This is a genomic window from Candidatus Polarisedimenticolia bacterium, assembly GCA_036004685.1.
Classification (GTDB): Bacteria; Acidobacteriota; Polarisedimenticolia; order Gp22-AA2; family AA152; genus DASYRE01.
The window spans coordinates 1-57110 of record DASYRE010000062.1 but is presented as its reverse complement, the minus strand read 5'-3'; the positions used below and the strand labels follow the sequence as shown (position 1 = coordinate 57110).

General features: G+C 65.5%; 50 protein-coding genes and 1 pseudogene (1 of these 51 running past the window's edge). 34 read left to right on the top strand and 17 right to left on the bottom strand.

Annotated elements, in window-relative coordinates:
* Window positions 1-702, bottom strand: the 5' portion of a protein-coding gene (locus tag VGR67_16460) for an MBL fold metallo-hydrolase (protein ID HEV8338004.1). It extends 531 nt beyond the left edge of the window; only the first 702 of its 1233 coding nucleotides appear in the window; it begins with the start codon at window positions 700-702; its stop codon lies beyond the left edge, outside the window.
* 295 nt (window positions 703-997) lie between these two features.
* Here VGR67_16460 and VGR67_16455 point away from each other — a divergent pair, with 295 nt between their 5' ends.
* The 3 genes from VGR67_16455 to VGR67_16445 all read left to right on the top strand — a co-directional run bounded on the left by VGR67_16455 (window position 998) and on the right by VGR67_16445 (window position 3637).
* Window positions 998-1330 (top strand): arsenosugar biosynthesis-associated peroxidase-like protein, encoded by a 333-nt coding sequence (locus tag VGR67_16455; protein HEV8338003.1) that lies wholly within the window; start codon window positions 998-1000, stop codon window positions 1328-1330.
* 31 nt (window positions 1331-1361) lie between these two features.
* Window positions 1362-2405: an arsenosugar biosynthesis radical SAM (seleno)protein ArsS gene (arsS, locus tag VGR67_16450; protein ID HEV8338002.1), complete on the top strand. Its 1044-nt coding sequence runs from the start codon at window positions 1362-1364 to the stop codon at window positions 2403-2405.
* A 143-nt stretch (window positions 2406-2548) separates the two neighbouring features.
* Window positions 2549-3637: an MBL fold metallo-hydrolase gene (locus VGR67_16445; protein ID HEV8338001.1), complete on the top strand. Its 1089-nt coding sequence runs from the start codon at window positions 2549-2551 to the stop codon at window positions 3635-3637.
* Window positions 3638-4388: 751 nt separating this feature from the next.
* On the opposite strand, the pseudogene VGR67_16440 reads toward VGR67_16445, so the two are convergent.
* Window positions 4389-5561 (bottom strand): annotated as a pseudogene (locus tag VGR67_16440) (VWA domain-containing protein).
* Between the two features lie 317 nt (window positions 5562-5878).
* Here VGR67_16440 and VGR67_16435 point away from each other — a divergent pair.
* The 5 genes from VGR67_16435 to VGR67_16415 all read left to right on the top strand — a co-directional run bounded on the left by VGR67_16435 (window position 5879) and on the right by VGR67_16415 (window position 9604).
* Window positions 5879-6934: an ATP-binding protein gene (locus VGR67_16435; GenBank protein ID HEV8338000.1), complete on the top strand. Its 1056-nt coding sequence runs from the start codon at window positions 5879-5881 to the stop codon at window positions 6932-6934.
* A 30-nt stretch (window positions 6935-6964) separates the two neighbouring features.
* Window positions 6965-7864: a response regulator gene (locus tag VGR67_16430; GenBank protein ID HEV8337999.1), complete on the top strand. Its 900-nt coding sequence runs from the start codon at window positions 6965-6967 to the stop codon at window positions 7862-7864.
* Window positions 7861-8247 carry a response regulator gene (locus VGR67_16425; protein HEV8337998.1) on the top strand — a complete coding sequence of 129 codons (387 nt, stop codon included), beginning with the start codon at window positions 7861-7863 and terminating at the stop codon, window positions 8245-8247. The genes VGR67_16430 and VGR67_16425 overlap by 4 nt, the downstream gene beginning before the upstream one ends.
* A gap of 449 nt (window positions 8248-8696) precedes the next feature.
* Entirely contained in the window at window positions 8697-8921 is a 225-nt protein-coding gene (locus VGR67_16420) for a hypothetical protein (GenBank protein HEV8337997.1), read from the top strand.
* 89 nt (window positions 8922-9010) lie between these two features.
* Complete coding sequence (locus VGR67_16415) at window positions 9011-9604, top strand: glutathione S-transferase family protein (protein HEV8337996.1); 594 nt, start codon at window positions 9011-9013, stop codon at window positions 9602-9604.
* A 135-nt stretch (window positions 9605-9739) separates the two neighbouring features.
* On the opposite strand, the gene VGR67_16410 is transcribed toward VGR67_16415, so the two are convergent.
* Entirely contained in the window at window positions 9740-11470 is a 1731-nt protein-coding gene (locus tag VGR67_16410; GenBank protein ID HEV8337995.1) for a CRTAC1 family protein, read from the bottom strand.
* A 66-nt stretch (window positions 11471-11536) separates the two neighbouring features.
* Entirely contained in the window at window positions 11537-12100 is a 564-nt protein-coding gene (locus VGR67_16405) for a hypothetical protein (GenBank protein HEV8337994.1), read from the bottom strand.
* A 198-nt stretch (window positions 12101-12298) separates the two neighbouring features.
* On the opposite strand from VGR67_16405, the gene VGR67_16400 reads away from it, so the two are divergent.
* Window positions 12299-14518, top strand: coding sequence for a redoxin domain-containing protein (locus VGR67_16400; protein ID HEV8337993.1), 2220 nt, complete (start codon window positions 12299-12301; stop codon window positions 14516-14518).
* Between the two features lie 253 nt (window positions 14519-14771).
* Window positions 14772-15185: a heme-binding protein gene (locus tag VGR67_16395; protein ID HEV8337992.1), complete on the top strand. Its 414-nt coding sequence runs from the start codon at window positions 14772-14774 to the stop codon at window positions 15183-15185.
* Between the two features lie 2 nt (window positions 15186-15187).
* On the opposite strand, the gene VGR67_16390 is transcribed toward VGR67_16395, so the two are convergent.
* On the bottom strand, window positions 15188-15709 hold the full coding sequence (locus VGR67_16390) for a hypothetical protein (protein HEV8337991.1): 522 nt from the start codon (window positions 15707-15709) through the stop codon (window positions 15188-15190).
* Window positions 15710-15770: 61 nt separating this feature from the next.
* On the opposite strand from VGR67_16390, the gene VGR67_16385 reads away from it, so the two are divergent.
* The 5 genes from VGR67_16385 (at window position 15771) to VGR67_16365 (ending at window position 21616) form a co-directional block, all read left to right on the top strand.
* Window positions 15771-16244 carry an OsmC family protein gene (locus VGR67_16385; GenBank protein ID HEV8337990.1) on the top strand — a complete coding sequence of 158 codons (474 nt, stop codon included), beginning with the start codon at window positions 15771-15773 and terminating at the stop codon, window positions 16242-16244.
* A 171-nt stretch (window positions 16245-16415) separates the two neighbouring features.
* Complete coding sequence (locus VGR67_16380) at window positions 16416-16880, top strand: DUF1579 family protein (GenBank protein ID HEV8337989.1); 465 nt, start codon at window positions 16416-16418, stop codon at window positions 16878-16880.
* Between the two features lie 187 nt (window positions 16881-17067).
* Complete coding sequence (locus VGR67_16375; protein HEV8337988.1) at window positions 17068-18858, top strand: hypothetical protein; 1791 nt, start codon at window positions 17068-17070, stop codon at window positions 18856-18858.
* 107 nt (window positions 18859-18965) lie between these two features.
* Window positions 18966-20744 carry a L,D-transpeptidase family protein gene (locus VGR67_16370; protein HEV8337987.1) on the top strand — a complete coding sequence of 593 codons (1779 nt, stop codon included), beginning with the start codon at window positions 18966-18968 and terminating at the stop codon, window positions 20742-20744.
* Between the two features lie 251 nt (window positions 20745-20995).
* On the top strand, window positions 20996-21616 hold the full coding sequence (locus VGR67_16365) for a murein L,D-transpeptidase catalytic domain family protein (GenBank protein ID HEV8337986.1): 621 nt from the start codon (window positions 20996-20998) through the stop codon (window positions 21614-21616).
* Window positions 21617-21683: 67 nt separating this feature from the next.
* On the opposite strand, the gene VGR67_16360 is transcribed toward VGR67_16365, so the two are convergent.
* Window positions 21684-21845: a hypothetical protein gene (locus VGR67_16360; protein HEV8337985.1), complete on the bottom strand. Its 162-nt coding sequence runs from the start codon at window positions 21843-21845 to the stop codon at window positions 21684-21686.
* Between the two features lie 278 nt (window positions 21846-22123).
* On the opposite strand from VGR67_16360, the gene VGR67_16355 reads away from it, so the two are divergent.
* The 5 genes from VGR67_16355 to VGR67_16335 all read left to right on the top strand — a co-directional run bounded on the left by VGR67_16355 (window position 22124) and on the right by VGR67_16335 (window position 28342).
* On the top strand, window positions 22124-22339 hold the full coding sequence (locus tag VGR67_16355) for a mersacidin/lichenicidin family type 2 lantibiotic (protein HEV8337984.1): 216 nt from the start codon (window positions 22124-22126) through the stop codon (window positions 22337-22339).
* A gap of 69 nt (window positions 22340-22408) precedes the next feature.
* Window positions 22409-22621, top strand: coding sequence for a mersacidin/lichenicidin family type 2 lantibiotic (locus VGR67_16350; GenBank protein ID HEV8337983.1), 213 nt, complete (start codon window positions 22409-22411; stop codon window positions 22619-22621).
* Window positions 22622-22664: 43 nt separating this feature from the next.
* Complete coding sequence (locus VGR67_16345; protein ID HEV8337982.1) at window positions 22665-22874, top strand: mersacidin/lichenicidin family type 2 lantibiotic; 210 nt, start codon at window positions 22665-22667, stop codon at window positions 22872-22874.
* 72 nt (window positions 22875-22946) lie between these two features.
* A complete protein-coding gene (locus VGR67_16340; GenBank protein HEV8337981.1) occupies window positions 22947-26210 on the top strand; it encodes a type 2 lanthipeptide synthetase LanM family protein in 3264 nt (1087 codons plus the stop codon).
* Entirely contained in the window at window positions 26207-28342 is a 2136-nt protein-coding gene (locus VGR67_16335) for a peptidase domain-containing ABC transporter (GenBank protein HEV8337980.1), read from the top strand. Before VGR67_16340 ends, VGR67_16335 begins: the two co-directional genes overlap by 4 nt.
* Window positions 28343-28473: 131 nt before the next feature.
* On the opposite strand, the gene VGR67_16330 is transcribed toward VGR67_16335, so the two are convergent.
* From VGR67_16330 to VGR67_16320, 3 genes are all read right to left on the bottom strand, one after another.
* On the bottom strand, window positions 28474-28695 hold the full coding sequence (locus VGR67_16330; GenBank protein HEV8337979.1) for a hypothetical protein: 222 nt from the start codon (window positions 28693-28695) through the stop codon (window positions 28474-28476).
* 61 nt (window positions 28696-28756) lie between these two features.
* Window positions 28757-29077: a hypothetical protein gene (locus VGR67_16325; GenBank protein ID HEV8337978.1), complete on the bottom strand. Its 321-nt coding sequence runs from the start codon at window positions 29075-29077 to the stop codon at window positions 28757-28759.
* 241 nt (window positions 29078-29318) lie between these two features.
* The gene (locus VGR67_16320) at window positions 29319-30800 is read right to left on the bottom strand and encodes a DUF3943 domain-containing protein (protein ID HEV8337977.1); all 1482 of its coding nucleotides are present in this window, start codon (window positions 30798-30800) and stop codon (window positions 29319-29321) included.
* 142 nt (window positions 30801-30942) lie between these two features.
* On the opposite strand from VGR67_16320, the gene VGR67_16315 reads away from it, so the two are divergent.
* Together VGR67_16315 and VGR67_16310 are read left to right on the top strand one after the other, a co-directional pair.
* On the top strand, window positions 30943-31518 hold the full coding sequence (locus VGR67_16315) for a sigma-70 family RNA polymerase sigma factor (GenBank protein ID HEV8337976.1): 576 nt from the start codon (window positions 30943-30945) through the stop codon (window positions 31516-31518).
* 138 nt (window positions 31519-31656) lie between these two features.
* A complete protein-coding gene (locus tag VGR67_16310; GenBank protein ID HEV8337975.1) occupies window positions 31657-34797 on the top strand; it encodes a protein kinase in 3141 nt (1046 codons plus the stop codon).
* Here VGR67_16310 and VGR67_16305 read toward each other — a convergent pair.
* Window positions 34794-36173: a hypothetical protein gene (locus tag VGR67_16305; GenBank protein ID HEV8337974.1), complete on the bottom strand. Its 1380-nt coding sequence runs from the start codon at window positions 36171-36173 to the stop codon at window positions 34794-34796. The two genes, VGR67_16310 and VGR67_16305, sit on opposite strands and share 4 nt — an antisense overlap.
* A gap of 461 nt (window positions 36174-36634) precedes the next feature.
* On the opposite strand from VGR67_16305, the gene VGR67_16300 reads away from it, so the two are divergent.
* Window positions 36635-38278, top strand: coding sequence for a hypothetical protein (locus VGR67_16300; protein HEV8337973.1), 1644 nt, complete (start codon window positions 36635-36637; stop codon window positions 38276-38278).
* Between the two features lie 17 nt (window positions 38279-38295).
* Here VGR67_16300 and VGR67_16295 read toward each other — a convergent pair whose 3' ends face one another.
* On the bottom strand, window positions 38296-38763 hold the full coding sequence (locus tag VGR67_16295) for an Hsp20/alpha crystallin family protein (GenBank protein HEV8337972.1): 468 nt from the start codon (window positions 38761-38763) through the stop codon (window positions 38296-38298).
* 213 nt (window positions 38764-38976) lie between these two features.
* On the opposite strand from VGR67_16295, the gene VGR67_16290 reads away from it, so the two are divergent.
* Window positions 38977-39711, top strand: coding sequence for an MBL fold metallo-hydrolase (locus VGR67_16290; GenBank protein ID HEV8337971.1), 735 nt, complete (start codon window positions 38977-38979; stop codon window positions 39709-39711).
* A 112-nt stretch (window positions 39712-39823) separates the two neighbouring features.
* Window positions 39824-40876, top strand: coding sequence for a hypothetical protein (locus VGR67_16285; GenBank protein ID HEV8337970.1), 1053 nt, complete (start codon window positions 39824-39826; stop codon window positions 40874-40876).
* 105 nt (window positions 40877-40981) lie between these two features.
* On the opposite strand, the gene VGR67_16280 is transcribed toward VGR67_16285, so the two are convergent.
* From VGR67_16280 to VGR67_16265, 4 genes are all read right to left on the bottom strand, one after another.
* The gene (locus VGR67_16280) at window positions 40982-41533 is read right to left on the bottom strand and encodes a porin family protein (GenBank protein HEV8337969.1); all 552 of its coding nucleotides are present in this window, start codon (window positions 41531-41533) and stop codon (window positions 40982-40984) included.
* Window positions 41534-41906: 373 nt separating this feature from the next.
* Window positions 41907-43064: a Gfo/Idh/MocA family oxidoreductase gene (locus tag VGR67_16275; GenBank protein ID HEV8337968.1), complete on the bottom strand. Its 1158-nt coding sequence runs from the start codon at window positions 43062-43064 to the stop codon at window positions 41907-41909.
* Entirely contained in the window at window positions 43061-44749 is a 1689-nt protein-coding gene (locus VGR67_16270; protein HEV8337967.1) for a DUF748 domain-containing protein, read from the bottom strand. Before VGR67_16270 ends, VGR67_16275 begins: the two co-directional genes overlap by 4 nt.
* On the bottom strand, window positions 44746-45708 hold the full coding sequence (locus VGR67_16265) for a YihY/virulence factor BrkB family protein (GenBank protein ID HEV8337966.1): 963 nt from the start codon (window positions 45706-45708) through the stop codon (window positions 44746-44748). Before VGR67_16265 ends, VGR67_16270 begins: the two co-directional genes overlap by 4 nt.
* A gap of 372 nt (window positions 45709-46080) precedes the next feature.
* On the opposite strand from VGR67_16265, the gene VGR67_16260 reads away from it, so the two are divergent.
* Window positions 46081-46731, top strand: coding sequence for a rhomboid family intramembrane serine protease (locus VGR67_16260; protein ID HEV8337965.1), 651 nt, complete (start codon window positions 46081-46083; stop codon window positions 46729-46731).
* A gap of 49 nt (window positions 46732-46780) precedes the next feature.
* On the opposite strand, the gene VGR67_16255 is transcribed toward VGR67_16260, so the two are convergent.
* Window positions 46781-47305 carry a hypothetical protein gene (locus VGR67_16255; protein HEV8337964.1) on the bottom strand — a complete coding sequence of 175 codons (525 nt, stop codon included), beginning with the start codon at window positions 47303-47305 and terminating at the stop codon, window positions 46781-46783.
* 159 nt (window positions 47306-47464) lie between these two features.
* Between VGR67_16255 and VGR67_16250 the strand changes: the two genes are divergently transcribed.
* The 4 genes from VGR67_16250 (at window position 47465) to VGR67_16235 (ending at window position 50711) form a co-directional block, all read left to right on the top strand.
* Window positions 47465-47902 carry a low affinity iron permease family protein gene (locus tag VGR67_16250; protein HEV8337963.1) on the top strand — a complete coding sequence of 146 codons (438 nt, stop codon included), beginning with the start codon at window positions 47465-47467 and terminating at the stop codon, window positions 47900-47902.
* A 115-nt stretch (window positions 47903-48017) separates the two neighbouring features.
* Window positions 48018-48899 (top strand): AraC family transcriptional regulator, encoded by an 882-nt coding sequence (locus VGR67_16245; GenBank protein ID HEV8337962.1) that lies wholly within the window; start codon window positions 48018-48020, stop codon window positions 48897-48899.
* Window positions 48900-49061: 162 nt separating this feature from the next.
* Window positions 49062-49973: a DUF4440 domain-containing protein gene (locus VGR67_16240; protein HEV8337961.1), complete on the top strand. Its 912-nt coding sequence runs from the start codon at window positions 49062-49064 to the stop codon at window positions 49971-49973.
* A gap of 297 nt (window positions 49974-50270) precedes the next feature.
* Window positions 50271-50711 (top strand): hypothetical protein, encoded by a 441-nt coding sequence (locus tag VGR67_16235; protein HEV8337960.1) that lies wholly within the window; start codon window positions 50271-50273, stop codon window positions 50709-50711.
* Window positions 50712-50825: 114 nt separating this feature from the next.
* Here VGR67_16235 and VGR67_16230 read toward each other — a convergent pair whose 3' ends face one another.
* The gene (locus tag VGR67_16230) at window positions 50826-51416 is read right to left on the bottom strand and encodes an outer membrane beta-barrel protein (protein HEV8337959.1); all 591 of its coding nucleotides are present in this window, start codon (window positions 51414-51416) and stop codon (window positions 50826-50828) included.
* A gap of 137 nt (window positions 51417-51553) precedes the next feature.
* On the opposite strand from VGR67_16230, the gene VGR67_16225 reads away from it, so the two are divergent.
* From VGR67_16225 to VGR67_16210, 4 genes are all read left to right on the top strand, one after another.
* Window positions 51554-52159 carry a hypothetical protein gene (locus VGR67_16225; protein HEV8337958.1) on the top strand — a complete coding sequence of 202 codons (606 nt, stop codon included), beginning with the start codon at window positions 51554-51556 and terminating at the stop codon, window positions 52157-52159.
* A 93-nt stretch (window positions 52160-52252) separates the two neighbouring features.
* Window positions 52253-53497 carry a glycosyltransferase family 39 protein gene (locus tag VGR67_16220; GenBank protein ID HEV8337957.1) on the top strand — a complete coding sequence of 415 codons (1245 nt, stop codon included), beginning with the start codon at window positions 52253-52255 and terminating at the stop codon, window positions 53495-53497.
* 179 nt (window positions 53498-53676) lie between these two features.
* A complete protein-coding gene (locus VGR67_16215; GenBank protein HEV8337956.1) occupies window positions 53677-55314 on the top strand; it encodes an amidase in 1638 nt (545 codons plus the stop codon).
* An 86-nt stretch (window positions 55315-55400) separates the two neighbouring features.
* A complete protein-coding gene (locus VGR67_16210) occupies window positions 55401-56876 on the top strand; it encodes an RNB domain-containing ribonuclease (GenBank protein HEV8337955.1) in 1476 nt (491 codons plus the stop codon).
* Window positions 56877-57110: the final 234 nt, after the last annotated feature.

Genomic DNA, 57110 nt, shown 5'->3' with positions numbered 1-57110 from the left:
GCGGAGCGGCTCGTAGGAAATCGTCACGGGCAGGAGGTCCATCGGGTGAATGGCATCGTACGGATGCAGGTGGTAAGGCGCGCCCGCGGCGGCGGCGAGCGCCGGGCCGCCGCTGATGTGGTCCGCATGACTGTGGGTGTCGAGGACGCCATCGATGATGAAGTCTTTGGCTTTCGCGAGATCGAGATAGGGATCGAGGCGGCGCAAAGGGTCGATGACCAGCGCCCGTCCCTCATTCGCGATCACGTAGCTCAGGCACCCCCGGGCCGGCCGGGCGACCTGATAGATGGCGAGATCCGCCGTCTCGACGACGGCGCGTATGGCGCAGTGATCGGCCCAGGATTTCATGCCGCCCTGGAGGCTGACGCATGCGTAGCCCAGACGCCGCAGCCCCCGGGCGACGTGCTCCGAGGTCTCGCCCTTGGCGCAGACGGCGAGGACCGCCCGATCCGTCGGAAGCTGGCTCCGGAGGTCCCGCTCGGCGTAGGCGATGAGGGAATCCTCCATCTCGTCCTTGCCGCCCAGCTCGAGCATCTCGAAGTAAGGAACGTTGATCGAAGGCAGGGGCTCGCGGCCCTCGATCTGAAACCGCTCGAACTCGTCCCGGTTGCGCACGTCGAGAACGAAAAACCTCTCGCGGCGCTCGAGCCGTCCCAAAAGGTCCCGTGACGTCCAGAAGTCCGCGGAAGGGGTAGTGGCCACCGGTTGCTCTCGATTTCCGCTAGTATAACCCTTCTCAAGCGGTTTTTGGACGACAGGGCTCGGGCGCGTCGACCCTTGGCGGCCATCCTACCCCAAACGCGCAACGATCAGGGAGTCGCGCGGCTTTCCGCCGCTTGCGGCGCATCGTCGGTTCGGTAGCCTCCGTGCTTGAATCGCCGGGCGGAATGGCAGAGAATCAATCGATCGTCCTTCCCGAATCCGAGACTCAGCGTCGCGTTCCGGGCAATCCCGCCTCCCAAGCGGATGGGACACGCCCTCATGAAGGAGACGAGTGATGGATACTTACTACCATCCCCCTGACTTGGGCCGGTTTGCCGAGATGGGTCAAGGGAATCCGGAGCTCTGGGAGAAATTCATGGGTTACTATGCGGCGGTCTTCGCCGAAGGAACCCTCACCGAGCGCGAGAAGGCGTTGATCGCCCTGGGGGTCGCCCACGCGGTCCAGTGCCCTTATTGCATCGACGCGTATACTCAGGCGTGTCTGGAGAAGGGATCGAACGTGGAGGAGATGACCGAAGCGGTCCACGTAGCGTGCGCCATCCGCGGCGGAGCGTCGCTGGTCCACGGTGTTCAGATGCGTAACGTCGCGAAGAAGCTCTCGATGTGACGTCGCTTCACCGTCACAGGGGAGAAGGTCGATGAGCGTCGCACTCAGCCTCAAGGCGCGGGCGAATCGCCTCGCCTCGCCCGAGGAACAGCTCAAGATCCTATCCGACCCGAACGGCTTCCAGCCGTTCGAACAGAGAGTGGCGGGTGCCGGGCTCGTCCCGTTGCGCTGCACGGGAATCACCGTCTTCCAGATCAACGTCGGGAAGCTCTGCAACCAGACCTGCGCGCACTGTCACGTCGACGCCGGCCCCGATCGCCGGGAGAGCATGACGCCGGAGACGGTGGAGCTCTGCCTGCGGGCGCTGGCGCGCACCGACATCCCGACGGTGGACATCACCGGCGGGGCGCCGGAGCTGAATCCCGTGTTCCGCTCCTTGGTGGAGCGGGCCGCCGGGCTGGGACGCCACGTGATGGACCGGTGCAATCTCACCGTGCTTCTCCTCCCCTCGCAGGCCGACCTCGGGGAGTTCCTGGCCCGGCACAAGGTCGAGATCGTCGCGTCGCTTCCTTACTATCGCTCCGCGCCCACCGACGCGCAGCGCGGCGAAGGGGTCTTCCAGAAGTCGGTCGAGGCGATGCGGCGGCTGAACTCGCTGGGCTACGGGTGTCCGGGAAGCGGACTGACGCTGAACCTGGTCTACAACCCGGTGGGTGCGTTCCTTCCTCCCAAGCAGGAGGGGATCGAAGCGCAGTTCAAGAGGGAGCTGGAGAAGCGCCACGGCGTGGTCTTCAACCGCCTCTTCACGATCACCAACATGCCGATCAGCCGGTTTTTGGAGTTTCTGCTCGAGACGGGGAATTACGACGGCTACATGGAGCGGCTGGCCAACGCCTTCAATCCCTCCGCGACGGAGGGCCTGATGTGCCGCTACACCCTTTCGGTGGGTTGGGACGGCGCGCTCTACGATTGCGACTTCAACCAGATGCTGGAGCTGAAGATCGGTTTCGGCGCGCCCGCCCACATCCGCGACTTCGACGCCGAGAAGCTCCACCGGCGCCGGATCGTCACCAACAACCACTGCTACGGCTGCACCGCCGGATCCGGCTCCTCCTGCGGCGGTTCCATCACCTGAGACCGCGCGCCGATTGCGTCCTCCGTCGAGAGCGGTCGCGCCAACCGACTTCCGGAAGCAACGGCCCTTGAGCCAGCGATCCCACCCGTCGCGCAGGGTCAGGGTGATAGAATGCGCCACCACTTCCGAGGGAGAAGAAAGGCATGGGCAGGGCGCCGAAAGGCAGCGTGGTTGTGGTTCTGTGCATGGCCGTCGTCCGGTCAGGGTCTCTGCACGCTCAACAGGACGACTTTTCGAAGGTCAAGATCAAGGCGACGAAGGTCGCCGGCAACATCTACATGCTGAAGGGAGCGGGCGGGAACATCGCCGCGTCGGTGGGGGAAGATGGAGTGGTGCTCGTCGACGATCAGTTCGCGCCCCTGGCGGACAAGATCCAGGCGGCGCTGAAGGAGCTGAAAATCACCGACAAGCCGGTGCGATTCGTGATCAATACGCACTATCACGGAGATCATGCGGGGGGCAACGAGCCCTTCGCCAACACCGGATCGACGGTGATTGCCCAGGACAACGTGCGGAAGCGTCTCGAAAGGGGGGGGCCGGGCGGAAACGGCGGATCGATCAAGTTCGACGAAAAGCCGGCGGCGAAGGCGGCGCTGCCGATCATCACTTTCGAGCGCGACGTCACCCTGCACCTGAACGGCGAAGACATCCGGGCGCTGCATTTTCCCTCCGGGCACACCGACGGCGATGCGATCATCTTCTTCCCGAAGAACAACGTCGTGCACATGGGGGACGATTTCGTGCGCTACGGGTTTCCGTTCATCGACGTGACGAGCGGCGGCAGCGTGCGGGGAATGATCGAGGCGGTGGAAAAGGCGACGGCTCAGCTGCCGTCCGACGTGAAGGTGATCCCCGGGCACGGCGCGATTTCGAATCTCGATGACGTGCGTGCGTTCACGAAGATGCTGAAAGAGACTTCCGCGGTCGTCCAGCAGGCCATCCAGCAGAAGAAGACCCCGGAGCAGATGAAGAAAAACAAGATCCTGGCGCCATGGGCCAAATGGTCCGGGGACTTCGTGAACGAAGACGCCTTCATCGACGCTCTACAACTCGCTCACGGGGCACGGCGAGTTCATGAAGCACAACTGAAACGCGGCGGCAAAAGCCGCCCTCCTCAGCGACCTGGAAATCGACGCCCTGAAGAACACCGCGTCGATCCACTTCGTCCCAGGCTTCCACCTCCAGCCGATAGACGCCCGGCTCCAGCCCGGAAAGATCGATCGGAAGGGTGAGGGTGAGCGCGGTGGCCGGGGCGCCTGGATCGAGCGTGTGTCGGGCGGGGATGAGCTGCCGGACGACCTGCGGCCCGCGCCGGATCTGGGCGAATGCCGTGACTCGAGCCTGTCCCGTGACGGCATCACGCCGAGGATGATAGACGACGGAAGAGGCGGCGACTTGTTCGTCGCCGGCGAAAATTCTCCTCACGGAGCGGGGAGCGGGCGGGATGTTCGGCACCTCATCCGAGGGATCCATCGCGATCGGCTTCGCAGACGCCGGGCTGCTCAGGATCAAGGAGCTCATGGCGAGATGATCGGGCGCGAGGGCCGGGATCTTCAACGCCGAGCGAAGCGCTCCCACTTCTCCTGATTGCAGGTCGCGGACCACGGCGGTTGCCTGGTAATCGCCGGCGGGAAGCGCGCGCCGCGCCAGAAGGGTCAGGTCTCCTTCGGAATCCTTGCTCGGCCCGCCGGAGAGGCGCACTTCGACGTCACGGCGGATGGGCTTCTCTTCCTTCCCCTTGGCCGACCGCAGGACGACCCCCGCCTCCAGCTTCGCCACACGGCTGGCTCCCCGGGGAAGGAAGAGGATCGAGGAGCGGGGCAGGGAGATGACCACCTCCACTCGCGGTGTATCGTCGGCGCCGAGATACGAACTGGCCTCCAGGGCCAGAGGAATCTTGCGAAAGAGCTCGGGGGCGAAGTAGGCGCTGACCATTTCCTTCTCCTGCTGCTGCCGGCTCGTCATCCAGACGAAGCCTTCCGGAGAGCGGACCCGCGCCCCTTTTCGGCTCACGGTGACGCGCGCGGAATGGAGCTTGCCGTCCGGCTCCCCGTCGGGGGCGAAGGTGATCAGGTAGCTCGACCGGGTCTGCTCTTCGATGACCCGCATGGGCCGCTCAAAGTTTCCGTTGATCCCATGGGTCGAGACGCCGCCGGTGGTGAGGGCGAGAATCGACAGGGCGTTGGTGGACTCACTTTCGAGAAGCTCCTCCACTCCACCCGCCGGGCCCGCCGCCAGCCCCCGCGTGTTGATCGTGTTCACGGCGATCTGGGCGGCCGCGGCATCCTGCGCCAGCCGAAGCAGATCGAGTTCCTGGGTGCGGGGATCGTCGATTCCATAGAGAATCCCCGGAGCCGAGGGTGTGCCGTCGCTGAACAGGAAGACCTCCTTCCGCCCCGGCCGCGATCGCAAGAATTCGGCGAGTGCCGCGAGAGTGGAGTTGAGGCGGGAGGCCCGGTGCAGATCCTCCGCGACGAACGACCTCGCCAGAGACTCTGCCGATTCGGGACTGAACTTGCGCAGCTCTTCGAGATCCTCTTTGTTCTTCCAGAAGTGAGCTTGACCGCCCATGCGGAGAGCCGAGTCCTTCTCGATCTCTTCCATGGCCGCGAGCGCCAGGGAGAGATCGGCCGTGAAATCCCGGTAGATTCGGCAGTCGCGTCCCAGACCGATCAACATTACCTCGTCGCCGGCCTGCAATCCCTTCTCGAGAAACTTTCGCGCCGCCGCGATCGGAGCCGGGCCGAGGCCGCGCTCGCTGTCCAATCCGTCGAAGAAAAGCACGATCCCGCGCGAGCGCGAAATCGACGCCGCCCGATCGGGCGCGGGAGGCGTGCCCGCGCTCCCGGGCGGCTGCACGGCTGCCGCCGGGGGGGCCGTGAGGGCCGGACCTGCGGGGATCTGCAGCTCGACGGATTGGATCGGCACCTTATAGCCGTCCACCGTCAGGGTGAATTCCTCCGGGCGGAGATCGCCCAGGAAGCGTCCCGAGGCCTCGGTCACGACGACGTCCAGAAGGATCAGGGAAACCCGCTCCGCCTGGATTCCCGGTGCGGCGATGGGCTGAGCACCGGCCGATTTGTCGGTGCCGGACTTCGGTGCGGCGCCGTGAAGAGCTCCTCCCAGAGCGAAAAGCAGGATTCCCGTACCGAGCATCCGGCGGGCGATTCGGATCGCGGACATAGTGGACTCCGGCGAGAGGGGAGGACGTGGTGACACCCTATCACGCCTCATTTTCGAATCGTATCCCGGCCGACGCAGGGCATGGCTGGATGACGCGCGGCGGGTCCTCCAGCTCGATGCCGCCCAGGCACCCGCGAGCCCCCTACATCTATATAGATGTGGATCCGGGCGAGGACAGTTGCATCACCGGTGGTCATGAGCCCCAGTTGGGAGGTGTCCAATTCCGGATTCAATTTCCGTTGTCCGACTCGCGAACGGAACCTATATTTGCCTGGAAAGGTGGTGTTTAGATGTTCTCCCTTCCAGGCTTGGACATCTCCTCCGGAAGCGCGAAAGCGTCCGGCTCACCGGTCCGCGTGCTGTTGATTGCGGAAGATCCGCAGCTGGCGCGCCTGCTTCGGGAAGGGTTGACCAAGGATCCGGAATTTCTCTGCGAGCTCAGGACCGCTGCCCGGCCGAATGAAAGCCTGGATCTGGTCGAAAAGGCTCAGGTCGATCTCATCCTGTTCGATCTTCCGCCGACCGGTCTCCACGGATTCGACGCGTTGGCCCGGACCCTGGCCCGGTCTCACGGCATCCCGGTGGTCGTCTTGGCCACTCCCGAGACTGAAGAGCTGGCAATCCGCGCCGTGGCACGAGGGGCCGACGATTACGTCGTGATCGGATCGACCGCCGGCGTTCATTTGGTTCGCGCGGCGCGCGCGGCGCTCCAGAGGAATCTGACCGTGGCCCGCTTGAGGACGGCGGACCGGCTGAGGTCCCAGTTCGTCTCCACGGCGTCTCACGAGATGCGCACGCCCCTGGCCATCATCCGGGAGTTCATCGCCCTCGCCCGAGACGGGACGTCGGGACCGGTGACGGCCACGCAGGCGGAATGCCTCGACGGGGCGATGCGAAACTGCGATCGGCTGACGGCGCTGGTGAACGACCTTCTGGATGTCGCCCGAATCGAATCGGGAGAGGTGAAAGTGTATCGCGGCAAGGTGGATCCAGCGTCCTTGCTGCGGCAGTGTCATGAGGATTTCGGGCCTCAGTTCCGGTCGGGCCGTCAAACGCTTCAGCTGCAGGCGCCGGAGGGACTCCCCGAAGTGATTGGGGATCGCCCGAAGATCCAACAGGTGCTGGTGAATTTGATCGGCAACGCCCGCAAATTCACGCCCGAGGGAGGCTGCGTGGAGGTGGGGGCCGTTCGCGACGGGGCCATGGTGCGCTTTTTCGTCCAGGACGACGGAATCGGGATCGCCGCCGAGCACCAGCCGATGATCTTCGAGGCATTCACCCAGATCGCCCGGGATGAACGCCCCGGCGTGAAGGGGACCGGGCTCGGTCTGGCCATTTCGCGTTAAATCGTCGCCCGTCACGGGGGGAACATCGAGGTGGAGAGTGAGCTCGGGCGGGGAAGCCGGTTCTCCTTCACCCTCCCCATTCACGAGCCCGGCGCGGAACTGCGCGTGGTGGTGGAGGATCGGATCCGCAGCGCCTTGCCGCGGGGACAGGCGCCCCTTCTGGCGCTCCTCCGGATGGCGCACGCGGAGATCGCGAGCGGCTCGCGCGCCGGGGACAAGGACCTCGACAAGCTCGGCGAGGTGCGCAAAATCCTGACCGGACTGTTCCGTCATCCCCGTGACGAGGTGTTCCTGATCGAATCGGAGCCGCTCCTGGCGCTCTTCCTGGAGACCGACCCTGCCGGCTGCCGGGCCGTGCTCCAGCGTCTGGCCCAAGCGGTGGAGGAGCGCGATCGCGGCCTGCGTCTGGAATATGCGCTCCCGGAGCCGACGCTCGGCCGGTCGAACGAGGAGTGGGTGCTTGGCGCGCGAGCCGGATTCTCCCACCTGGTGGGAAGTCTCGGCCACCGGCAACCGAGAGTTCTTCTCGTGGATGACGACGCGAGTCTGCGCGAGCTGATGGCCGAGACGATCCGCCTGGACTGGCCGGAGGCCGACGTGCAGGGCACCGATTCGGCGCTGGAGGCCTGCCTTCGTTTCAGCCGGTTCGATCCCGATCTGATGGTTCTCGACATCGGCCTTCCGGACGCGAGCGGGGCGGACGTCCTCGCCTCCCTGGTTCGAAACGGCCATACGAAGAAGGCGAGGATACTGGCAATTTCCGGATCCGAGGAGCGGCTGGCGGAGATGGTTCGCCTGGGCTGCGACGATTCGCTGGCCAAACCCTTCCCGATCGATCGATTCGAGCAGAAGGTCGCCGCGTTGTTCGGATTTCCGCCGCGGATTCAGCAACCAAGTCAAGCGGCCCACGCGCCCTCGGAGGAACCATGAGTCCAGCACGAGTCATGATCGTGGACGACGAGCCCGATCTCATTCGGGCGCTGGGATTGCGCTTGAAGGCCGCCGGCTATGAAGTCCTGGCGGCGGCGGACGGAATTCGCGCGATGCAGATGGCCATTCGGGATCAGCCCGCCGTGATCCTCCTGGACATCGGCATGCCGGGAGGAGACGGGCACACGATCGTTCGGCGATTGAAGGCGAGCATCCGGACCATGACCATTCCGATCATCTTCCTGACCGCGCGGAAATCGCCGGAAGACCTGAGCAAGGCGAAGGAGGCGGGAGTGGCCGCCTACCTGCTGAAACCCTTCAAGCCGGAAGAGCTGCTCGCCGCCATCGAGAAGGCATTGAGCGAGGCCCGTCCCGCGGTTTGATCGGCCTCCAGCCGGATCGGGGGCCGGCGGTCGCGCTGGTCGGCGGGCGAGCCGGACATGAAGGGACTCCCGGCGGTGGCCGCCGGCACGAGAGTGGGCGATCGGCTGGCCGCCTATCCAGAGCTCCTGCCGGTCGTGAATCAGGGCTTCCGCGCGCTGTCGAACCCGGTTCTCCGGCGCACCGTAGCCCGGCCAAGTGAGCTTCGGCGAGGCATGCAGGCTGCACGGGGTGGATCTCGACGGATTTCTGGAGAAGCTCGCCGAGGCAAAATCGCGGCTCGGCTCCCAACCCTGAGGCGCGCGCTTACGGCGGGCGGCAGGAATTCGGCGGCACCCTCGCGCGGCCTTCGTGGTAGACTCCAAAACCCAATGGCATCGCGGGCGGGCGGCTTCGCGCCGGACGCCCGCGCGCAATCCTTCTCTCAACCGTTTCTGACGGGAGGTGCCTCATGCTGAAAACCTGGGGAGCTGTGGGTCTTCTGATCGTCGCCGCGGCGGCCGCGGCCTGGATGGTGGTCCCGGCCTCGCACGCGCCGGCCAACTCCGCGCAGACCGAAGGCGTCACGTGCGGCACGCACCAGTGCTCCGCCAACAGGATCTGCTGTCCCAGCTGCGCCACCGGAGAGCCGCACTGCACGACTGGACCGCGATGTCCCGAGTGCGCCCCGCGGTAGGCGCCCGCGTCTCTCCCCCCGGCGCGAGGGCCGGCGCGCCGAAATGGAACCTGTCTCATGACCCCGGGACCGGGCGAAAAGGAGGCGTGATGCGCCTCTATGACTCACAGCCTTCCGGCAACTGTTACAAAGTGCGTCTCCTTTTCGCCCAGCTCGGGATCGCGTACGAGCGGGTCGAGATGAGCGTCACCGATCGATCCAACCGCCGGGAAGTGATCGGAGAGGCGAATCCCTCCCTCCGAGTCCCCACGCTCGTGCTCGACGACGGACGGCCGCTCGCCGAGTCCAACGCGATTCTCTGGTATTTCGCCGACGGCACGCAGTACGTCCCGACCGAGCCCTACGAGCGCGCGCAGGTCCTTCAGTGGCAGTTCTTCGAGCAGTACGATCACGAGCCCAACATTGCGGTGGCCCGGTTCTGGCTCACGAAGGGCGTCCGGTACGATCCCGCGCAGCTCGAGGCCAAGCAAGCCGCAGGGCATCGCGTGCTCGACGCGATGGAGCGGCACTTGGCCCGCCGCTCCTTCCTCGTCGGCGAGCGCTACACGATCGCCGACATCTCCCTCTACGCCTACACGCACGTCGCCGGGGAGGGAGGCTTCGACCTTGGCCGCTACCCCGCCCTGCGCGCGTGGCTGGCGCGCGTCGCCGCGCAGCCGCGCCACGTCGCGATCGACGCGTAGGCCGTCCGTCTCATCGCCCGGACTCCGGGGGCAAGTCGGCACGGCTCCAACGAATGTAATGCATCGGCGACGCCGACAGGGCCCGTTCAGAGAATCCTTGAAGCAGCATCGGATCGCGAGCCGCTGCGGTCAGCGCTATCTTCCCTTTCTTAGGGCAAGGAAACGGCGGGCTTCCACCTTGGCGAGGATTGTCCGCCCGCCATCCGGCCACCGCACCTCCAAGCGATCCACCTGGTTCGCGTTGCCCAAACCGATGTGAACTCGCGGGTCGTGCGCCGAAAGGAAGGACTCCCCGCTGGCGAGATCCCGAATCAAGGTTCGGCCTCCCGCCTTCGCCGAGATCTGCGCCCCGATGACGGTCTCTCCGCGGGGTGCCTCCAGCACAAGTGTGATCCACGAGCCTTTCGGAGAGTCGTTGCGCAGCAGCGTCGGCGGCGCGTCGAGATTGCTGATCAGAAGATCGAGATCGCCGTCGTTGTCGTAATCGCCCGCCGCGAGTCCGCGACTCGAAAGGGCCGCCCGGAAGCCGGCTCCGGCGCGCGCCGTGGCGTCCTCGAAGTGCCCTCCACCCTGGTTTTCGAGAAGCAGGTTGGTCTGGCCGTAACGGGCGCCGAATTCCGGATGCTTGTCCACCTGCGGATAGATGTGCCCATTCGCGACGACGAGATCCTCGTCGCCGTCGCAATCGAGATCCGCGAAGACGGTCCCCCAGGACAGGGGCTGGAACGTCGGCCGAGCGACCCCCGACGCTTCGCTGGCGTCCTCGAAGAACCCCTTGCCGTCTCCGCGATAGAGAGTGCTGTAGTCCTCGGCGAAGTTCGTCACGAAGAGGTCGAGGAAGCCGTCGCCGTTCGCGTCCCCGGCCGTCACGCCCATGCCGGCCTGGGCGGCCCCGTTGGCGCCGAGCGCGGCGCCGGACCAGGTTCCCACTTCCTGGAACCTCCCGTTTCCCTCGTTGCGGTAGAGATAGTTCGGATCCGAGTCGTTCGCGACGTAGAGATCGGCGTCGCCATCGCCGTCGAAATCGGCCGCCCGCACGCCGAAGCCGTAGCCCAGCGCGCGATCCTCCAACCCCGCTTCACGGGTCGCTTCGCGGAAGCTTCCTCTTCCGTCGGAGAGGAAGAAATGATCGGGCGCTCCGGGCAGGCCGAAGGGGCCGAGCGCCACCTTCTCGACCCCTTTCCAGTCCAGCGTCGGCCTTGCCGCGAGAACCTCCTCCAAGGTGCAATCGACGTAGGCCGCGACATAAAGGTCCAGATCTCCGTCGCCGTCTGCATCGAAGAAAGCGGCGCCCGTGTTCCACCCCGGCGCCTCGATTCCCGCCCGGCCGGCTACGTTCTCGAAGGTCCCGTCGCCCCGGTTCCGATACAAAAGGTTGGGGCCGAAGTTGGTGACCAGGATATCCGGCCAGCCGTCGTTGTCGTAATCGGCCACGGCCACGCCGCTTCCCCAGAGCCTCTCCCCGGTCACCCGCGCGCGATCGGTCACGTCCTCGAACGTGCCGTCGCCCCGGTTCCGGTAAAGCGCGTTGCGCCCCTTCTCCAGGACCTTGTCGCCTGCGAGCCTCCAGCCGTTGACCAGGTAGGCGTCCAACCAGCCGTCGCGATCGAAATCGAGCCACGCCGCCCCGCCGCCGGAGGAATCGAGAAGATGATCCTTCCCGGGCCGGCCCGCCAGCAGGACGCGGGTCATGCCCGCCTGCCGGGCCACGTCTTCGAAGTGAAAATGAGAGGCGGACCGCGGCGCGGGTGACTCCGGCGCCGCCGAGCCGGAAGCGGACGTCGCGGACGGATTCCCGCGACAGGCCAGGCCGAAGGCGAAAATCGCCGCGGCCGGCGCGGTGACGCCCAGGATGCCACGCTTCATGTCCGACAGGCCTCGGCCCGCGTGCCGGGCACGGGGGAGATCAGGAAGGCAGGGAGGCCAGGGATTTCAGGGATGGGTCTTCGCCGTGAGATCCGCGTACTGCTTTTCGACTTTCTGCCATTCCGCCTCCAGACCGGCCGGATTCGGCGCCTGGCCCATTTTCCCGATGTTCCCCGCGGCCTCCAGGAACGCCTTCTTAGTCACCCGGGTGACGATCACGAACCCTTCGTCGTAGATTCCCTGCTGTTCCGCGCTGGCGTGATGATGGTGCCCGCCTTCCAGCAGCTTCTTGCGCACCGCGGCCACCGACCCGTCTCCTTCGTTCCCCAGCTGGGAGACCAGGGCCGCGAGCTTCTCCACCGCGGCCTTGGCGGGCTGATGCGCTTTCATCTTCGCCCGCGCTTCCGCCATGGCCGCTTGCGCGTGTCCGTGGGTCGTCGCCAGGATCGACAGGACGAGGTTCGACTCGGTTTGCTTCGCGGCCAGGATCGCATCGGCCAAGGAGCGATAAGTGGCGACCAGCTCATTCGGCGTCGCGGCGGTCGTCGGATCCGCCGCGACGATCGGAGTGAGAAGACCTCCAAGGGAACAGAGAGCGAACAGGCACACGATCGACGCGCAGCGATTCACGTGAACCTCCCGGATTGAGGAAAGCGACAGGCTCCTTCGCGCACCCGCCCCATGATACAGGAGTCGAAAGGGGGCTGCTGAGACCGGGGGAGAGTGTGCGCGAGAGCTCCTGATGGTACGATCCGCCCCTGGAAGAACCGCGAGACGACCCCTCGATCGGCTGCCTGCCCTTGCCGGCCGAAAACGGAGAAGATAGTGATGTTTGGAAGAAGCCTGCGAATCGAAACGGCGTTGTGCGTGGCGCTTCTCGCCCTCGGCGCCCTCCCGGCGGCGGCGGAAGGATCGCGCCTTCCCCGCAAACCGGCGGAGAAGGCGACGGCCGAGGAGGCGGCGAGGAAGCTGAGGACGATGTACTTCGCCCAGGATTTCGAAGGGGGGCGGACGGAGGAAAAGAGGCTGGCGGCCAGGTTTCCGGGATCGACGGAGGTGCTGGCCTGGAGCTTGATGCACCAATCGCGACTTTGGCTGGGCGGCGATGCGGTGCCCCGGGCGGAGAAGCTGATTACCGAACATCCCGGCGACCCGTGGGGCTGGTTCGCCCTGACCGGCGCGCTTCAGCGCAACGCCGATCGCAGCCGCGAGGCTCTCCGGACGAGTCAGAAGGCGCTCTCTCTCGCGAAGACGCACCCCGACTTCCTATGGCTGCGAGCCTCGGTTCTTGCCTCGGAAGGCCCGTTGTCGACGGCCCTCGCATTCCTCGATAGTGTGCAAAGCAAGGTTCCCAATCCGGCCGAGCTTCTGGTCGTGCGGGCCGTCGCCTATCGACGCGCGGCCTCGCAAGGCGAAAAGACCGATCCGATCCTGGAAAGGCAGGCGCTGGAGGCCTTCAGCGAGGCGCGCCGGATCGATCCCACCAACGTGAACGCGCACGCGCGGGCGGGCGAGTCCCTGCTCTTCGCGAACCGCGCCGAAGAGGCCTATCCTCTTCTCAGGAAAGCGGTCCGCCTCAGCCCTCTGTCCGCCCCGCTTTACGCTCTCAAGTGGCGAGCCATCCGGGGAAGGTCCGACCGGAAGCCCGAACAGAAACGAGCCGAGATCGAATCGGACATTCGCTTCCTGCTCAAAGAGCGTGGAGACAATCCGGAGGTGGTGCAAGGTATCGCGAACGAATACGGGGAGCTTGGCCTGAAGGAGCAGCAACGTAAAATGGAAGATCGCGTTCTGCGACTCGAACCGGACGGCCTCCAGGCCGAATGGGTTCTCGTGAACCGCTGGCGCCGGCAAGAAGAGCGCACCGAAGCGGGAGGCAAGAAGAACCCGAAGGAGGTGGCTGTCTATCGCCGGATGCTCCGCGACTTCATCCGGCGTCCGAGCCATCGCGCCGACGCGCTGCTCGGAGAGGCCTATGGGAATCTCTTCCTTTCCCTGAGCGACGATGCGACGGCGAGCGCCGATGAAATCCTCGCGTTGATGAACGGGATGGTGAAGCACGAGAAGACGAACCAGCAAATTTTCCGGGTGCGGGGGCCCGTCGTCCTGGCGGACCGGAAGGCCCACCTGAACGAGGCGGAGCGCATCGTGCTCGATGGAATTCAGGAAAACCGCCGGGAGGCCCGCAACCGGGAGCATACCTGGCATTACGACAGCCGTAAGAGCCAGAAGCAGTGGGCGAAGATGATGGAGGGCCAGCTCCTGGACGCCCTGGGCTGGGTGCGCTTCAACCAAGGGCGGCGGGAAGAAGCGGAGCAGGACCTCCAGCGATCTTTGAAACTCTCTCCCGGACGGATGGAGACCCTCTTTCATCTGGGCCGGCTTTTCGAGTCGGCCGGAGATCTTCCGAAGGCCGAGGGCTTCTATGTCCGGGGAATGGCCGTCCAGACCCCCGGGCCGAATCCCTCCGAGAAGGCGATCAAGGACCTGTACGTCCGGCGGTACGGCAGCGCGGAAGGGTTCGAATCCTATCTGGAAAAGTTCAGGATCGAGGATCGCGCGAAACGGAAGGAGAGGATCCTCGCGGACCGCGTCGCCAAGCCGGAAATCATTCCCCCTTTCAGCTTGAGAGCCCTGGCCGGAACGAAGGTTGGTTCGATGGACCTGCGAGGCAAGATCGCCGTCATCAACTTCTGGGGCCTGTGGTGCGGCTGGTGCCTCGGGGAGATGCCGGAGATCCAGCTGCTTCATGAGAAATACCGGAACGATCCAGGCGTCGCCGTCCTCACGCTGGACAACGATCCCAATCCTGATTTGGTCCGGGAATGGATGAAGAAGAACAAGTTCGATTTCAAGGTGCTTCTCGACGACGGCTACGTCCGGCGCGTCGGAGTCCGCGGTTTTCCCACGACCTGGTTCGTGGACCAGTCGGGCCGGCTCGTCTTCGAGCACACGGGATGGAGCCAAAAGCTCGTGGAGGAATTCGGATGGCGGATCGAGGCCCTGAGATCCCCCGAGTCCCCCCCACACGGCAAGCCATCCGGGTAACGGGCGGGAGCCACGGCAGCTCGGCCCTCGACGGCCTGGCCGCTTCGGCGATGCGATTCCTCAGCGGCTCCGGGACCGGACCGGGAGCGGGCGGCGCCCCTCCGTCTCCCGGAAGCTTGGGAGGCCCCGGCCTGCGGGCCAAGAAGGACAGCTAGACGGCTGGTCCTCCGCCCGAAGAAACGGAGCTATGATCCGCGACGATCGATTAGGATCGCGATAGAACCGATGATTTCCCCCTATCAAGGAGCACGGCATGAGCGAGATTACGTTGAAGCAGGCGCGGGCGGCGGTGGACGCGGCGTTGAGAAAGTCCCAGGAGCTGGGCGTGAAGATGGACATCGCGGTGGTCGACGCGGGCGCGAACCTGAAGGCGTTCGCCCGGATGGACGGGGCCTGGCTGGGATCGATCGACATCGCCATCAAGAAGGCCAGGACGGCCCGGTTCTTCGACATGAACACGGGAGAGATCGGGAAGTACTCGCAGCCCGGAGGCTCCCTGTATGGCATCGAGCATTCGAATGCGGGATTGATTTCATTTCCCGGCGGGGTTCCGGTCAAGACCTCCTCGGGGGAGATCCTCGGCGCGATCGGGGTCTCCGGCAGCACCGTGGAGAACGACCAGGTTGTCGCGGAGGCCGGAGCCGCGGGGGCGATCGCGGCTTCTTGAGGCTACGCTTCTTCGGAATACTTCCGCCGCACGGTGGAGTCGTTCTCCGAGGGCCGCTCCTCGATCAGATCCTCCTCCGAAGCGGTGTGGAATGAAACCACGACCCAGTTCTCCGGCGGCACGACCGCCTGGTGCCAGACGAGGGGAGGAATGGAGATCCACCGCTTTTCGAGAGGAAGCGCAGCGTCGCTCTTGAGAAAGTGCGATCTCCATTCCGGCCCCGTTCGGGTCTGAAAATCCCCCGAGCCGCGATACGACATCATCCGCTGGCGACTGTTCGGATGCCTTTCGGCTCCGGTGACGGCGCCCGCCCGAAGGATGAAGACCCAGCTCGATCGAATGCTTTTCGGAAGCGGACCAGGATACAGATTGAGCGGCACCGGCTCCCAGGCCAGCACCTCCCCGGCGCGCTCCCGCAGCTTCGTCTCGACGCGGACGGCCATCGCGTCGAGCTTCGACTCGACGGCTTTCGACCTCACCGCGGCGTCGAGCGCTTCCAGGATGCGAGCCTCTCCCGGATCCATGTCGCCCCTCTCAAGAGTCGCCGATGATAACCTATCCCTTCGCCAAGGATCGGAGGCAGCCATGGGGAAGCAGGCCGAGCACCGGTATTCCGTGACCGTGGACTGGGAGGGAAACCTCGGGACCGGGACGAGCGGCTATCGGGCTTATTCCCGATCCCACGGCATTTCCGCGCCCGGCAAGCCCGTGCTGCCCGGATCCTCCGATCCCGCCTTTCGCGGCGACGCGTCCCGCTACAACCCGGAAGAGCTGCTCGTGGCGGCTCTCTCCGCCTGTCACATGCTCTGGTTTCTTCACCTCTGCGCCGACGCAGGAATCGTCGTGACGTCGTATCAGGATCGACCCGAGGGAAGGATGATCGAAACGGAGGACGGAGGCGGCCATTTCAAGGAGGTCGTGCTGCACCCGAGCGCGGTCCTGAAGGAGCCCGTCGCTCCCGAGGTCCTCGAGAGCCTGCACGAACGGGCGCATCATCTGTGCTTCATCGCCAATTCGGTGAATTTCCCCGTGCGCTGCGCTTCCGAGGCTTCTTCCTGAATGAATCCTCGGAAGTTCTTGCAGAAAGACCGGTCTCCCGTGTCGCCGAATTCCATCGGGTCAGCGGAAACTGTGAGCGCGTTCGTTCGGACACTATAATCGGTACTTCCGTACGAACGATACGAGCTCCGTCAGAACGGACGGGGCCGGACCCTGGAAGGAGGGCAATCGATGGAAATGCCGAAGCCGGGCCCGGAGCATCGCAAGTTGGAGCAGATGGCGGGGGGTTGGACAAGCAAGGAGAAAATGCATCCCTCCCAATGGGATCCGAAAGGAGGAACGGCGGAGGGCCGCATCAAGAACCGCATCGCGCTCGGCGGCTTCATCGTGACCGGCGATTACGGCCAGGAACGCGAAGGGAAGACGACGTTCGAAGGCCACTCCGTTTTCACCTACGACAAGAGCGAGAGATGCTACCTCCTCTACTGGTGGGACAGCACGGGCATGCCCGCCGACGTCTTCCGGGGCAGCTTCGAGGGGTCGAAGCTGGTCATGACCAGCCGCAACGCGATGGGCCATTTCCGTTTGACCTACGAGTTCCCGGGGCCCGGAACGATGCGAAGCACGATGGAGATGTCGGAGGACGGAGAGAGCTGGAGAACGATGTTCGAAGCGGACTCGACGCGCCAGGATTGACGACGATTCCCAGCAAAGCCGGGGAGGGACCCTTCGGGGCATCGGCACGGCGGACCGGTCCGAGAGGACATCGCCAGACCGGCTCGATGGACCCGAGGTGCAGCTCGAGGTTCCGGAAACGAGCCGATTTGGCTGGTCCGGAGCGCGGCGGTGCATTATGATGCGTGCGGGTCGCATGTTGTGAGAAATGCCCAAACCTCGAGCCAAACTGTCCATCCTGGCTCTCGTCGCGGTCGCTCTCATCGGGAGCGGACCCCATCCTGCCAGAGCCCAGACCTCTCCGAAAACGGTCTACGTGGACGCCTCCACCGGAAACGACTCGAACGATTGCCTGGCGCTGAATCGCGCCTGCCGCACGATTCAGAAAGGCGCCTCCGTGACCCGCGGAGGAGACGCCATGATCGTCGGCCCCGGCGTCTACTATGAGAAGCCGGTTTTTCAGAGCCTGGGCAGCTCGTCAACCTCCCCCGTGTGGATTCGCGCCGAGCCTCGGGGCGGGGTGACGATCAGCGGAATGTGGAAGGAGGTGGCGTCGGGCCAGGTGACCTGGGACGATGCCGCGGACGGCGTGACCGGAGACGGCATCTTCTCCGCCATCCACGATCCGTGTCTGTTCGGCGCCTATCAGGGAAAGTACCTCTTTCGCTTGAATAATGTCGCCGATCTTCGCGCCGGAAAGGCGGGGACGGTCAACATGGTCGCCTACGGAATGGCCAGCGGCAACGGGAGGGTCTACATCAAGCTTCCGGGCGGCGTCAATCCCAACGGCGCCTCGGTCCTGCTCTCCTCTCCAACGTACGGGGATGCGGGCAGCGGCAGCGTCGTGAAGGTCTCGGGCTCCCCCTACGTAATCTTCGACGGGTTCCGCATCAAGGGGGCCGGCGTCTACTGCATCTCCTTCAGCCAGGACAGCGTGTCGCCGACTCTCCGGAACATGGTCTTCTCGTACTGCCGGTACGGCGCCCAGCTGCCGGACAATTCCATTGTGGAATGGAGCGAATACGTCTGGCCGGGCTTCCGCGATTTCTCGGAGGCGGTGCGCCAGCTCAATGGAGGCAGCCTAAAAACGTACACTCTGGTCAAGGAGTACAACGCCGTTCTCTGGCTGGAGGGCGGGATCGCGGAAGCCTACCAGAGCTATTCGTCGCGCAATGAAGAGTTCCGGTACAACTACCTGCACGAAGCCTTCGACGGCGAGATTCTGGGAGAGTTCGAGTATTCCCAGTCTCACCACAACGTCTATCTCTACAACTACGACGATCACATCCAGATGGAGAGCACGGCCGGCTTTCAATCCCGCGACCTGCGGCTGCACGACAATCTGTTCCTGGCCGCCGGGAACTCGTCGGTTTCCCATCAGGAGGGAAGCCTGATCGGTCCTCATTACCGGAATGTCATGTACGGCTACGACGAACTTGGCTGGAACGCCTGGACCATCATCAAATCGGATGCTCCCAACGCGACCCAGAAGATCTACTACTACCACAACCTGATGTGGGGGCGCGGGAACGAGCTCTTCTGGAACGAGAAGCGGCGCGACATGTTCCAGTTCCGGAACAACATCTTCGTCTTCGAAAGCAACCGGAACAGCCAGGACACGTCCACCAGCTTCGACAGCGATTACAACCTGCTCGTCAACGGCGTCGACAAGGGCTGGCTGAGAGGCAGTCACGGAGCCTACCTCGGCACCGGAACCTCCTCGCTGAAATTCGTCGACGTGGGGGCCCTGAACTTCGCGATTCTGGCGGGCAGCGCCGCGGAGAATCGCGGGGTGCCGCTGCCGGGATTCAATGATGGAGCTCCCGGCGGGCCGGACGTGGGACCCTTCGAAGTGGGGTTTTCGCCCGGAGCCGCATGGCCCCGACCCCGGGTTACGGTTTTCACGACGACTGTCCCCGAGCGATGGAACGGCTCGGGAGGGGTCGACATCCAACCTCCCGCGCCCGTTCAAAACCTCCGTCGCGGCGACACCCACTAAGCGTCGTCTTGGCACCCCTCGGGGGCCGCTCCCTGGGAACCTGCTTTCCCGTCGAGTAGGATCGATCGTCTGAGCGTTCCTGCTTTGGCGAGGAGGATTCGGTGGTAATGGCTCGCGGGCGCGTCTGGATCGCGCTTTCCGTCGTCTTGCTTTGGGGGTGCGGGACGGATCGGCCGGTTCAGAGGCTCCTCGAGGCGCGTCTGAAATCTCTAGCGGACCTCGGCAAGCCTGATCTGTCTTCCGATGATCTCCGGCAGGCTCTGGCCCGCCAGCTGCGCGCCGCCCCGAAAGGGGCCAAAGAGGGTCCAGGGGCTTCGAAGCCGGCATTTCCAACGCGCAGCACGCTTCAGGACTTCTACGCCGATAACGCCTACCGGCTGGCCTGGTTCGAGGACACCGGCCGAAGCCGGCCGTCCGCGAAGATATTCCTCGAAGCTCTGCGGCGTGCGGGGGAGCATGGGTTGGATCCGGAGGACTACTATCTCAGCGGGCTCGAGCGCCGGCAAGAGCGGATCGGCAAGGCCAACCTCGACGAGTCGGCGGCCTCCGGCCTGGCCGATTTCGATCTGCTGATGACCTCCTCCTTCTTCCGGTACGCGTCCGATCTCTCCACCGGCCGCGTTCACCCGGACGAGATCCGGAGCGACTGGCACACGAATCCCCCGGAGCTTGACGTCCTGGCGATGCTCGGACGCGCCTTGCGGACGGACAAACTCCCCGAACTGCTCGAGTCGCTTCCTCCCCCTCATGCGGGCTACGCCCGCCTTCGCGATGAATTGAGGGGGCTTCGCGAGATCAAGGCGGCAGGCGGATGGCCCGTCGTTCCCGCGGGCCCGGAGATGAAGCCCGGCTCGCGCGGGCCGAGGGTTTCCCTTCTTCGCCAGCGACTCGCGGAGAGAGGCGGGAAGGAAGGGGCATCTCTTCCGGCGAGCACCGCCGGGGATCGATTCGATACGCCGCTCTCCGAGTCTCTCCGCCGATTTCAGGAGCGCCACGGGATCGAGCCGCATGGGAAACTGAGCTCGGAGACGCTCGCCGCATTGAACGTGCCGGTCGATCGGCGGATCCGGCAGGTCGAGCTGAACCTCGAGCGATGGCGCTGGATTCCGCGCCAACTCGGGGAGCCGCACGTTCTCGTGAACATCGCCGGATTTCGCCTCGAGCTGGTCCGGAAAGGAAGCTCGGTCTGGCGCACGCGAATCGTCGTCGGCAAAGCGTACACCCCCACGCCGGTGTTCAGCGATCGGATCGTCGCGATCGTCGCCAATCCGCCCTGGAACGTCCCCGAGGGAATTGCCGTCCATGAATACGTTCGGGAGCTCCAGAAAGATCCGAGAGCGCTGGAGCGCGAAGGAATTCGCCTGCTCAAGGGCTCGGGAGAGGACGCTGTCGAGATCGATCCGGCAACGGTGGACTGGCAATCGATCGATGAGAACGCGGAGTTTCCCTTCCGGCTTCGCCAGGATCCGGGACCGGACAACGCGCTCGGCCGGCTGAAATTCCAGCTCACCAACGATTTCCAGATCTACCTGCACGACACGCCCGCCAAGAGCCTGTTCGACCAATCGGACCGGGACTTGAGCCATGGCTGCATCCGGGTCGAAAAACCGCTCGAGCTGGCCCAGCAGATTCTCGATGACTCGTCGCGGCAACTTCTCGGCGAGGCGCTCCAGAAGCCGGAAGAGCGAGACCTTCCGGTCAAGCCCCCCGTCTCCATCCATATCCTCTATCTGACGGCCTGGGCGGGGGAGGAGGGCCTCCACTTCGCCCAGGACATCTACGACCTCGACGGTCCCCAGGCGGCCGCCATCGAGAAGGCTTCCCTACAAAACTTGAAGCCGTCCCCCGGCGCCCCACAGCCTACCCCGCCAGTTTCGGGCCAATAGCCCCCATAGCGCCTAATAGGGCGAGCAAATTTCGATTTTCCTGACGCACGAGGCAGGACTTTCCTGACAAGCTCCCTTATAATGATTCTGTCATGAAAGCCACCCCCATCCTCTTGCTGGCTTCCATCCTCCTCTTCTCGGCTATTCCGCTTCGTGCCGGAACGGCCGTCGCGCTGCCTGCAGCCCCTTCGAGCCCAGTCCTAAGCCGAATTCCAGCGGTCGTTACCGACTCCGAATCGCTGGAAGCTGATTTGCTGCAAGCGGCGCCCACCATGCGTCCCCAGGCGCTGCGCGCGGCGCTGGCGGCTTGGGAGGACTTGCGAGCGCGAGGAGAAGTCACGCGCCCCATCCTCACGGTGATTGATTACGGCCTTTCGTCGATGACGCGAAGGATGTGGGTCTTCGATCTGGCCTCGCGCCGGCTTCTCTTCCATGAGCTGGTGGCGCACGGCAAAAACTCGGGCGAGGATCTGGCCACCCACTTCTCGAACGAGGATGGGAGCCTCATGACATCGCTCGGCGCGTTCGTGACCGGGACGACCTACGACGGCAAGAACGGCTACTCACTGCGTCTTCGCGGAATGGAGCCAGGAAGGAACGATCGCGCGGAGGAGCGTACCATTGTCGTCCACGGCGCTCCCTACGTCGGCGATGAAGTCGCGCAAAAGCTCGGGCGTCTCGGACGCAGTTGGGGCTGTCCCGCCTTGCGCCCCGCCATCGCGCGGACCCTGATTGACGAAGTCAAAGATCAAACCCTTCTCTATGCCTACCATCCCTCTCTGGACGCGCCCGATACGCCGGCCGGCCCGACGCCCGCGATCGCCGGAGGCGCTTCCAGTCCAGCCGACGGGCTATCCCGCGCCACCCGCTGAAGCAGCTCGACCCACCCGCGAAGCCGCCTGTTCTTGGAAAGCCGGGGAAAGCGTTTGCCGGATCGACTTATTGCGCCGCCGGATCCACGAATCCTGACGTGGCCAGAAGATCGTTGAGCGTCACGAGCCCGCCGTCCGCGGTCCAGAGTAAGGTGAGCGAGCGCGGAGCGCCGCTGGGGGTCACACTCGCCTGAAGCGACCCCACCACCGGCCGTCCGTCCTTCGCCACGCTAAGCGCCTCCCTCCGGTCGTAATCCAACTCACTTCCCAGGAGCCACGGGCGAGCCGGAACTTCCGCTTCCAGTTTTGCAGCAAAATTGCCCGATCGGCGCGCGCCAAACGAGGTTTTGCAGGGTCCGCCGGCTTATGCTGTCAAGACATTTCGCGGAGGTAACTTCATGGGAAGCTTCTCCTTGACGGTCGGGACATTCAGGTGTAGTAATGCCTCCATCCAGCGTTTAACGGGATCGTAACGCAACTACGTAGCGTTCCTGAAAAGGAGGCAAGATGGTCACGATCGATCTGGTCCGTTTGTGGAAAGATCCGTCTTATCGGGCGAGCCTGAGCCCCGAGGACTTGAAGGGGTTTCCCCAGCATCCCTCCGGGGTCGTCGACCTGACCGATGATCAGCTTCGGGCCGCCTCGGGAGTGGCGGGAATCATCGTCACGACCTTCAAGACTTGCACGGAGTACACGTTTCGTCGGTTTCACTGCTGCAACTAGAGGTCGGCTCGTGTCACGCCGTTCCTCTCAGGGCTTGCTTCCAAGACCTCATTTCAAGGAGGGTCGACAATGCCAGACATCGTCCGCGCCTGGAAGGACCTCTCGTATCGCGCTGGATTGAGCGAGGACGAGATCGGACAGATTCCAGCGCATCCTGCCGGAATCGTCGAGCTCAGCGATGAGGAGCTCAAGTCGGCCTCAGGCCTGGCGGGGATTCCGGCGACCACCAGTCCCGTCTGCACCATGTCCGAGACGTACCGGCGATCGCGTTGCTGCCCTTGATCGAGCCCTTTTCAAACCGGTTCATCTTTCAAGGAGGTTTCCGATGAAGCTCGACGTCGTGCGCGCGTGGAAGGATCTTTCCTATCGAGCCAGCCTCGGCCCCGAAGAGCTCGCCCAGATTCCGAATCACCCCGCGGGGCTCATCGACCTCAGCGACGAGCAGCTGAAAGAAGCCTCGGGCGTGGCCGCTCCGGCGCTAACAACCTGCCAGTGCTGCACCGACACCTCGCGCTTCCGTCGCTGTTGTCCCTAGGGAGCCCGATCTAGGCAAACAGGGCGGGTGGGCTCTTGGGCCCCCCCGCCCTTGGTTTTTAGGATGCCGCGAATGATCTCCGAGTTCGAGACGGCCGACTGGAACCGGGCCCTGACCCTGGCCGAAAGAAAGTCCCGAATCGCGGCAAGGCCTTCGACACGATCCGCATCGGCCGAGGAATCGCAGCGGGCCCGGTTCCTCTTCGAATCATGGAAGCGGCAGGCGCCCTTTGACCGGGCCGACTGGCTCGTCCGGCGGCTGGCCGCCGACGGTCTGGACGAGGCGAAGTTCCGGGCGCTGCTGGAGGTCGCCCCCGAAGCGCTGGGCTCGGAGGCTGGGTCGCCGTGGCTGGCGGATCTCGCCGAGGCCTATTCTCTTCCGGAATGGCGCGGCGCCGACTCGCTCGAGCTGCCGGAATCGATCCGCAATAACCCCCTGGCCGGCTTCCTGAACCTCGCCGTCCCGCTGGTGGATTTCGGGCTGAAGCGCTTCCGAGCGGGCCTCACCATGATCCCTCCCGGCCCGGCGACCCATCCCTGGGAGCCGCTGGAGGCCGAGCGGCTGATCTTCTCGTCGCTCTTTCCGAGGCTGCTCTGGATGATGGATCGGACGCTGGTCCTGGAGCTGAACGTCGCCCGCATGGAAGGCAGACTGTCGGGCTCGACCCCGGAAGAGCGGTTCGGGAGCTTCGTCGGACAATTGCGCCGGTTCGCGCCCGCCACGGCGCTGCTTCGAGAGTATCCGGTTCTCGCCCGACAGCTCGTCGAGCTGACGGTGACCTGGGTCGACGTCTCCTTGGAGTTCCTGCGCCGGTTTTCGGCGGACTGGCTGATGCTGCAGGACGTTTTTTTCGCGGGGGAGGATCCGGGGCCGCTCGCCGGGCTGGAGATGAGCGCCGGAGATTCGCACCGCGGCGGCCGCAGCGTGGTGATCGTGAAGCTCGCGAAGGGCGGCGCGCTGGTCTACAAGCCGCGTCCCCTGGGGATGGACGCTCATTTTCAACGTCTCCTGGGGTGGTTGAACCAGCGTGGAGATCATCCGCCGTTCCGGACGCTGCGCGTCCTGGACCGCGGAAGCCACGGTTGGATCGAATTCGCCCAGGCAGGCGAGTGCGCCACGGAGGGCGCGATCGGTCGTTATCACGTGAGACTCGGCGGCTTGCTGGCGGTCCTCTACGCCATCGGCGCCGTGGACTTCCACTTCGAGAACCTGATTGCCTGCGGAGATCAACCCGTCCCGATCGATCTCGAGTCGCTGCTCCATCCGAAGGTGCCGAGGCCCGAGTCGGAGAAGCCCGATGAGCGCCTGGCAGCCCGCGTCCTGAGCCAATCGGTGCTGCGAGTGGGTCTCCTCCCGTTCCGCGTGGGCGAGGATGAGGGATTCACGGGATCCGATTTGAGCGGCGTGGCTTCGGTGGCCGGCAAGCCTTCTCCCGACCGGACGCTCGAATGGGAGCGCTCCGGCAGCGACGAAATGTCGGCCGTGAAAAAACGGCTCCCGATGGGGGCCGGCAAGAACCTCCCCACCCTCCAAGGCAAGGAAGTGGAGGCGGCCGACCACATCGGCGAGGTGGAGTCGGGATTTCGCAGCGTCTACCGGCTTCTGCTGCGCCATCGCGAAGAACTGCTGGCTCAGGACGGCCCGATCGTCCTTTTCAAGGACGACGCCGGCCGGGCGGTGCTTCGATCGACGCGGGCTTACGGCTTGCTCCTGGAGGAGAGCTTCCATCCCGATTTCCTGCGCGATGCCCTCGACCGCGACCGCTTTTTGGACCGCCTCTGGGTCGGGGTGGAGGAGTTTCCCGCCATCGAGCAGATCGCCGGCCACGAACGCCTGGATCTGCTCGCCGGAGACGTTCCCTATTTCGGGGCGAATCCCGGATCCGCGGATCTCTGGACCAGCCGCGAGAAGCGCGTTCCGCGGTTCTTCCCCGAGCCGGCCCTCGAGGAGGTGCGTCGCCGGATCGCCGGCATGGGGGAGGAGGACCTCGACCGGCAGGCGTGGCTCACGCGCGTCTCCCTCGGCACGCTTCTTCTGAATCGGTACAAAGGGGAATGGCCCGGTTTCTCGCTGTCGGACCCTGGAGAGCCTCGTGGGGATCCCCAGGTGAAGTCCCGGCTCGTCGCCGCGGCGAGGCGGCTGGGAGACTGGTTCGAGCGGATGGCCGTCCGGGACGATCGATATCTCACCTGGGTAGGTCTCGACTTGAGGAATCAGATCTGGTCGTTGTTCCCGATGCCCGAAGATCTCTACGCGGGGACTCCGGGCATCGCTCTCTTTCTCGCCTACCTGTCCTCCGCGACGGGGGAGGACCGCTGGATGGAGATGGCCGGTCGCGGTATGGAGACGCTTCTTGTGCGACTTCAGCGGGTCGGGGATCAGGTCCCGAACATCGGGATGTTCCAGGGCTGGGGCGGCGTCCTCTACGCTCTGGCCCATCTCGGCGCGCTTCAGGGAGACCCGGCCCTCCTCGATACGGCTGAAGCGATGATCGAGCGGATCGCGGAGCGCCTGGAGCGGGACACCTTCCTCGACGTCGTCGCGGGGGCCGCGGGGGCGATCGCCGCGCTGCTGGCCTTGCACCGCTTGAACGGCTCGCCTCGCGCGCTGGAGGTGGCCCGCCAATGCGGGGAGCGGCTGCTGGCGAAGGCGCGTCCGGCCGGAGGGGGAATCTCGTGGCTCACCGAGGTCGGGGGGGACGAGCCGCAGACCGGCTTTTCTCACGGAGCGGCGGGGATCGCCTTCGCGCTTCTCGAGCTGGCGCAGGTCACCGGCGACGCGCGCTTCAAGGACGCCGCCTCGGGCGGCTTCGCCTTCGAAAGCGAGTCGATTGGGAAAGTGACGGACGAGGAAGCGGCGCCGCCCGCGACGGCCGGGCGCGGCAAGCTCTCGGCCGCGGAGAAGGCGCTGGCGATGAGCTGGTGCTACGGCTCGCCTGGCATCGGTCTCGCGTTGTTGCGGGCCTGCCGGCATCTCGACGCGCCGGGCCTGCGGGAGGATCTCGATCGCTGTCTGGCTCTCACCCTGGAGCGAGGCTTCGGAAAGAACCACAGCCTCTGCCACGGCGATCTGGGCAATCTCGACTTCATCCTCCAGGCGCGGCGCGAAAGGAACGACCCGAAGCTCGCGGAGCAGGAGGGTCGCCTGCTGCGCGCCATCTTGAGGAGCGTGGAAAACGACGGCTGGATTTGCGGGACGGTGGCGAACATCGAAGCTCCGGGGTTGATGAACGGTCTCGCGGGGATCGGCTACGGATTGCTGCGCGCCGCCGACCCCGACCGCGTTCCCTCCATCCTCCTGATGGATCCTCCCGGCGAATTCAGGAGGCGCCGGTGAGGGTTCCGTGGCTTCCCACCGCTCTCCAATACGATTGCGGTCCGGCGTGTCTGGCGATGGTCATGGCCTGGCATGGCCGCGACTCCTCGGTGGACGACATTCGCGAGCGACTCGGAACGAGCCGTGACGGGACGACCGGGTACGAGCTGGTCCGGGTGGGCCGCGAGCTGGGGATGCAGGCGCGGGGCGTGAGAGCCGAGAATCCCTCGGCGCTGCGGAACGTGCCGCTGCCCGCCATCGCCCACTACCGAACGGGCCATTTCGTCGTCCTGGAGCGCTGCCGTCCGGGAAAGTCGGTGCGGGTGGTCGATCCGATGCGCGGCCGGCTCGATCGGGGGATGGCCGCGTTTCTGGAGGAATTCTCCGGTGTCCTCGTCCTCTTCGAGCCCACACCCGCCTTCACGAGGAAGCGGAACCGATCCTGGATGACGTTCCTGAAATCGGTCGCTCGGGCGCGATCGCGCCTGATCCTGGCTCTCGTGGCCCTCTCGCTGTGCCTGCAGGGAATGGCCTTCGCCCTCCCGGCGGCCCTCGCCTTCGTCGTGGATCGCTTGATTCCGGCGAGATCCCTGTCCCTGGTCGCCCTGATGGCCGCCGGCGTGCCGGCCCTGGTCGCCGGCTACGCCCTCGTCGCCTGGGTCCGCGGCCGCGCCATGGCGTCTCTTTCCCGCGACGTGAGCCGGGACACGCTGGATCGCGTCTTCCGCCACCTGCTGCACCTTCCGCTTCCGTTTTTCCACGGGCGGCCCGTGGAGGACCTGGTCATGCGCGTGCAGGGCGCCGACATGGTCCTCGACGAGCTGCTGGATCAGGTGCTCTCGGCCTTCCTGGACGCGCTTCTGGCGATCACCGCTCTGGTGGCGCTGTTCGCCCTCTATCCGCAGATGAGCGGACTCGTCATCGCCGCCGCGCTCCTCCAGGGGGTGCTCACCTGGTTCGCCCATCGAGCCAGTCTGGATGAGTTCATCCGCGACATCCTGTCGAACGCGCGACTCTACAATTTCGCGGCCGAGGCGCTCGGCGGGATCGCCGACGTCAAGATGGTGGGGATCCGGCGGACGGAGCCCATCTGGTCGCGGCTGCTGGAGGAGCGCGTGGCGGCCCGCCTCGGTCGCCGCCGCCGGAGCGCCTTCTGGGAGGGGTTGTTGCTGGCGGCCCAAACCGGCGCCCAATTCCTCGTGCTGGCGACGGGGGCGGCGATGGCCATCCGGGGTCACGTGAGCGTCGGCGCGGCGGTCGCCTTCTTCTCCCTCGCGGGCGTCTGTCTCGGTCCCGTCTCCGCGCTGGCGGCCGGAGCGTATCGATTTCGGAGCACCGCGGAGTATCTCCGGCGGGCCGACGAGCTCCTCAGCACCCGGGTCGAATCGATGGGGCCCGCGGAAGCGGCAGCCCCCGTGGAAGGGTTGCGCGGTGATTTCCTTCTGCGCGACGTCGCGTTCCAATACTCGAAATCGAGCGACCCGGTCCTGGAGGGGATCGATCTGGAGATCGAGGCGGGGAAGATGACCGTGATTGTCGGCCGCACGGGCTGCGGGAAATCGACCCTGGCGAAGCTCCTGGCCACCCTTTACGAGCCCACGCGGGGCGAGATGCGGGTCGACGGCCTCGCCGTGGATCGCTACGACCGGGCCGATCTCCGCGCCCGCATCGGTTGCGTCTTCCAGGAGAACATCCTGGCCGGCGGCACGGTGCACGAGAACGTCACCCTGGGCCGCGACATCCCGGTGGAGGACGTTTACAAGGCCCTGGAGATTGCCTGCCTGCTCGAGGACGTCGAGAGGATGCCCCTGATCCTGGCGACGCCCGTCGGAGCCGGGGGCCTTCACCTGAGCGGAGGACAGCGACAACGCCTCTGTCTGGCCCGCGCGATCGCGCTGCGCCCCGGCGTGATGATTCTCGACGAGGCGACGGCGGCGGTGGATCGACTGACCGAGCGGCGGATCTATGGAGGCCTGGAAGCGCTGCGCTGCACGCGGATCATCGTGACGCATCGCCTTCACGTCGCCGCGGCCGCCGATCGCGTGATCGTCCTGGAGAAGGGCCGGATCGCCCAGGCTGGGACGCATGAGGAGCTCCTCCGGCGGGACGGGCCCTATGCGCGGATGTGGGGAGAGCCTGAGGAGGCGTCGTGAGGTCGGCCGATGCGCTGGGAGGCGCTCGAGGCGGCGGGTTGAGCCTGGCGGCGGGAGCTTCCGGCAAGCGGCGCGTCGTTCGGATCGCAACCGGGAGCCGGGGGGCGCCCGGCTCCCGGACTTCGTGAAGATCAGATTCCGTACGGCACGCAGTGCTTGGCGTGATGCTGGTCGGCGACGCACTGGTTGGGATAGACCTTGCCGTTGTCGCAGATGACCGGAGCATAGATTTGCGGACAAATCCCTTCGGTGGAGATCGAAGGGGGGCGCTTGCCGGTCGCCGGCTCGTTCGCGGCCGGCCCGCCCAGAAGCATGGTCAGCGCGGCCGCCGCGACAGCGAATACCTTGAGCATCGGTCACCCCGTCGGATTTGACGCCTGCGACGGCCCGATCGCCCGGGCAATCGCTCCGGCCTCAGCTGCACTTACAGATCCGAATCGGGCAGTTGCTGTGCACGCACTTCCCTTGACCGGCGCCGCACTTCGCGTCGCAGTCGGAATCGACGGAGCACTCCGGGCGCAGCCGGCAGATGGCCGCCGGCTCGGGCTGGCTGCCCTCCTGGTCGGGCTGCGCGACGGCCGGAGCGCCGTTCTCGGGCGCGGCGCAGACCATCGTGGGGCGCGAAGTGTCCGCGGACAGCCCCGCCGGGTCGAAGGCGGCCATGAGCGCCACGCCCGCGATCGCCATGACGGCCAGAGCGATGGTCTTGCCGATCCAATGACTCTTGCCCAGCATCGATTTGCTCTCCATGAAGTGGGTGAGGATTCGCCCTCTAAATACCTCCAATGACGCCCGGGGTCAAGAGGCCCGTTCGCCCCGGTGCCGGGCCTCTCCCGCCGCATGCTGCAGCAGGAAATCCTCGGGCTGCGCCGACGGCGGCCCAGGACCTGCCACGGGACCAGGCAAGCGGCCGGAAGGGTGGCGGTGCGAGCGCTTTGCCTCCGGGGAAGACTCGGGGGAAGGAACCAAGGGTCGCTTACGGCGAGCTGCCGGCCTCACCGCTCCAGTCGACCGTGCCGAACCGATCGTGCCCGAGCCGCGTGTAGAAGAGGCCGACGGTAGCCCGGGTCTGCGTGCGATCGCCGAGGTCCGGATAGGATGCGGCGCGATGATTCCAAAGGTACTTGATCGAGATCGCGTGCTTGCGCCTCAGGCGCATCGTGAAGGACGCGTCGGCGCGCACGATGTTGTCGTGGCCGCCCGTGTCGGCGGCGGCGACCCGGCTGACGAAATAGTCGCGCGCCGTCACGTCGATCGATGACCGATCGCCGAAGTTGGCGCGCAGCGCCGTCAACGCCACCGGCGCGATTCCGTAGTGGTAGTCGTTCTCGTCGGCGCCGTTGATCGTTCCCACGGCCCCGTAACCGGCACCCAGGAGAGCCGTTCCTTGCAGGGCGGTCGAGTCGGTGATCGACCATTGGGCGGTCGTCCCGAGTCCGAGGGCCGTGCTGGAGACGCGGAACGTCTGAGGCGCGATGTAGTCGTAGGCGCCGTAAAGCCCCCACAGCCCCCGGACCCGGCGGCCCGCCTCGTAGTCGGCTCCCACGAGAATTCCCCGCGTCAGGACGCTCTCGAATCCGCCGCCGCTCGAGACGGTGATCTGGAAGCTGAAATAATCGAAGGGCCGTTTGAGGGAATCGTCCGACTTCCCCGGCAGTCCGTAGTCCAAGGAGAAATCGACGAGCCCCTCGTTGCGCCGCAGCCGCGTCGAGGTTCCCGGATCATTCTGAGCGGTGCCGCTCGCTCCGATCTGGAGCCGGCTGAAGTACGCCGGCTCTCCGTCGTCGAAGATGGAGTCGAATCGATCCCCGAAGGCGAGGCGGTTGAAACCGGTCGAGGGGGAAATCCCCGCGGCGACGAGCTGGCGCCAGAATCCCGGCTTCGTATCGCCGTTCCCCAGCACCATGGCCGCCATCCGAAAGAGAGGCTCGCCCAGGAAGTTCCCGCCGATGCCGCTCGCGATTTGATCGTTGCGGGAAGGCGGAGTCGCTTCCCCCGCGATCTCCCAGAGAACGCTGCCGGCGAAGGTATAGGCGAAGGACTGCCAGAAGCCGAGACCGGCCGATCGCGCGAACCCTTGATAAGCGGCGCCCTGGTACGGGTGCCAGAGCTGGTTGATGGCGAAGGGGTCGTCGTCGACGACCCAGGGGCCGCGCGCGTTCCGTCGGATGGTCTCCCAGCTCGAATCGTAGTCGCTTCCGTCGACGCGCCGGTTGACCAGGTTCAGCAGGAGATCGAATGCGACGATGTCGGCCGCGGGAACGAGAAAGCTCCTCCGCGGAGGGGACTCGGCAGTGTCCGGATGCCCAGAATTCGCCGCCTCCTGCTCCGCCGCCTGGACGACCGGATCCGGGGAGCCGCCTTCCTCAGCGAGTGCGGCGAAAGAGGCGGCCAGGAGGATCGTTCCCAGGAAACCGGCGCGACGCCGAGCGCGGTCCGGCGCGTTACGGGCAGTCATCGTGGCTCCCATGAATTTCGAAGGGATACTACGTCACGATTCGATGAATGGGTAAGAACGCCTCCCGCCATTTCGGGTGGGCGATCCCAGCGGCGACGGAAACCCTTGAAAGACAAGAGGAATTCAGCTAGATTCCCTCGGCATGGACTCCGCCGGGAAGATCACCCAGCGACTCGCGGCCTTGAAGCGGGGCGATGAGGACGCCTTCAATGAGCTCTTCTCCCTCGTCTACCGGGACCTGCGCGCCATCGCGCACCGGGCGCTCAAGCGCGGGCGCCCCGATCAGACGCTCAAGACGACGGCGCTGGTTCACGAAGCTTATCTGAGGCTCGTCGATCAATCGCGCGCCGACTGGCAGGATCGCGGCCATTTCTTCTCGGTGGCGGCGACCGCCATGCGGCACATCCTGATCGACTACGCCCGGAACCGCCACGCCAAGAAGCGCGGCGGGGGAGCGATCCCGATCGAGCTGGACGAGCCGCTGCTGCGGGTGGAGGCGCGAGGCGAGGAGTTGATCGCGCTCGACGCGGCCATCACGCGGTTGAGCGAGATGAGTCCGCGGCTGGGGCGCGTCGTCGAGCTGCGCTTCTTCGGCGGGCTCTCGGTCGAGGAGACGGCGGAAGTCCTGGAGCTGGCGCCGAGGACCGTCAAGCGGGACTGGCGAATCGCCAAGGCTTTCCTGTATCAGAACATGACCGAAGGGCCATCCGTTCCCTGAGCCGGCTTCCGGCGGCGCCGCTCGTGAGAAACCCTCCCAAGGCTAGACCGTGATGCCCACGCTCCGACGATTTCATCCCCGGCAAAACCCGTCGCGGTCGGCGGGCGTCGCGCGACCGGCGCGCCGCGCGGCAACGCCGTGACCCACCCGGAGCGCTGGCGGCGCATCGAGACGATCCTGGGAAGAGCGCTCGAGATGCCGAAGGAAGAGCGTGCCTCCTTCCTGGATCAGGAGTGCGGGGAGGACGCCGGCCTGCGCGGCGAGGTGGAAGCGCTCCTCGCGGCCGATTCGCGCGCCGCCGGATTCCTCCTGACCCCCGGGACGCAGGCGATGGCCACCGCGACGCAGGGCGCTCCCGGCGCCGGGAGCGGGCCGCAACTTGCCGAGGGGCAGAGGATCGGACGGCGGTATCGTGTGATCCGCCTCATCGGCAAAGGCGGCATGGGAATCGTCTACCAGGTCCACGATCTCGAGCTCGATCGCGAGATCGCCATGAAGCTGATCCTGGGGCCGCTCTCCGAGGATCCCGCCATCCTGGAGCGCTTCCGAAGAGAGGTCCACCTGGCGAGCAAGATCACCCACCGCAACGTCCTGAGAGTCTACGATCTCGGCGAGAGCGATGGGGTGAAGTTCCTGACGATGGAGCTGGTGCCCGGCCGCGATCTGGGCAAGCTTCTCCGGGAGGAGAAACTTCTGGCGCTGCCGCGCGCCCTCCACTTCTTCCGCCAGATTGCCGAGGGGCTCGCGGCCGCTCATGAGCAGCAGGTCCTGCACCGGGATTTGAAGCCGCAGAACATCCTGGTGGACGAAACCGACCGCGTCTACATCACCGATTTCGGGCTCGCCAAGACTCTGGGGCTCAGCGATCTCACGCACACCGGGGCGTCCTTGGGAACGCCCCACTACATGTCGCCCGAGCAGGTCCGCTCCGAGAAGGTCGACGAGCGCACCGATCTCTACTCGCTGGGCGTCATCCTTTACGAGATGCTCACGGGCTGCATGCCTTTCGACGGCGTGTCGCCTCTGGAGGTGGCGCTGCAAAGACTCCACCGGGAGCCCACGCCGGCCATCGCCCGCAACCCGGCGGTTCCTCCCTACCTGGACGCGATGGTGCGGAAGTGTCTGGCCCTGGATCCGTCGCGGCGATACGGCTCGGCGCGGGAGATCCTCGCCGACCTTGACGCGCAGACCGTTCGTCCGGCGCCGCGCCGGATTCCCGCCGGGGCGAAGCGTCTTCTGGGGGCCCTGGCCGTCCTGCTGGGGCTCGCCGCGCTGGCATGGGGCGGCTGGCACGCCTACCGCGGCTCGCGTCCCGCCGCCCGGGCGACTTCCGAAGCTGCCGCCGCGGCCGCGGTCCCTTCGCTGGGGATTCTTCCTTTCGAGAACCGGACGGGACGGCCGGAGCTGGATTGGTACGGGGAAGGTCTGGCGCACCTGGTTTCCGACAATCTGGTCCAATCGAAGCATGTGCGGGTGGTCTCGGCGTCCGTGATGGAAGGGGTCCGGAGTCAGGCGAAGGAGCCCGCGGATCGGCTTCGCCTCGCGTCCCGGAGGGGAATCGGCTATTTCCTGACGGGCGAGATCCTCCCTGGCCCCAAGGGCCCGATTCTCGCGGCCCGCTTGACGGAGACGGGGAAAGGGCAGCAGGTCACCGCCCACCGGGTCGAAGGGCTCACCCTGGAGAGCCTGGCCAGCGCGTCGGAGGGAATCGCCGTCGAAGCCCGGAAAGGCCTGGGGATCCCCCCCACCGAGCACGTCGACGTTTTCTCGGCGGACTTTCCGAGCGGCAACCCGGCAGCCTACGAGCACTACCTCAAAGGGCTTCGCTTCTGGAGTCAATACCGCTACGACCAGGCCGAGACGGCCTATCGCGAAGCGCTTCGCCAAGCTCCCGACTACGCCATGGCCCGGTACCGGCTCGCCCAGTTGCTTGCCGAGTCGGGCAAAGTCGACGAAGGACTCGGCGAGATTCGCAAGGCGCTCGCCCAAGCCCTGAATCTCACGGATCGCGAAAGGCTCTACTTGCGGGCTTCCGAGGCCTATCTCTCCAATCGGAACGACGAGGCCGTCAAGATCTACACCGACCTCGTCGCGGCACACCCGTACGACACCGAGGCCCGCTATCTTCTCTGCGTCGTCCTGACGGACGAGGGAAAGAACCGTGAAGCCCTGGAACAACTCCAAATCCTGGTCAAGCTGGAGCCGGAGAATCCCATCACCTGGAGCTTCATGGGCTCGACGTATCTTTCGATGGGAGACTTCAGTCAGGGCATCGTGGCCATGAAGCGCTTTCTGGAGATGGAGCCTCGAAACGCCAACGGACATCACCTTCTCGGGGACGCGTACCGCTCCCAGGCGGAATTCGATTTGGCCGCCCAGGAGTATTCCGAGGCGCTCAAGATCGATCCCGCATTTTACTATTCGGCGACGAGTCTCGCCGAGCTGGACGTGATGCGAAGCCGCTGGAACGAAGCGGAGACGAGGCTCTCGTCCATCGTTTCCGAAGCGAAGGCGCCGGCTCGGAGCCGGATCGATGCCGTGTTCGATCTGGCTTTTCTCTACCGGGCGCGAGGTCGGTTTCGCGAAGCGAACGAGGTCCTGGAGCGTGCCGAGGAACCGATTGCACGGGAACAGGTCCGAGAGGCGATGGCCCTCGCCGTCCGAGGCCTGTCCCTGATGGAGGCGGGAGATTCGGGGGGTGCGCGGAGGCTAATCGACGCGGCGATCCGGCGCGCGCCGGCGGCGGGAGCTCCGACGCGCTATCTGTTCGCCCGAGGTCTTCGAGAGCTCAAAGGCGCGAAGCTTGAGGAAGTCCGCCGGACGGCCGAACAGATCCTCGAAGGGTCCCGGGCGGACGATGGTTCCGACCGAACCAAGGAGAAGGCGGCGGAGTACTTGAAGGGCATGGTGAGCCTGGCCGAAGGAAGCGCGCTCGCCGCGGTCGACAACTTCTCCCGCGCCGTGGCGCTTTCGGGCTACGAATACACGATCTACCGGCTCGGTCTCGCGCATGCCTATTACGACGCTGGCCGCCTGACCGAAGCGATGGCGGCCGCGCGTCAGGCCGCGGAATTGTCCAATCCGAACGAGCCGCGCCTCGATCTGGAACTCGACCGGGCCCGCGCGAGATCGCTTCTCGCCCGAATCCAGCTGAAGATGGGCCTTCGGACGGAAGCGAGATCCACCGCCCGCCCGCTTCTGACGCTCTGGGATGACCCGGATCCCGGTTTCAAAGACGCGGCCGAGGCCCGGCGTCTGGCGGCGGGCGGTGGCAGCTAGCGCGGAACCTGGGTGACGGTCCCGGGGCCCTTGGGAAAGACCAAGGTGCCGATCACGTCGCCATTCCCGTCAAAATCGTAGAACAACGGAATGGCCTGCTCGAAGCTCTCATACCAGCCTCTGAATTGGAACGTCTTTTCTCCCGAGACAAGCTGGTAGCCGGCCAGCGTGGCGTCCTTGGCCCCGACGATGCCGTCTCCGTTCATGTCGGCCAAGGACGATGGAGCGGTCCGGTTCACGACGAAAGCTCGCAGAGTGATGACCTTCGCGTTGAGCGCGTCGATCATTTCCTCGTCACCCAGGTTCGCTATCGGCCCGCCGTCGATCCGGACGCGAGGAGATTGTTCGCATCCGCTGCCATTCTCTTCCTGGAAAGGGGCTCCCACGCAACGGTCCATCAGGACGAGCGGCGTGAATAGCCCGAGCGGGGCCGGAGCGGATTGAACGTGTCCGAGAGAATCGACGAATGTCGCCGGCTGCCCGGGCGGCACGTTCAAGTGGGCCAGGATGCTCGTCTGCGCGCTGGCATCGTTCAGCTGGTAAGCGACAGAATCGAGAAGGCCTGCCAAATTCCTCGCCGTGCGCGGCGCCACCGGGTTGAAATTCTGATCGAACACGACACCGATGGAAGTATCCGCGAGCAGGACGAGACCGGGCAGATCATCGTCGGCGCCTAGACCGTAGCCGTCGGCGTTGACCGGGACCTGTTCGCAAGTAGCTCCGTCCGAGCAGTCGGCGTCGCCGGAGCAGCTCGGTCCCGGATAACTGTTGAAGGGGCTTCCCAAGCAATGCGACTCGATGACGTCCGGACCTGGACCCAAAGGGGGTCCCACCGGCGTGAGAAGATCGTTGAGACCCGTCGCGTAATTGAACAGGAAGATCTTCGGGCTTCCTCCCCCCCCGGAGTCGGTCAGGGCAGCGAGGCGCTCCTGATTGCCCGTTCCGTGAGCTACTCCCGGACGATCCTGATCGGGCGTGAACTCGACGTACGTCTCGTCAATCCCGGCACACTCCATTTGCGGAACGAAGGAAAGACAATGGTCGGGATCGGCGTACATGAGATAGCCGGTGTCCCCCTTGATTGGAAAAAAGGGGCCGACGACGGCACGTCCGATCCCCAGCTCGTTGTTGCTGGACAGAAGCAGGGCGATGGGCCACCCGTTCGCGACCTGTCGCGTGACGAAACCGTCCCGGGCGGTGAGGATCTTCAAGGTAATGGGGTGTTGAACCGTTCCCTGCGTTACGAATGCGTCGCCGGAGAGGCGGGGCGTGGAGCGGTACAGGTCCGCCCCGCCGGAAAAAGCGGCTCCGGCCACGACGAGCGAGAGTGCCAGGATCCCAAGATGTTGATGTCGATGCGCGGTGGAATTTGGCATGTGCGAGCTCCTTGCAGAAGAGAGCCATGACGGGAGGAAGGCCCTTGGAATGCTAAGGCGCGACCTGAGAATTGGCCTCAAGGTACGTCGATACTCCTTGGCTGTCAACGATTTTCCCCCCGAAGCGCGAGCGATCGCCGATTCCAGGGCGACTTCGACGAAACCGCTCTCCGGCTGGAATCGCGCCTCAGCGCTTGAGCCGGTGACCTCGGAGGCCAAGCCACCCGTTCCTGACGGGGCAAAGGTGCCCGGCCCGGGAGGGGATTTTCGCGCTTGATGCGCCGTCGGCGCCGAGCCGACGGCGCCCAAGTCTCGTGATTTCTCGATTTGGCACGAAGCGCGCGAATGAGCACGCGCAGGGATGAACGTGCGCAGGGATGGACAAGGGCGCCGCCGGGCGTTATCCTGACGGCGCGACGATTAAGGACTTGTCCTCCGACGTTCAAATCCCGGGAGGAGCGATGAACCTCCGCATCCGCGCGACGATCGCCGCGGCGACGATCCTGCTGGCACCGGTGGGCGCCGCGGCGCAGCACGAGCACGATCACGGGGCGGCGGAAAAACTCGGACGCGTGAGCTTCCCGGTCAGCTGCAAGGCCGAGGTCCGCGAAAGCTTCGAGCGGGGAGTCGCCTTGCTCCACTCCTTCGCCTACGCCAAGGCGTCGCAGGCCTTCACCGACGTGGCCGAAAAGGATCCGGCCTGCGCCATGGCGCAGTGGGGAATCGCAATGAGCCGGTTCCACGCCATTTGGGGACCGCCGCCGCCGGCCGAGTTCTCGGCGGGAAAGGCCGCCGCCGCGAAGGCGGCCGCGATCCCGGCGACGACCGACCGGGAGAAGGGCTATGTCGCGGCGATCGGCGCTTTCTATCAGGGAGACGACCTGCCGCATGCCGCGCGCGTCGTGAACTACGAAAAAGCGATGGCGGAAGTCGCGGCGCGCCATCCCCAGGATCACGAGGCGGCGATCTTTCACGCTCTGGCGATTCTCGCCGTGGCCTACAACTCGCCGCCCGACAAGACCTACGCCCGCCAGAAGCAGGCCGCGGAAATCCTCAACGGCCTCCTGCCGCTCGAGCCGGAGCATCCCGGAATCGCCCATTACATGATCCACTCCTTCGACTATCCGGCGCTCGCCGAGCTCGCCCTGCCTGCGGCCCGGGCGTACGCCAAGATCGCTCCCTCCGCGCCGCACGCGCTGCACATGCCGTCCCACATCTTCACCCGCCTGGGGATGTGGCGGGAATCGATCCAATCGAATCTCGCCTCGGCCGAAGCGGCCCGGAAATGGGCCGCGCAGTCCCATCCCGGCGCGACGGCGTTCGACGCGCTGCACGCCATGGACTACCTCGTATACGCCTATCTGCAGACCGGGCAGGACGCGAAGGCTCGCCAGGTCGTCGATCAGGTCGCGAAGATCGGAAGCCTCGACTCCCCCGAGCTTGCCGCGGGCTACGCCCTGGCGGCCATTCCGGCGCGATACGCGCTGGAACGGCGATCCTGGAAGGAAGCCGCGGCGATCGAGGTGCCGCGCGGCACTTTTCCCTGGGAGAAGTTCTCTTATGCCGAGGCCATCATCCATTTTGCCCGCGCGGTGGGCGCGGCGCGAGCCGGGGACGCGGACGCGTCGCGGGCCGCCCTCCAGAAGCTTGCGTCGATCCAAGCGGCCCTTCAGGGTCAGAAGGGCTTCGACTGGGCCGCGCAGGTCGAGATTCAGAGGCTCTCCGCCGCGGGCTGGCTGGCCCGTGCGCAGGGGAAGGACGAAGAAGCCAGACAACAACTGAGATCGGCGGCCGAGCTCGAGGACCGGACCGACAAGCATCCGGTCACGCCCGGCTCGATCCTGCCGGCGCGTGAGCAGCTCGCCGATCTCCTCGCCGAACTGGGCCAGCCCGCCGCGGCGCTGGCGGAATACGAGACGTCGCTCCGGTCGGCTCCCGGCCGGTTGAACAGCATCGCCGGCGCGGCGCGCGCGGCGGCGCGTGCCGGAGAAGAGAAGAAAGCGGAGTCGTTCCGGCGCCAACTCACGGAGCTGTGCGCCGGCGATTTGCCGCCCCGGGCGGAGACGAGATCCTCACGGGCGGACACCGCGCCGCGATCTCGCTGAAAGGCTCGCCGCAGAGCCTATTCGATCTTGACTTCCCGCATCCGGGCCTTGGGGTTCTCGTTCTTGGGAAGATGAACGAGCAGCATCCCGTCTTTGAACTCCGCCTTCATTTTTTCCTCGGAAGCGTCTTCGGGGACGATGAAGGACCGGAAGAAGCTCCCATAGGATCGCTCCACCCGGTGGAACCGCTTGCTCTTTTCCTCGGTCTCCTTCTTTCGGGTTCCTTGAAGGGTGAGAATTCCCTGATGGACCGTGACCTTGACGTCCTTGCGGTCCACTTCGGGTATCTCGGCCTTGATCAGGTACTCCTTGTCGTCTTCGGACACGTCGACGTTCGGCACCCAATCGGCGGCCGTCATCGCCTCACGCCCGACGTCGTAACGCATCGGAAGCTGGCCCATCAGTCGGTTGAACCGGTTGCCGATCGTCTCAAGCTCCTTGAAAGGATCCCAGGGATACTGCTCCCAGCGAGTCAGACTGTTCATCGTGGCGCTCCTTCCTTCTTTGGGTGATCCAGGACTTGTCATCGTACCCGGGCAAAGCTCCCGGCAAGTCCGATGTCTGACTCTAGGAGGCAACCGGGGGCCGGACCATCCGGCAAAACCCCCGGTTCCGGTGCCCGACGACGGTAGGGAGATTCCTCACCCTGGCGGGGAGACGGCGCGGGCGGCCGATTCGACGGCTGCGATGAGGCATGCATGGGAATTCAGGTGCGGGTGGCAGGGTGCGGCGACGCTTTTGGCAGCGGCGGGAGGCTGAACGCCTGTTTCTTCGTCCAGGGCGCCTCCGGAGCCTTCCTGATCGACTGCGGCGCGTCGGCGTTGATCGGCATGAAGCGATTCGGCGTCGACCCCGCGACGATCGATACCGTCCTGATCTCCCATCTCCACGGGGATCATTTCGGAGGGCTCCCTTTCTTGATCCGCGAAACCCAGATTCTCCGGAGCCGCAGCCGCCCGCTCGTGATCGCCGGCCCTCCCGCGACCCGGGAGCGCCTGGCGGCGGTGATGGAGAGCTTTTTCCCCGGCTCGTCGCACCTGCCTTCTTCCTGGCTGAGCTTTCGCGAGCTCGAGGACCGGCGGACGCTGCATCTCGAACCGCTCGCCGTGACTCCGTTCAGAGTTCTCCACACCGAAAGCGCCCAGCCGTTCGGATTCCGTGTCGAGTGCGAGGGGCGGGTGATCGCCTACTCCGGGGACACCGAGTGGACCGGGGCGCTCTCCGAGATCGCCCGAGAGTCGGATCTGTTTCTTTGTGAATCGTTTAGTTATTCTCCCACGCGGCACCACCTCGATTTTCAGACGCTGGCGTCCCGCCGCGGGGAGCTCTCCTGTCGTCGCTTGATCCTGACGCACCTGGGACCCGAGATGCTGCGGCGCCAAGGGGATCTGGAAGCGGAATTCGCCGAGGATGGGCAGAACATCGCCGTGTAATCCCGACAATCCCGGCAGACCTTAAGGGAGAACGAAGGATGGGACAGAGAGCTTGCGTCGTTCCGGCCGTCGGCCGCCTGGCTTACGGCCTCGGCCGCCCGAGGGAGCGCGGATGAGCCTTCGGGGTCTTCGGATAGCGGTCTTGATCGCGGCTCTTTCCGTTCTCCAAGTCGGAGCGGCGTCTCCGGCCGGCGCCGGGCCCACGCTCTATCTCGTGGACAGCCAGTTCGGGAATCTCGTGACCCGGATCTTCGAGGTCGAGGCCTCCACCGGCGCGCTGACGGTTCGGGGCGACCTCGGCACGGCCTACACTCCGCTGCTGGGCCTGGCGGCCGCGAGCCGTCTGGTCCTCTACGCCTCTGGCACCGATACTTCCTCCTCGGATCTTTGCGCCGGCAATTTCGCTTGTCTGCTGATGCGTGTGGAGCTCGACCCGCTCTCCACGCTGCCGGCCGCCCTCACGGTCGTCGGACCGCTGACCGAGAACGGTCTGACGCTGGGCGGGATCACCGGGTTGAGCTTCCGGAGGGACGGGAAGCTCTATGCCATCAGCCAGGACACGGACGGACTCTACGCTGTCGACACCACCACCGCCGTCGCGACCCGCCTCGCCACGGTCGATATCGACCTCCACGGCGGGGACTTCACCTTTGACGCCGAGGATCGACTCTGGCTGTGGACGAACCTGGGCGAGGCCACCGGGCTCTATCAGGTGGATCCGGCCACCGGCCATGCCACCTTGAGCGACCTTCAGCCGTTCCTCGACATGAGCGGCCTGGCCGCCGTGGGCCACACGAACGACCTGCGGTCCGTGAGCCCCGTCTCGGACGATCTTTACCCGATCGATCCCCTGGCGGGCCTCGCCGGCGACGGCCTTCCCCTGACGCTCGCCGGCAGTCCCTTCGACCATCGGCGCGGCGACCTCGACTCGCCGTTCTGCGAGGCGGATTCTTCCTGCGACGACGGGGATGCCTGCACGGCGGATCGGTGCACGCCCGGAGGGTGCGCCCATCCGGCCATCCCGAACTGCTGCCACACCGATGCGGAATGCGGAAGAGTGGCCCGGTGCCTGGTTCCGCGGTGCATCGACCATGCCTGCTCGGCCGGCTGGAGCGTGGCCTGCGGGCCTGCGCCGCTTCCGGCAAGACCGCCCCTTGTGAACTGACCTCCGAGGAACAATCTCCGAAAAAACGGAACCCCGATCGCGCCGGCGATCGGGGTTCGCGATGCCGCGCCGGAAGGCCCGGAGCGGACGTTCAGATTGCGGAAACTAGCGGTTGCCGAGCTTCCAGGAGAATCCGGCCGAAACGTTCTTGTGCGTCGACGTCTCGTCGAACGTCGTCTCCTGAATCATCGACAGGTCGACGCGGAAGGCCGTCGTCTTCTTCTTGCCGAAGAAGAACCGGCTGCCCGCGCCCACCTGGTAGGCCGTCGAGTTGTCGGTGTTGCTGACGCCGGCGACCTTCACCTCGGTGTCCGCCATGCCGATGCCGGCCATGACGTAAGGAGTGATCTCCTTGGGGGTCTGGAAATTGTAGAGACCGTTCACCATGTACATCCGAAACGTTCCGTCGGCGTCGTTCCCGGCGATCTGGGCGTCCTCGGAGGACGAGGCGATCTGGCCCTCGATCTCGAAGCTCTGGTTGAGGAAATAGCCGCCGCGCAGGGCGAGGCTGGTCGCTGAGTCGAAGCCGGTGTCGGAATCGAGCTGGGTGCTGCCGTAGTTGAAGCCGATCTCGCCATTCTGGTCGCCGATCCCGGCCAGGGCCGGAGCGGAAACGACCAGAACCATGAGGAGCAACAGACCCGAAATCCGTTTCATGCGATGCTCTCCTTCGTCTCGAGCGTTGTGAGTAGGTTCCGATGGTTCGAATGGTCTCGTTCTGCGTCTCACCGCCCCGGAATCGTCTTCACCCCCTTTCCAGACCGCCGCGAGGAGCTTCCTCGCGCGATGAGACCCTGTCACGGGCATGCGGCTTCGTCTATCGAGACGAGAAAATAGGCCTGGAAAGCGCGCCGGACAAGGAGTTCACGAAAATGTAGGCTCTCGGAGAGAAAGCGGTCTGGAGCGCGGGGCGGAGGTCGTCGGCCTGACGCCTCGCACGCCTTCGCCGCTCAAAAGGAGGACGGTGCGTCCTGCCCGTGAACATCGGAAAGGCGGATAGCGCCGGAGGATTGACTGCCTTTCGGCGGGATCAGTCTCCGCCCGCGGAGGGGCTTGAGGCGTTCACGAGCGCGGGTTTTCGGACGGGGGGGCGGCGCATCTCCTGGGACAGGCGCGGCCGCTGATGCGGCAGGCTCAGATCGAGCTTGACGCTCCGGCCGATCCGGGCCGATTCGTAAAGCGCCTCGATGATCTGGACGTCGAGGAGGCCCTCTTCTCCGCCAGGGGCCGGCCGGCGATCGCGAAGGATGCAATCGGAGAAGTGGACGAGCTCCGGGGCGAATTGATCCCGCTTCGGAAACCTCCGTTCGCGCCTCCGGCCGTCGATCGTCAAGTGGTGCACGATTTCGCCGGCGAACTCGAACGCCGGCTCCACGCGCAGATCTCCGCGGGTTCCGATGACGCGGTAACTGGAGACGTCGGAGGCTCCAAAGCTGCAGGTGAAGGAGGCGAGCCGCTCTCCGGGGAACCGCAAGAGCGCGCAGGCCGTCTCCTCGACTTCCCGGAACCGCTTTTCCTTCTTGCGCGCGGTCCAGCAGGCGACCTCCAGCGGCTCGCCGCGAAGCAGGGCGCGCGCGGCGTTGATGCAGTAGATGCCGATATCGTAGAGAGTCCCTCCTCCGAGCGCATCCTTGAGCCGGATGTTCTCCTCATCGGCCACCTGCATCGTGAAATCGGCGGTGAAGGCGCGTGGATCCCCCAGCTTGCCGGACCGCACCAGCGCGGCGGCCGTGAGGTTGCCCCGCTCGAAGTGCAGGCGGTAGGCGATCATCAGCTTCACGCCCGCCTTCCGGGCCGCGTCGATCATCGCCCGGCACTCCGTGGCGCTCGTCGCCATCGGCTTTTCGCACAGGACGTGGATCCCGGCGCGCGCGGCGAGAATCGCGTATTCGGAATGAAGATGGTTCGGCAGGGCGATGAACACCGCGTCGATCTCGCCGCTGCGCAGGAGGGCGTCGAATTGGGGGTAGGCGCAGCGCCGAGCCACTCCGTATTGATCCCCCAGCTTCCGGAGCTTGACAGGGTCTTCGGAGACGAGCGCCGCGATCCGGCTGTTCCGGGCGTGCGCGAAGGCCGGAAGGACGACCGCCTGCGCGATGTAGCCGAGTCCGACGACCGCATAGCGCACCGGGCCGCGGCTCCGCGCGCTCCGGCGCGGCCCCGAGGGCCGCTGCGATCGCCTCTTCATCGAGACCCTCCTCGGGCTTCCGCCGCCTGGGAAGGCCCCCCCGAAGCCGGCGGGCTCATGAGCGCCTCTTTCGATCGTTCCTTGCGATGCTTCCCGTGGAGCTTGAGGTGCGACTCGAATCCCGGAAGGATGGCATGGAAGAACGCGTTCCGGATGAGGCCGCCGACGATCTCCATGGTGTTGGCCTTGACGTCCTCCACCGGGCCGGAGATGCTCGTCACCGTCGCCACTTCGTCGCGCGGCTTGTTCTTGAGCATCTTCGCGATGCCACCGGCGACTTTTTCGTAGAGCTTCTTGAAGACGCTCTTGTGGCGGTCCTGCCGGGGGTCGTAGATGTCGATGTTCTTGAACAGCGGCTTGACGTAGCCCTCGATGTGCCCCTCCTTGACCCGGGCTTCGGCGTAGAAGGAGAAGGTCCCCGCCGCGACGTCGAGGTGGGCGTAGGAACGCAGCAGCTGGTTCAGGGACGCGATCTGCGAATCGTCGATTCTCATCACGACGTCGAAATCCGAGCCTTTCGCCGCCGGCCGCAGCCCCGCCTGCGCCAAGAGCTGTCCGCTGCCCATGAATTTGCCCGCCAGCATCACGCTGGCGGCGCCAAACGTGTTCTGGTTGCTGAAATTCCGTGCTTCCAGGGAACCGTCGGTCACGAAGATCCGATAGGGAGGATTGGAAGCCTGATTCACGAAGCCCACTTCGCTGTCCAGGACGTCGAGCGTCCGGATCCGGAGGATCTGATCCGGACTGTTCTTGAGCTCCTTGGCCTTCTCGATGACCCGTTTCGGCAACGTCCCCCGCGGGCCGGCGGGCTGCCCGGTGTGCAGATAGTCGACCACCGCGTGCCGGACGACCATGCGGTCCAGCTCGAGACGGCTGATCGTGGAAGCGTATTCGAACCGGCCGAGGGCGTCGACGCCGCCGCGCCGGACGGAAAGGTTGTTCCTCTTCGCCATCGGCTGGAAATACGCGAGCTCCATGTTCTGAAGATCGAGCGCTCCGGTCACGCCCATGAAGGGCTTGGCGAGAAAGTCGGCGTGACCGTCGACGAAGATCTTTCCCCGGTCGAACACGATTCCGGCCAACCGGATATCGGAAGGATAGTGCCGGTCCTTCGAACGGATGTTGCGGATGTTCCCGGCGTGAAAGTAGACCCGGGTGACGCGCAGCGGCGGATAGTCCCCCACGTCCTGGTAGACGAGGGTCCCCTCGCGTATCTCGAAATCGTTGATCTTCAGGGGATAGATCGCCTGGAGGGCGTCCTGCCATCCCCGCTGGCGGATGGGGACCGGGTCCCGGGCTTCCTCCGAGAGCTGGTTGAGATTGATGTGAATCGTCGGGCGCTCGAAGCGGAAATCGGCCACCAGGCGTCCCGAGAGCAGCGACCTCCACTGGACGCTCGCCCGCAGGCGCGGGACGAACGCCACGGGCGGGTCGGGACGGGCGTTCTGATAGATGCTGCTGTTCTCCAGATCGATCGAGAAGCCGAGGATGTGGAAGTCGGCCCGGCGAACCCGGACGTGATATCCGTCCAGCGCTTCGTTGATCGCCCTCTCCATGTGGCGCCGGATCGGGGCGTCGAGGGCCACGTCGAGCACGACCGCGAGGACGGCCAGGGCGATCACGGCGACGATCAGAATCCGCAAGCCGGAGCGGAAAACCCGAAAAACGAGCCGGGGCGCCTTCATCGGACCGGCTCGCGCCGAACCCCGACCTTCGGCCTTCGACGGCTTTCGGGGGGAATCGGCTTCGCCCGGGAAGGCGAAGCGAAGACTCGGCCGCCGGGCGCGCCGGCCGGGAGCGGCTCCGCCCCGCGCCGCTTCCAGACCTTTGTGAACTCCGCCCCGAAGAAGACGATTTGGGCGGAGTAATAGGTCCACAAGAGCACGACGGCGAGCGTCCAGGCCGCCCCGTAGACTGACGCCGTGGCCGCCCTGCCGAGGTAGACGCCGAGCAGCGATTTCCCCAACGTGAACAGGAGCGTCGTCAGGATCGCTCCCGGCCAGACGTCGCGGTAACGGATTTCGCGATCCGGCAGGACCTTGAACATCGTCGCGAAGAGCAGCGTGATCGCCACGAAAGAGAGCAGCAGATTCAGGACTTCGACGAGGGCTGCCCCGCGGGACATGCTCTGAGACAGAAACTCGGAGAAGGCGTTGACCAGGGTGCTGAAGACCAGCGAGACGAGCATCAGGAAGCTGACCCCAAGGAGCATCGCGAAGGACAGCACGCGGGTGCGAATCCAGCCCAGGATCCCGCGCCGCGGGCTTTGGGCGCCCCAGATCGTGTTCAACGACGCCTGGAGCTCGGCGAAGGCCCCGGTGGCGCCGACCAAAGCCGTCAAGGCGCCTCCGACAGAGGTGGCGATCCCGACGCTTTTCTTGGAGACCTGCGCGAGCATCTCCTGGATGGCTTGCGCGCTCTCCCGCCCGAGGAGGCCGCGAAGCTCGGTCAGCACTCTCCCTTGAGCCGCTTCCTGGCCGAATAGGAGGGCGGCGACGGAGATACTGATCACGAGGATCGGGGCGAGCGAGAAGAAGGTGTAGAAAGCGAGGGCGGCGCCCAGCCGTGGAGCGTCGTCATCGATCCACTCGGAAAGCGTCGTTTTCAAAAGATCCCAGGGTGCCTTGAGCCGGCTCTTGCTCACGTCTCGTTCCTCATCGGGCTGGCGCTGCGCGACGGCGACTCTTTGGCATCAAGCAAGGGGTGTGCCGCGCCGTCTTCATGGCGACATGACGACAAGAAAAGGCAGACGGGTCGCGCGCCGCGGCTCGGAGCCATTCGTGACAGGCAATTTCTAGAATTTACACGCCGGCGAGCCACGCCGGACAACGCCGGCGCGCCGCTCTTGGAGCTTGCCGGACTGAAGGGAAGAGCGTGCCCGGGCGGCGCATCTGGGGAATTCACCCCATTGTCCGAAAAAGAAATCGGACTCTACACTGCAACCCCGGAGTTCGCGGGACTTTGCCGCGCCGCGACCGGGCGACCCAACGACCGACGCAAGCAGGAGACTCAGCGAATGTTCCCCATCGGCGACGACGACAGCTCCCGCAGAACGGTGCCTTTCGTCACCTACGCGCTCGTGGCGCTCAACCTCCTTTTCTTCTTCATCGAGCTGAACGGCGGGGAGGCCTTCATCGCGCGGTGGGCCTTCATTCCGAGACGCTTCTTGGCGAATCCGGGAGCCGATTTCACGACGCTGTTCACCTCGATGTTCATGCACGCGGGATGGCTCCATCTGGGGGGCAACATGCTCTACCTGTGGATATTCGGGGACAACGTCGAGGATCGGTTCGGACATCTGAAGTTCCTGGTGTTCTACCTGCTCTGCGGGCTCGCCGCGACGTTCGCGCAGATGGCCTTCAACCAGAGCTCGACGATACCGAACGTGGGGGCTTCGGGCGCGATCGCCGGAGTGCTGGGAGCCTACATCCTCCTGTTTCCGCACGGGAGAATCCGCGTCCTCCAGTACCAGCAGGTGATTCAGGCTCCGGCGATTGTCGTCATCGGTTTGTGGATCGTCCTGCAGCTTTTTAGCGGCATCGGCTCGCTGTCCGACACCGGAAACCAGGGTGGGGTGGCTTACATGGCCCACATCGGCGGCTTCATGGCGGGCTTCGTCCTGACTTTCCTGCTGCGAGGCAGGTCGTCGCCGCAGATGACGGGTTGAATCCGTCCAGTCACGCCATCCCACCCGGGTTTCGGCGTAAGAGCCCGGGCTATTCCCCCGACTCGAACCCGGTCACCGCGAACCACTTGTCTTCGCTGCCCGCCATGATGAAGATGATAGGGGCGACGCAGGGATTCGGCAGGGTGATGAACGCGTCGATCGTGGAGTTCCCCTCGGGAGTGGCCGGGAAACCCTCCGTCATGACGTTGGCCATTCCGACCTCCGTGTCGCTGACTTCGGTGACGCAGCTGACGAGGCCCCGGAAAGTCGTCTCGTCGTTCTTGCCGCGGTTCTCGGGGGGCACTTCGGGATCGTCCGTGAAAACGAGTCCCCGGACCTGGATCCGCAGGCGGCCATTCGTGTCGAGACTTCCCTTGGCGGAACGCTCGATGGTCCAGGGCAGCTCATCCCCCGCGACGCCCCGGATCGAATGGGCGTCGCCCAGGAACGGCCCGTCCACGGCGTACATGTGGTCGAAGGAGAGGATCCGCGGCGGCGGGCTCGACTTGGCGGAAAGCGCGGGAAGAGACAGCAACGGCAGCAAAGCGACGGCGATGATGAGCAGCTTCTTCATTCAAGTCTCCTGCGAGAGTTGGTCGGTGGCGCAAGAAAAACGAAACCGTCCGACAGCGGTGCAAGGCTTGTGCCGTAGGCTGGCCGGGACTTCGCACGTCCAGGGACGATGATCGTCGGATCGAAACCACCTGACTTGACCGGGGAGCATAAGAAGACGGTGCGCAAAGATACTGAACCCCAACGGAAGCCATGGTTCACCCGTTTTGCGAAAGGCACGGCCCGGGCGGCCGGGAAGCCCGCCGCCTTCGGCGCGGCGGTCGCGCTCGTCGTTGGATGGGCTCTCCTCGGCCCCCTATTCCACTTCAGCGATACTTGGCAGTTGGTCATCAACACGGGAACGACGATCGTGACCTTCCTGATGGTCTTTCTGATCCAGAACACGCAGAATCGAGACTCTGAAGCGATCCAGGTGAAACTCGATGAGTTGATTCGCGCTTTGGAGGGGGCCCACAACGCCGTGCTGGATTTGGAGGAGCTGGAGGACGCCGATTTGGAGCGTATAAGGGCCAATTACGGCAAGCTCGCGAAACGGGCCCGCGAGGAGCTGAGGCGAGGAAAGGCCGACACCGGCGCACCCGAGGTCCCGCCGCGCTGAGCGGGACGGCATGCGGGGTGGACGCAGCGCCGCCGTTGCCGTCCCGGGTTGACAAAGCCACGGCGGCGGCCCACATCCTGGGGAGGCGATTGACCTCCACGCGGGATGAAGGCGTATGAAGGAAGCCGAAAGGCTCGACCCCGAAATCGCCGGCCTTCCCGTCCCGGCCGGCGGCTCCTCGAGGACCTGGCCCGCCGGACGGCAATGGCCTTTGTCTCTGATGCGAGCCACTTACGTCCGGCAGTCCTTCCCGCCGCATTTCCACGAGACTTTCGTGATTGCCCTCAACGAGCGAGGCGCCCACGAGCTTCTCTGCGGCGGCGAGCGCTACCTGCTGTCGAGGGCGGACGTCGGAATCATTCCTCCGGGCGTCCGGAAGGCGGCCCTCCTCGCGCTCTATCCGGAAACCGCTCTGATGATGAGCCTCGCCCGGGACCTGGGCTTCCCCGGCGCGGTGATCCATGACCCGTGGCTGGCAAGCAAGCTCGTCCACGTCCATCCACGCTCGGGCGCCACGGCGGATGGGGCGGAGCAGGACGAGCTGATTCGAGACGCCCTCGGCTCGCTGATCTCGCGCCACGCCGAGGCCTCCCCCCTTGACCCTTCGTCGAACCAGGAATCGGAAGCGGTCGGGCGGGCGCGTTCCTATCTGGAGGCCCATCACGCGGAAGCGATCCATCTCGAGGATCTTGCGCGCATCGCCCGGATGAGTCCTTTTCACCTGCTCCGGCAATTCCATCGCCATCTGGGTCTGCCGCCCCATGCCTACCTGGTGCAGGTGCGGGTGGGACAGGCCCGGGAGCTTCTGGCGCAAGAACTGCCCCCGGGCCGGGTCGCTCAGGAGGCCGGATTCACCGATCAGAGCCATATGAACCGGTGTTTCAAGAGGATCGTCGGGGTGACGCCCGGATGTTACGCCGGCGGGATGAGCCGAACGAAAAAAGCAAGAACGTCCAAGACCCTCCATGGTCCGAAGAACAGAATCCGCGAACATTGAAGCGCGCGGAAGAGCCGGATTGCGAACCCCCTGTCTCGGAGAATTCGACACGGAGAAGCTGAAGCTCGCGATGATGGTCCTTCTGTTCACGAGCAAGCAGTGCCGCGACGTGAGCCCGATGTAGGGCGACCGGAGAGGCTGAAACCAGCCGAGCGAGGGATCGTGGACGCCGAAGCCCATCGCGGTCCGAGCCGCATCGCATGCCTGATCGTCGCCAGCCTCCTCGCCGGCTCGCTTCGGGCCGCCGACCGCAAGCTGGAGGATGACTTCCAGGCGATGGCCGCCACCGAGCGCGCTTTCGCGCGGGCGTGCGCCATCAAGGGGATCCGCCCCTCCTTCTACGAATACTTCGCGCCCGACGGAATCGCTTTCAGGCCGGGGCCCGTGAACCTTCGTGAGTTCCAGCAGGGCCATCCCGCCCCGGCCGCGGTTTCGTCCCTGCTCCTGGAATGGGAGCCGTCTTACGGGGACATCTCGCGATCCGGAGATCTGGGCTGGCTGACGGGGCCTACGCTCCTGACCGACAAATCGGGGAAGGGTGACGCTCTGCACTACGGCTACTACTCGTCCGTTTGGAAAAAGCAGCCGGACGGCAGCTGGCGGGTAGCCTTGGATCACGGAATCTCAATCCCGTCCCGCTCCGGACCGATCTCCCGGGGACGCACACGGCTGGCGCCGCGCGAAGGACCGCCCGCGACTTCCGGGCCGCTTCCCGACTTGCGGGCGGCGGAGGAGAAGATGGGCCGCGAGGCGGCTGAAGACCTGGCGCGGGCCTACGGTGAATGGCTCGCCCCCTCGGGGCGTCTGCATCGCGACGGCCATGATCCGCTGACCGCTCGATCCGGGATTGTCGAATTCCTCGCATCCCAAGCCCGCAGCGGGTCGTGGGAGACGCTGCATGCGGAAACGGCCAAATCCGGCGATCTCGGTTACACCTACGGCAAGTACGAGCTCCATTCGCCGGCATCCCCCCCTGAAAGGGGCTTTTACATGCGCGTCTGGAAACGCGACCATACCGGCAAATGGAGTCTAGTTTTGGACGTCACCAATCCTCTTCCTCCCGAGCCTTCGTAATCAAGCGCACCAAAGAAAAAAACTGAGGAGCATCAGAGCTCCAATAGAACAAATTGGTCTCGAAATGTGACTTTGACATTCCTCCGGCGCTATATCTGCGATAAGCTTCCGGCTACACAGAAATCTCGTCTCGGGCCTCTTTACCTCCAGAATCTCGCGCCGCAGCTCACTTTTATCCTTGACGAGTCGTAGGTTAGGCCGTACTTAAACAGCATCGAATTAACACGAATGCCTATCCCTCGGAGGCAAGGCATGCGTTACGCTAAGTTGTGCTTACCTTCACTGTTGTTATTGCTGTTGTTCGTCGGTTCCGCGTCGCTCGCCAAAGACAAGGACAAAGCGGCTCCGCCGCTGCCCCCCGTGCGGGTCACGGTCGGGGAGTTCGCTCTCAAGGCGATCACCATCGTCTCGGACGATCCCCAGAGTCTCGGGCCGATGACCGCCGACGAAGCGATATCCCGATTGCGGCGCGCCGGCGTGAATTTCCAGGGCTCCGCATCGGATCCCGTCACCGAGACCGAGAAATCGTCATTCTTCTTCGCGGTGGCGAACGGTCTGCTGGAGAGGTTGGCGCCGGCCCCTGCAGGATTCGAGGCTTGCAGGTCTCTGGCGTCGGTTACCGAGTGCCGCGCCTGCTGCCTGGCGCTCGAGGGTGCCAATCAGCACACCTGCGGGCGAGCCTGCGGAAGGGCGCACGCCGACTTGCAGCACGCGAGCGCCTCGGAGCCGACCCCGTAACCGATTAATCTTGCGGGAAACAAGCAAAGGCCGCCAGGGTTGCACCTTGGCGGCCTTCGGTTTTTCTGGGGAATCGTTTCCATCGAACGGCGTGCCAGGCGGAAGCAGGACCGCTCAGAACCACCACTTGACTCCTGCGGTCCCGAGGACGAAAGTGTCCGGTTCCGCCCCGGCCAGGCTGTGGAGCGTCCCTTCGAGCTTGAGAGCCCAACGGGCCCCGAAGAACAAATCGACCCCGCCGCCGACGTTGACTCCGAGCTCCGTGTCATCCGCGTCCGGAGGCAGGGAGGCGGGGGCATCTTTAAAATAGAGGCCCAGGCCTCCCGTGACGTACGGGTGGGTCCAGCCCCGCTCCCAGTTGTAGATGAAATTCGCGTTGAGAAACTTGAAGTCGACGTCGGCACCGGGGGGAGAGTCGGCATCGAAGGAGGTCACGCCGAGCAGCCCTCGCCACGAAGTACGGGCGGTGGAGTAGTATTCGAAGCTCCCGGTCAGGACCGGCTCGAAGCCGTCGAAATTGCCGTTAAACGCGTGGACGAATCCGAGGTTGGCGCTCACGGCCAGGTCGCCCGGTTTGGGAGCCTGGCCGGACAAGTGGGCCGCCAAAGCCGGCGCCGGACTCACGAGAACGAGTGCCAGGATTGCCTGGGCCGTCCGGTGGGTGAGCCGAGCCGTCTTTCTCGCCGCCGGGTGGGACCGAATCATTTTGCCTCCTGAGTCGGTGCGTTCGTTGCAAGAAGCGGGGTGCCACGATAGCCGCGGAGAGTCCCCGGCTCCATGGGGTTTTCACCCCACCCGACGGTCGCGCCGGGCAGCCAACCGAAGAGGGTGCGAAGATACCGATGAGGACCAGATGGGTTCCGGCGATCTTGCTGGGCTTCGCTGCGCTCGCTCCGGCCGAAGCGCTGGCGCAGGCTGAAGGAAACGTCAACGTTCAGATCGGCCTTCGCACGCTGGATCGCGAACCGTGGGGGGAGGTCGATGACCAGTGGGCCTGGGGGGTGCAGGCCGATTTCGGCTCGGGAAGATGGCCGGTCCATGTTCAGGTGGGGCTGCACGCGTCGGAACGTGAAAAGCGGAGGACCTCTTGCTTCGTCTGGTTCTGCGACGTGGGCGGGGTGGAGCTGAAGGGAACGCTTCAGGAAGCGAGCCTGGGAGTGGTGAAAATATGGAGTCCCGGAGAGCGGGTGCGCCCCTTCCTGGGGGCGGGCGGCGAGGTCGTCAATGCGGAGCTCAAGGACCGGAGAACGGGAGTCGATCACGAAGAGACCTCCGCGGCCGCTTACGCCGCGGGAGGCGTGTTCTGGCAGACCCCCAAGAGCGCGCGGGTGCGGCTGAACTCCGGCGTCGAGGCGAAGATTGTCTTGGGCGCCCACCTCAAGATCGACGGCGCCGAGGAGAGCGCCGATTACTACCAGCTCGCCTACCTGATCGGAGTGGGCTGGTGACGGCGCCGGCGCCCCACGCTTATTCAGAAAGCATGGACACGCCTGGCCGACATTCGATGCATTGCTCCGATTCGCGCGCTGAGGAGCCTTGAGATGGAAGGGAAGCAACCAAGTCGCCTTCTCTCCGTCCCGTTCCTGGTCATCGCGTCGGTCATCGTTCAGGTCGCCTTCCTCGCCATGCTGCCCGACGCCGTATCCCGGAATCAATCGGTGGACTGGTTCACGCACCACAAGCCCGTGACCGAGAATCTCTTGAGGGGGAAGGGGCTCGTCGATAACGCCGGCAACCTTTGCACGCGCTATCCTCCCGGATACTTCTTCTTTCTCGCTCCGCTCTTCTGGCTGGCTCGTCGGCTCTCGGGCGAACCGCTCGTGCTCGTGGCCGTGGCGAACGTGATCCTCGCGAGCGCCACCGGCGTGTTGCTCTTCCGGCTGGGAGAAAAGCTCTTCGATCGCCGCGTGGGAGGCTTCGCCTGCCTCCTGTGGACGACTTATCCCCTCAACCTGTGGCTACTGAAGCAACCCGACGATGAAGTCCCGTTTCTCTTCGTGATGGTTCTCGGACTGCTCGTGATCGCCAGCACCCTGCTGGGAACCGGAACGAGCGGCTTCTTTCTTGGCGGCGCTCTTCTGGGGTTGGCGGCGCTCGTCCGTCCCGCGGCCTGGATGCTCGGCCCGTTCCTCGCGCTCGGGTTGCTCATTCTCAAGATTCCCAACCGCCTGAAGGCGGCCGCGCTCCTGACGGCGGGCTTTTTCCTCCCCATCCTCCCTTGGGAAATCGTGATGTACCGCTCGCTCGGCCAGATCCTGCCCTTGAGCTCGGGCGGACCCCCGACCATGATGGACGGTCTGACGTTCGCCGTGAAGCCGCGCCTCGGGGACGCCCAAGTCCGGGTTCCGGCGGACCTGCGGGATTGGATGGAGCGGACGCAGGCGAAGCGGCCGGAGCTCGATTCGCCCGGAAAAATCCTTCGCTATCTGACCGGCGAAGGGGCCGAGGCGAAACCGTTGCTCGAGCTCCTGTTTTTCAAGATCGTCCGGAGCTGGTACGGCACCGAAATGCTCTGGCACGAAACGGAAATCCTCCTGGTCAACTCGGTCTATCTGGTGCTCGCACTCCCCGGCGTGTTCCTCGCCGGACGCTGGGACCTCGCGCGGAAGACGCCGAGAATTCTCCTGCTCACGCTGGTCGTCTACTTTTGGGGGATGACGACGATGGTCTTCTCCCTGGCGCGCTACATGGTGCCGGCGATCATGATCCTCCAGCTTTTCGCCGCCGTCACGCTCGATCAGCTTGTCGCCCGATGGCGGCGCGAGCCGGATGTGGCGCGCGCGTGAAGAGCCGGCGAGGCGGCGGTCTCCTGCCCCTAGCGGTGTTCGGGCTCCGATCCAAAACTCACCGTTCGGCGAGGTCTTCCTCCCGCCTTCCCCGCAGTGCGAAACTGATACAATGCGCCTCGGAGCGCGGAGCGCTTCCAGCCCGCGATCCAGCACAACTCTTCTCGTCGAGGGAACGTATGGGCGACAGGACGATGGGGCGCCGGAAGTTTCTCGAATGCGCGGCGGTCGGCGGCGCGATCGCCGCGGCGATCCCGGCTCTGAAGACCGCGGCGCGGCCGCAGACCGAATCGGCGGGAGATCTCGAGGAAGCCACGATCGCGGAGCTTCAAGAGGGCATGAGCTCGGGCAGGTACACGGCGCGCGCGCTCACGGAGAGCTATCTACGGAGGATCGACCGGCTCGACCGACGGGGACCGGAGCTGAGGTCGGTCCTGGAAGTGAATCCCGACGCCATCCCCACGGCCGAGAAGCTGGATGCGGAGCGGAAAGCCAAGGGCCCCCGGGGGCCTCTCCACGGGATCCCGCTGCTTCTCAAGGACAACGTCTGCACGCGGGATCGGATGCAATCCACCGCCGGCTCTCTCGCGCTCGTCGGCGTGAAGCCGCCCCGGGATGCCGCCATCGTCGAGCGGCTGCGGTCGGCCGGGGCGGTCATCCTCGGCAAGACGAATCTCAGCGAATGGGCGAATTTCCGATCGATCCACTCGTCGAGCGGCTGGAGCGCCCGCGGCGGTCAATGCCGGAACCCCTACGCGCTCGATCGGACCCCTTCGGGATCGAGCTCCGGTTCGGGTGTCGCCGTGGCGGCCGGCCTGTGCGCCGCGGCCGTGGGCACGGAGACGGACGGTTCGATCGTGTCGCCTTCGAACTGCTGCTCCCTGGTGGGCATCAAGCCGACCCTCGGGCTCGTGAGCCGCACCGGCATCATCCCCATCGCCCACAGCCAGGACACCGCCGGCCCGATGGCCCGAACGGTCGCCGACGCGGCGGCGCTGCTCGGAGCGCTCGCCGGGGTCGATGCGCGCGACGGGGCGACTGCCGCGAACCCGCAGCCCGCCGGGATCGATTACGCCGCCCGCCTCGACCCGAGGGGACTTCAAGGAGCGCGCCTCGGCGTCTGCCGCGCCCATTACATGGGATACAGCCCGGCGACCGACGCGTTGATGGAGCGGGCCCTCGAAGCGCTGAAACGTCTCGGGGCGACCCTGATCGATCCGGCGGACATCGCCACCGCCGGGAGCTTCGACGAGTCCGAATACATGGTGCTGCTCTACGAGTTCAAGGCGGACCTGAACAAGCACCTCGCCCGGTGGGCCCCCGGGGGATCGGTGAGGACTCTCAAAGACTTGATCGCCTTCAACGAGCGGCGCAAGGACGAGGAGCTGCGTTACTTCGGCCAGGAGATCCTCGTCGAAGCCCAGGCGAAAGGCTCGCTGACCCAACAGGAGTATTTGCGGGCGCTCGACAAGGACAAGCTTCTTTCGCGTCTCCAAGGGATCGATGCGGTGATGGGGGAGCACCGGCTGGACGCGCTCGTCGCGCCGACGGGCAGTCCCCCTTCGCTGATTGATCTGGTCAACGGCGATCCGTCAGGCGGCGGGAGCTTCTCCTCGCCGGCGGCCGTGGCGGGCTATCCGCACGTCACCGTTCCGATGGGCTACGTCGCGGGGCTGCCCGTCGGCCTGTCCTTCGTCGGACGACCCTGGAGCGAGGAAACCTTGATCCGGTTCGCCTACGCCTACGAACAGGCGACGAAAGCCCGCCGGCCCCCGCAGTTCCTGCCCTCGGCCGATTTGAGAGGCGGGCGGGGCTGAGGGCGGCGGGCGCCTGAGGGCGACGCCTGCGGGGCTTCGAAGCGTTGAAGGCTTGGCCGCCGTCCTTGCGGCTTCAAGAGGAGCTGTTGAGCTCGATACCGAGACGGCACCGCGGGGAGCTGAAGGCGATCGCGCGGCGCGCCATGGTGGAACGCGGGCTGCTGCCCGATTTCTCGCCCGCGGCCGAAGCGGAGGCCCGCCGCCTGGAAGGCGCGCCGCTGGAGGACGCTCCCGCGCTCCGCGACCTCCGGGACTCGGCCTGGGTTTCCATCGACAACGACGACTCCCGCGATCTGGATCAGCTTTCCGTGGCGGAGCCGGCGGGCGCGGGCTTGACGCGTCTGCGCGTCGCGATCGCCGACGTCGATTCCCTGGTGCCGCGGGGCTCGGCGGTCGACGCGCATGCCCGCCACAACACCACCTCCGTCTACACCGCCGCCCGGATCTTCCCGATGCTTCCCGCCGAGCTTTCGAACGATCGGACTTCGCTCGGCGAGGACGAGGAGAGGCTGGCGATTGTCGTCGAGATGCGGATCCGGGACGACGGCTCGATGGAGGGCTCGGAGGTCTATCACGCCAAGGTCGTGAATCGAGCCAAGCTCGCCTACAACGCCGTGTCGGCCTGGCTCGAAGACGGCGCCCCTCCCCCGGGCCGGATCGCGTCGAGCGCCGAGCTGGCCGGGCAGATCCGCCTCCAAGACCGCGTGGCGCAGGCGCTCCGGACCGTGCGCCACCGGCAGGGCGCGCTGAGTCTGGAGACGATCGAGCCCCATGCGGTTTTCGACGGCGAAGCGCTCGCCGATCTTCGCGTCGAAGCGAAGAACCGGGCCCGGGAACTGATCGAGGATCTCATGATCGCCGCCAACGGCGTCACGGCGCGATTCCTGGAGGCCCGGGGACTTCCCTCGCTGCGGCGCGTGCTCCGATCCCCCGAGCGGTGGGACCGGATCGAGCAGATCGCCGCGAGCCTGGGGGAGCGGCTCCCTCCCGACCCCGACGCCGCGGCGCTGGAGGGCTTCCTGAAAAAGCGCCGCGCCGCCGACTCCGAGCGGTTTCCCGACCTGTCGCTGGCGATCGTCAAGCTCATGGGGCGCGGAGAATACGATGTCGAGCTCCCGGGAGGGGCGGTCCCCGGGCACTTCGGCCTGGCGATCCAGGACTATACGCACTCCACCGCTCCGAACCGGCGGTATCCCGATCTCGTGACCCAGCGGCTGGTGAAGGCCTCTCTCGACGGGCGGCGGGAGCCCTACCCGATCGAGGAGCTGCGGGAGCTGGCCCGACACTGCACGGAACAGGAGGACAACGCCAACAAGGTGGAGCGCCGCGTCCGCAAATCGGCGGCCGCGCTCCTGCTCGAGTCGCGCATCGGGGAGCGTTTCGAAGGAATCGTCAGCGGCGCCTCGGAGAAAGGGACCTGGGTGCGGATCTTCAATCCGCCCGTCGAGGGAAAGCTCGTGAGAGGGTTCGCCGGGCTCGACGTCGGGGAGCGGGTCACGGTCGAGCTGGCTGAAACGAACGTGGAGCAAGGGTTCATCGACTTCATCCGCCCGAAAGCCTAGCGTCCCCCCTCCGAAACCCCGTCCTATTCGGCAGGTTCAGCCGTCGCGTCCCATTCCGCCCTAGTGTTGCGTTTCGGAAATCATGTTAACAGCGAGGTCGCCGAGGCGCCCGGATCGCAAGGCGCGCCAGAGCGTCGCGTACCCAAGGCGGTACGCAAGCGAGGCGCAACGCGGCGAGCCGGGATGGATCGGGGGCCGAATGTAACATGATTTTTGAGACGCGACACTAGATCG

What these genes read in the sequence shown, in the direction of transcription:
- VGR67_16420 (HEV8337997.1), top strand. Translation starts at nt 8,697, where the DNA reads ATGCTGAAAACCTGGGGAGCTGTGGGTCTTCTGATCGTCGCCGCGGCG.
- VGR67_16395 (HEV8337992.1), top strand. Translation starts at nt 14,772, where the DNA reads ATGAGCGAGATTACGTTGAAGCAGGCGCGGGCGGCGGTGGACGCGGCG.
- VGR67_16425 (HEV8337998.1), top strand. Translation starts at nt 7,861, where the DNA reads ATGAGTCCAGCACGAGTCATGATCGTGGACGACGAGCCCGATCTCATT.
- VGR67_16380 (HEV8337989.1), top strand. Translation starts at nt 16,416, where the DNA reads ATGGAAATGCCGAAGCCGGGCCCGGAGCATCGCAAGTTGGAGCAGATG.
- VGR67_16220 (HEV8337957.1), top strand. Translation starts at nt 52,253, where the DNA reads ATGGAAGGGAAGCAACCAAGTCGCCTTCTCTCCGTCCCGTTCCTGGTC.
- VGR67_16230 (HEV8337959.1), bottom strand. Translation starts at nt 51,416, where the DNA reads ATGATTCGGTCCCACCCGGCGGCGAGAAAGACGGCTCGGCTCACCCAC.
- VGR67_16285 (HEV8337970.1), top strand. Translation starts at nt 39,824, where the DNA reads ATGAGCCTTCGGGGTCTTCGGATAGCGGTCTTGATCGCGGCTCTTTCC.
- VGR67_16315 (HEV8337976.1), top strand. Translation starts at nt 30,943, where the DNA reads ATGGACTCCGCCGGGAAGATCACCCAGCGACTCGCGGCCTTGAAGCGG.
- VGR67_16215 (HEV8337956.1), top strand. Translation starts at nt 53,677, where the DNA reads ATGGGCGACAGGACGATGGGGCGCCGGAAGTTTCTCGAATGCGCGGCG.
- VGR67_16330 (HEV8337979.1), bottom strand. Translation starts at nt 28,695, where the DNA reads ATGCTCAAGGTATTCGCTGTCGCGGCGGCCGCGCTGACCATGCTTCTG.
- VGR67_16225 (HEV8337958.1), top strand. Translation starts at nt 51,554, where the DNA reads ATGAGGACCAGATGGGTTCCGGCGATCTTGCTGGGCTTCGCTGCGCTC.
- VGR67_16350 (HEV8337983.1), top strand. Translation starts at nt 22,409, where the DNA reads ATGCCAGACATCGTCCGCGCCTGGAAGGACCTCTCGTATCGCGCTGGA.
- VGR67_16345 (HEV8337982.1), top strand. Translation starts at nt 22,665, where the DNA reads ATGAAGCTCGACGTCGTGCGCGCGTGGAAGGATCTTTCCTATCGAGCC.
- VGR67_16455 (HEV8338003.1), top strand. Translation starts at nt 998, where the DNA reads ATGGATACTTACTACCATCCCCCTGACTTGGGCCGGTTTGCCGAGATG.
- VGR67_16245 (HEV8337962.1), top strand. Translation starts at nt 48,018, where the DNA reads ATGAAGGAAGCCGAAAGGCTCGACCCCGAAATCGCCGGCCTTCCCGTC.
- VGR67_16355 (HEV8337984.1), top strand. Translation starts at nt 22,124, where the DNA reads ATGGTCACGATCGATCTGGTCCGTTTGTGGAAAGATCCGTCTTATCGG.
- VGR67_16370 (HEV8337987.1), top strand. Translation starts at nt 18,966, where the DNA reads ATGGCTCGCGGGCGCGTCTGGATCGCGCTTTCCGTCGTCTTGCTTTGG.
- VGR67_16320 (HEV8337977.1), bottom strand. Translation starts at nt 30,800, where the DNA reads ATGACTGCCCGTAACGCGCCGGACCGCGCTCGGCGTCGCGCCGGTTTC.
- VGR67_16325 (HEV8337978.1), bottom strand. Translation starts at nt 29,077, where the DNA reads ATGCTGGGCAAGAGTCATTGGATCGGCAAGACCATCGCTCTGGCCGTC.
- VGR67_16295 (HEV8337972.1), bottom strand. Translation starts at nt 38,763, where the DNA reads ATGAACAGTCTGACTCGCTGGGAGCAGTATCCCTGGGATCCTTTCAAG.
- VGR67_16390 (HEV8337991.1), bottom strand. Translation starts at nt 15,709, where the DNA reads ATGGATCCGGGAGAGGCTCGCATCCTGGAAGCGCTCGACGCCGCGGTG.
- VGR67_16435 (HEV8338000.1), top strand. Translation starts at nt 5,879, where the DNA reads ATGTTCTCCCTTCCAGGCTTGGACATCTCCTCCGGAAGCGCGAAAGCG.
- VGR67_16270 (HEV8337967.1), bottom strand. Translation starts at nt 44,749, where the DNA reads ATGAAGGCGCCCCGGCTCGTTTTTCGGGTTTTCCGCTCCGGCTTGCGG.
- VGR67_16415 (HEV8337996.1), top strand. Translation starts at nt 9,011, where the DNA reads ATGCGCCTCTATGACTCACAGCCTTCCGGCAACTGTTACAAAGTGCGT.
- VGR67_16400 (HEV8337993.1), top strand. Translation starts at nt 12,299, where the DNA reads ATGTTTGGAAGAAGCCTGCGAATCGAAACGGCGTTGTGCGTGGCGCTT.
- VGR67_16375 (HEV8337988.1), top strand. Translation starts at nt 17,068, where the DNA reads ATGCCCAAACCTCGAGCCAAACTGTCCATCCTGGCTCTCGTCGCGGTC.
- VGR67_16290 (HEV8337971.1), top strand. Translation starts at nt 38,977, where the DNA reads ATGGGAATTCAGGTGCGGGTGGCAGGGTGCGGCGACGCTTTTGGCAGC.
- VGR67_16340 (HEV8337981.1), top strand. Translation starts at nt 22,947, where the DNA reads ATGATCTCCGAGTTCGAGACGGCCGACTGGAACCGGGCCCTGACCCTG.
- arsS (HEV8338002.1), top strand. Translation starts at nt 1,362, where the DNA reads ATGAGCGTCGCACTCAGCCTCAAGGCGCGGGCGAATCGCCTCGCCTCG.
- VGR67_16410 (HEV8337995.1), bottom strand. Translation starts at nt 11,470, where the DNA reads ATGAAGCGTGGCATCCTGGGCGTCACCGCGCCGGCCGCGGCGATTTTC.
- VGR67_16280 (HEV8337969.1), bottom strand. Translation starts at nt 41,533, where the DNA reads ATGAAACGGATTTCGGGTCTGTTGCTCCTCATGGTTCTGGTCGTTTCC.
- VGR67_16275 (HEV8337968.1), bottom strand. Translation starts at nt 43,064, where the DNA reads ATGAAGAGGCGATCGCAGCGGCCCTCGGGGCCGCGCCGGAGCGCGCGG.
- VGR67_16260 (HEV8337965.1), top strand. Translation starts at nt 46,081, where the DNA reads ATGTTCCCCATCGGCGACGACGACAGCTCCCGCAGAACGGTGCCTTTC.
- VGR67_16445 (HEV8338001.1), top strand. Translation starts at nt 2,549, where the DNA reads ATGGGCAGGGCGCCGAAAGGCAGCGTGGTTGTGGTTCTGTGCATGGCC.
- VGR67_16305 (HEV8337974.1), bottom strand. Translation starts at nt 36,173, where the DNA reads ATGCCAAATTCCACCGCGCATCGACATCAACATCTTGGGATCCTGGCA.
- VGR67_16385 (HEV8337990.1), top strand. Translation starts at nt 15,771, where the DNA reads ATGGGGAAGCAGGCCGAGCACCGGTATTCCGTGACCGTGGACTGGGAG.
- VGR67_16255 (HEV8337964.1), bottom strand. Translation starts at nt 47,305, where the DNA reads ATGAAGAAGCTGCTCATCATCGCCGTCGCTTTGCTGCCGTTGCTGTCT.
- VGR67_16300 (HEV8337973.1), top strand. Translation starts at nt 36,635, where the DNA reads ATGAACCTCCGCATCCGCGCGACGATCGCCGCGGCGACGATCCTGCTG.